This window comes from Paeniglutamicibacter sp. MACA_103 (assembly GCF_045798555.1).
Taxonomy (GTDB): domain Bacteria; phylum Actinomycetota; class Actinomycetes; order Actinomycetales; family Micrococcaceae; genus Paeniglutamicibacter.
This window is the reverse complement of record NZ_JBIXLN010000003.1, coordinates 113073-168673: the sequence shown is the minus strand read 5'-3', so window position 1 is coordinate 168673 and position 55601 is coordinate 113073. Positions and strand designations below refer to the sequence as shown.

General features: G+C 66.7%; 52 protein-coding genes, 1 pseudogene and 1 riboswitch (1 of these 54 only partly in view). Of the genes and pseudogenes, 14 read left to right on the top strand and 39 right to left on the bottom strand.

What is annotated here, in order from left to right; all coding sequences use genetic code 11:
• Positions 1-405: 405 nt before the first annotated feature.
• A riboswitch (cyclic di-AMP (ydaO/yuaA leader) is annotated at positions 406-580 on the top strand.
• Both ACIPVK_RS02660 and ACIPVK_RS02655 read left to right on the top strand, forming a co-directional pair.
• Positions 569-1573, top strand: a complete 1005-nt coding sequence (locus tag ACIPVK_RS02660; protein WP_407610439.1) for a M23 family metallopeptidase — start codon at positions 569-571, stop codon at positions 1571-1573. (Overlaps the previous riboswitch by 12 nt.)
• A 283-nt stretch (positions 1574-1856) precedes the next feature.
• The gene (locus ACIPVK_RS02655; protein ID WP_407610438.1) at positions 1857-2615 is read left to right on the top strand and encodes a type II CAAX prenyl endopeptidase Rce1 family protein; all 759 of its coding nucleotides are present in this window, start codon (positions 1857-1859) and stop codon (positions 2613-2615) included.
• A gap of 433 nt (positions 2616-3048) precedes the next feature.
• Here ACIPVK_RS02655 and ACIPVK_RS02650 read toward each other — a convergent pair.
• The 8 genes and pseudogenes from ACIPVK_RS02650 to ACIPVK_RS02615 form a co-directional block, all read right to left on the bottom strand.
• Positions 3049-3269 (bottom strand): annotated as a pseudogene (locus ACIPVK_RS02650) (IS3 family transposase); the annotation flags it as partial.
• A gap of 24 nt (positions 3270-3293) precedes the next feature.
• A complete protein-coding gene (locus ACIPVK_RS02645) occupies positions 3294-4184 on the bottom strand; it encodes a carbohydrate ABC transporter permease (protein ID WP_407610437.1) in 891 nt (296 codons plus the stop codon).
• A gap of 9 nt (positions 4185-4193) precedes the next feature.
• Positions 4194-5153, bottom strand: a complete 960-nt coding sequence (locus tag ACIPVK_RS02640; protein WP_407610436.1) for a carbohydrate ABC transporter permease — start codon at positions 5151-5153, stop codon at positions 4194-4196.
• Entirely contained in the window at positions 5153-6049 is an 897-nt protein-coding gene (locus tag ACIPVK_RS02635) for a phosphodiesterase (RefSeq protein WP_407610435.1), read from the bottom strand. The genes ACIPVK_RS02640 and ACIPVK_RS02635 overlap by 1 nt, the downstream gene beginning before the upstream one ends.
• A complete protein-coding gene (locus ACIPVK_RS02630; protein WP_407610434.1) occupies positions 6046-6813 on the bottom strand; it encodes a tyrosine-protein phosphatase in 768 nt (255 codons plus the stop codon). The genes ACIPVK_RS02635 and ACIPVK_RS02630 overlap by 4 nt, the downstream gene beginning before the upstream one ends.
• A gap of 8 nt (positions 6814-6821) precedes the next feature.
• A complete protein-coding gene (locus ACIPVK_RS02625) occupies positions 6822-8177 on the bottom strand; it encodes an extracellular solute-binding protein (protein ID WP_407610433.1) in 1356 nt (451 codons plus the stop codon).
• 49 nt (positions 8178-8226) lie between these two features.
• A complete protein-coding gene (locus ACIPVK_RS02620) occupies positions 8227-9351 on the bottom strand; it encodes an ABC transporter ATP-binding protein (RefSeq protein WP_407610432.1) in 1125 nt (374 codons plus the stop codon).
• A gap of 78 nt (positions 9352-9429) precedes the next feature.
• Positions 9430-10290, bottom strand: a complete 861-nt coding sequence (locus ACIPVK_RS02615) for a MurR/RpiR family transcriptional regulator (protein ID WP_407610431.1) — start codon at positions 10288-10290, stop codon at positions 9430-9432.
• A gap of 332 nt (positions 10291-10622) precedes the next feature.
• On the opposite strand from ACIPVK_RS02615, the gene ACIPVK_RS02610 reads away from it, so the two are divergent.
• The gene (locus ACIPVK_RS02610) at positions 10623-10895 is read left to right on the top strand and encodes a hypothetical protein (RefSeq protein ID WP_407610430.1); all 273 of its coding nucleotides are present in this window, start codon (positions 10623-10625) and stop codon (positions 10893-10895) included.
• 219 nt (positions 10896-11114) lie between these two features.
• On the opposite strand, the gene purH is transcribed toward ACIPVK_RS02610, so the two are convergent.
• Both purH and ACIPVK_RS02600 read right to left on the bottom strand, forming a co-directional pair.
• Positions 11115-12782, bottom strand: coding sequence for a bifunctional phosphoribosylaminoimidazolecarboxamide formyltransferase/IMP cyclohydrolase (gene purH / locus ACIPVK_RS02605; RefSeq protein WP_407610429.1), 1668 nt, complete (start codon positions 12780-12782; stop codon positions 11115-11117).
• 87 nt (positions 12783-12869) lie between these two features.
• Positions 12870-13397, bottom strand: a complete 528-nt coding sequence (locus ACIPVK_RS02600; RefSeq protein WP_407610428.1) for a hypothetical protein — start codon at positions 13395-13397, stop codon at positions 12870-12872.
• A 246-nt stretch (positions 13398-13643) separates the two neighbouring features.
• On the opposite strand from ACIPVK_RS02600, the gene ACIPVK_RS02595 reads away from it, so the two are divergent.
• Both ACIPVK_RS02595 and ACIPVK_RS02590 read left to right on the top strand, forming a co-directional pair.
• Positions 13644-14147, top strand: a complete 504-nt coding sequence (locus tag ACIPVK_RS02595; protein WP_407610427.1) for a sigma-70 family RNA polymerase sigma factor — start codon at positions 13644-13646, stop codon at positions 14145-14147.
• A complete protein-coding gene (locus ACIPVK_RS02590) occupies positions 14144-14812 on the top strand; it encodes a zf-HC2 domain-containing protein (protein WP_407610426.1) in 669 nt (222 codons plus the stop codon). Before ACIPVK_RS02595 ends, ACIPVK_RS02590 begins: the two co-directional genes overlap by 4 nt.
• Here the strand turns inward: ACIPVK_RS02590 and ACIPVK_RS02585 are convergent.
• Positions 14809-15576, bottom strand: a complete 768-nt coding sequence (locus ACIPVK_RS02585; protein ID WP_407610425.1) for a DUF4303 domain-containing protein — start codon at positions 15574-15576, stop codon at positions 14809-14811. The two genes, ACIPVK_RS02590 and ACIPVK_RS02585, sit on opposite strands and share 4 nt — an antisense overlap.
• Before the next feature lie 263 nt (positions 15577-15839).
• Between ACIPVK_RS02585 and ACIPVK_RS02580 the strand changes: the two genes are divergently transcribed.
• Positions 15840-17189 carry an MFS transporter gene (locus tag ACIPVK_RS02580; RefSeq protein WP_407610424.1) on the top strand — a complete coding sequence of 450 codons (1350 nt, stop codon included), beginning with the start codon at positions 15840-15842 and terminating at the stop codon, positions 17187-17189.
• Between the two features lie 33 nt (positions 17190-17222).
• Here ACIPVK_RS02580 and ACIPVK_RS02575 read toward each other — a convergent pair whose 3' ends face one another.
• Positions 17223-18140, bottom strand: a complete 918-nt coding sequence (locus tag ACIPVK_RS02575; protein WP_407610423.1) for an N-acetylglucosamine kinase — start codon at positions 18138-18140, stop codon at positions 17223-17225.
• A gap of 389 nt (positions 18141-18529) precedes the next feature.
• Between ACIPVK_RS02575 and ACIPVK_RS02570 the strand changes: the two genes are divergently transcribed.
• Positions 18530-21562 (top strand): alpha-mannosidase, encoded by a 3033-nt coding sequence (locus ACIPVK_RS02570; protein WP_407610422.1) that lies wholly within the window; start codon positions 18530-18532, stop codon positions 21560-21562.
• A 183-nt stretch (positions 21563-21745) separates the two neighbouring features.
• Here ACIPVK_RS02570 and ACIPVK_RS02565 read toward each other — a convergent pair whose 3' ends face one another.
• Positions 21746-23206 (bottom strand): FAD-dependent monooxygenase, encoded by a 1461-nt coding sequence (locus tag ACIPVK_RS02565; protein ID WP_407610421.1) that lies wholly within the window; start codon positions 23204-23206, stop codon positions 21746-21748.
• 14 nt (positions 23207-23220) lie between these two features.
• Between ACIPVK_RS02565 and ACIPVK_RS02560 the strand changes: the two genes are divergently transcribed.
• Complete coding sequence (locus tag ACIPVK_RS02560) at positions 23221-23961, top strand: putative immunity protein (RefSeq protein WP_407610420.1); 741 nt, start codon at positions 23221-23223, stop codon at positions 23959-23961.
• Between the two features lie 45 nt (positions 23962-24006).
• Here the strand turns inward: ACIPVK_RS02560 and purN are convergent, their stop codons facing one another.
• The 12 genes from purN to ACIPVK_RS02500 all read right to left on the bottom strand — a co-directional run bounded on the left by purN (position 24007) and on the right by ACIPVK_RS02500 (position 37246).
• Positions 24007-24573 (bottom strand): phosphoribosylglycinamide formyltransferase, encoded by a 567-nt coding sequence (gene purN, locus ACIPVK_RS02555; protein ID WP_407610419.1) that lies wholly within the window; start codon positions 24571-24573, stop codon positions 24007-24009.
• A gap of 10 nt (positions 24574-24583) precedes the next feature.
• Complete coding sequence (locus ACIPVK_RS02550; protein ID WP_407610418.1) at positions 24584-26329, bottom strand: dipeptide ABC transporter ATP-binding protein; 1746 nt, start codon at positions 26327-26329, stop codon at positions 24584-24586.
• Entirely contained in the window at positions 26326-27204 is an 879-nt protein-coding gene (locus ACIPVK_RS02545) for an ABC transporter permease (protein WP_407610417.1), read from the bottom strand. The genes ACIPVK_RS02550 and ACIPVK_RS02545 overlap by 4 nt, the downstream gene beginning before the upstream one ends.
• Complete coding sequence (locus ACIPVK_RS02540) at positions 27201-28151, bottom strand: ABC transporter permease (RefSeq protein ID WP_407610416.1); 951 nt, start codon at positions 28149-28151, stop codon at positions 27201-27203. The genes ACIPVK_RS02545 and ACIPVK_RS02540 overlap by 4 nt, the downstream gene beginning before the upstream one ends.
• 18 nt (positions 28152-28169) lie before the next feature.
• Positions 28170-29693: an ABC transporter substrate-binding protein gene (locus ACIPVK_RS02535; RefSeq protein ID WP_407610415.1), complete on the bottom strand. Its 1524-nt coding sequence runs from the start codon at positions 29691-29693 to the stop codon at positions 28170-28172.
• 321 nt (positions 29694-30014) lie between these two features.
• On the bottom strand, positions 30015-30806 hold the full coding sequence (locus tag ACIPVK_RS02530) for an ABC transporter ATP-binding protein (RefSeq protein ID WP_407610414.1): 792 nt from the start codon (positions 30804-30806) through the stop codon (positions 30015-30017).
• 28 nt (positions 30807-30834) lie between these two features.
• Positions 30835-31959, bottom strand: a complete 1125-nt coding sequence (locus ACIPVK_RS02525) for a FecCD family ABC transporter permease (protein WP_407610413.1) — start codon at positions 31957-31959, stop codon at positions 30835-30837.
• A complete protein-coding gene (locus tag ACIPVK_RS02520; protein ID WP_407610412.1) occupies positions 31956-33191 on the bottom strand; it encodes an MFS transporter in 1236 nt (411 codons plus the stop codon). Before ACIPVK_RS02520 ends, ACIPVK_RS02525 begins: the two co-directional genes overlap by 4 nt.
• Positions 33188-34483, bottom strand: coding sequence for an opine metallophore biosynthesis dehydrogenase (locus ACIPVK_RS02515; RefSeq protein WP_407610411.1), 1296 nt, complete (start codon positions 34481-34483; stop codon positions 33188-33190). Before ACIPVK_RS02515 ends, ACIPVK_RS02520 begins: the two co-directional genes overlap by 4 nt.
• A 3-nt stretch (positions 34484-34486) precedes the next feature.
• Positions 34487-35332 carry a class I SAM-dependent methyltransferase gene (locus ACIPVK_RS02510; RefSeq protein WP_407610410.1) on the bottom strand — a complete coding sequence of 282 codons (846 nt, stop codon included), beginning with the start codon at positions 35330-35332 and terminating at the stop codon, positions 34487-34489.
• Positions 35325-36248 (bottom strand): hypothetical protein, encoded by a 924-nt coding sequence (locus ACIPVK_RS02505; protein ID WP_407610409.1) that lies wholly within the window; start codon positions 36246-36248, stop codon positions 35325-35327. The genes ACIPVK_RS02510 and ACIPVK_RS02505 overlap by 8 nt, the downstream gene beginning before the upstream one ends.
• Entirely contained in the window at positions 36245-37246 is a 1002-nt protein-coding gene (locus ACIPVK_RS02500) for an ABC transporter substrate-binding protein (protein ID WP_407610408.1), read from the bottom strand. Before ACIPVK_RS02500 ends, ACIPVK_RS02505 begins: the two co-directional genes overlap by 4 nt.
• Before the next feature lie 295 nt (positions 37247-37541).
• On the opposite strand from ACIPVK_RS02500, the gene ACIPVK_RS02495 reads away from it, so the two are divergent.
• Together ACIPVK_RS02495 and ACIPVK_RS02490 are read left to right on the top strand one after the other, a co-directional pair.
• Positions 37542-37934 carry a hypothetical protein gene (locus ACIPVK_RS02495; protein ID WP_407610407.1) on the top strand — a complete coding sequence of 131 codons (393 nt, stop codon included), beginning with the start codon at positions 37542-37544 and terminating at the stop codon, positions 37932-37934.
• A 12-nt stretch (positions 37935-37946) separates the two neighbouring features.
• Positions 37947-38486: a DinB family protein gene (locus tag ACIPVK_RS02490; RefSeq protein ID WP_407610406.1), complete on the top strand. Its 540-nt coding sequence runs from the start codon at positions 37947-37949 to the stop codon at positions 38484-38486.
• Here ACIPVK_RS02490 and ACIPVK_RS02485 read toward each other — a convergent pair.
• From ACIPVK_RS02485 to ACIPVK_RS02460, 6 genes are all read right to left on the bottom strand, one after another.
• Positions 38483-39811 (bottom strand): DUF6350 family protein, encoded by a 1329-nt coding sequence (locus tag ACIPVK_RS02485; RefSeq protein ID WP_407610405.1) that lies wholly within the window; start codon positions 39809-39811, stop codon positions 38483-38485. The genes ACIPVK_RS02490 and ACIPVK_RS02485 overlap by 4 nt on opposite strands.
• Before the next feature lie 62 nt (positions 39812-39873).
• The gene (locus ACIPVK_RS02480) at positions 39874-40620 is read right to left on the bottom strand and encodes a TSUP family transporter (protein ID WP_407610404.1); all 747 of its coding nucleotides are present in this window, start codon (positions 40618-40620) and stop codon (positions 39874-39876) included.
• A gap of 222 nt (positions 40621-40842) precedes the next feature.
• On the bottom strand, positions 40843-41658 hold the full coding sequence (locus ACIPVK_RS02475; RefSeq protein ID WP_407610403.1) for an aldolase/citrate lyase family protein: 816 nt from the start codon (positions 41656-41658) through the stop codon (positions 40843-40845).
• Positions 41643-42428: a 2-oxo-hept-4-ene-1,7-dioate hydratase gene (gene hpaH / locus ACIPVK_RS02470; RefSeq protein WP_407610402.1), complete on the bottom strand. Its 786-nt coding sequence runs from the start codon at positions 42426-42428 to the stop codon at positions 41643-41645. The genes ACIPVK_RS02475 and hpaH overlap by 16 nt, the downstream gene beginning before the upstream one ends.
• 170 nt (positions 42429-42598) lie before the next feature.
• Positions 42599-43414, bottom strand: coding sequence for a copper homeostasis protein CutC (locus tag ACIPVK_RS02465; RefSeq protein WP_407610401.1), 816 nt, complete (start codon positions 43412-43414; stop codon positions 42599-42601).
• Between the two features lie 132 nt (positions 43415-43546).
• Positions 43547-44038: a DUF6328 family protein gene (locus ACIPVK_RS02460; RefSeq protein WP_407610400.1), complete on the bottom strand. Its 492-nt coding sequence runs from the start codon at positions 44036-44038 to the stop codon at positions 43547-43549.
• A gap of 177 nt (positions 44039-44215) precedes the next feature.
• Between ACIPVK_RS02460 and ACIPVK_RS02455 the strand changes: the two genes are divergently transcribed.
• Positions 44216-45421 (top strand): MalY/PatB family protein, encoded by a 1206-nt coding sequence (locus tag ACIPVK_RS02455; RefSeq protein ID WP_407610399.1) that lies wholly within the window; start codon positions 44216-44218, stop codon positions 45419-45421.
• Between the two features lie 16 nt (positions 45422-45437).
• Here ACIPVK_RS02455 and ACIPVK_RS02450 read toward each other — a convergent pair whose 3' ends face one another.
• The 8 genes from ACIPVK_RS02450 to ACIPVK_RS02415 form a co-directional block, all read right to left on the bottom strand.
• Entirely contained in the window at positions 45438-46118 is a 681-nt protein-coding gene (locus ACIPVK_RS02450; protein WP_407610398.1) for a CE1759 family FMN reductase, read from the bottom strand.
• A 368-nt stretch (positions 46119-46486) separates the two neighbouring features.
• Complete coding sequence (locus tag ACIPVK_RS02445) at positions 46487-47152, bottom strand: Pr6Pr family membrane protein (protein ID WP_407610397.1); 666 nt, start codon at positions 47150-47152, stop codon at positions 46487-46489.
• A 179-nt stretch (positions 47153-47331) separates the two neighbouring features.
• Positions 47332-47619: a hypothetical protein gene (locus ACIPVK_RS02440; RefSeq protein ID WP_407610396.1), complete on the bottom strand. Its 288-nt coding sequence runs from the start codon at positions 47617-47619 to the stop codon at positions 47332-47334.
• Positions 47620-47781: 162 nt separating this feature from the next.
• Positions 47782-47946: a hypothetical protein gene (locus ACIPVK_RS02435; RefSeq protein WP_407610395.1), complete on the bottom strand. Its 165-nt coding sequence runs from the start codon at positions 47944-47946 to the stop codon at positions 47782-47784.
• A 607-nt stretch (positions 47947-48553) separates the two neighbouring features.
• Positions 48554-50113, bottom strand: a complete 1560-nt coding sequence (locus ACIPVK_RS02430) for a molybdopterin-dependent oxidoreductase (RefSeq protein ID WP_407610394.1) — start codon at positions 50111-50113, stop codon at positions 48554-48556.
• A gap of 124 nt (positions 50114-50237) precedes the next feature.
• Entirely contained in the window at positions 50238-51074 is an 837-nt protein-coding gene (locus tag ACIPVK_RS02425) for an anti-sigma factor domain-containing protein (RefSeq protein WP_407610393.1), read from the bottom strand.
• Entirely contained in the window at positions 51074-51655 is a 582-nt protein-coding gene (gene sigK / locus ACIPVK_RS02420; protein ID WP_407610392.1) for an ECF RNA polymerase sigma factor SigK, read from the bottom strand. Before sigK ends, ACIPVK_RS02425 begins: the two co-directional genes overlap by 1 nt.
• Before the next feature lie 194 nt (positions 51656-51849).
• Positions 51850-52545 carry a fasciclin domain-containing protein gene (locus ACIPVK_RS02415; RefSeq protein WP_407610391.1) on the bottom strand — a complete coding sequence of 232 codons (696 nt, stop codon included), beginning with the start codon at positions 52543-52545 and terminating at the stop codon, positions 51850-51852.
• 577 nt (positions 52546-53122) lie between these two features.
• Between ACIPVK_RS02415 and ACIPVK_RS02410 the strand changes: the two genes are divergently transcribed.
• The 3 genes in view from ACIPVK_RS02410 to ACIPVK_RS02400 are tightly spaced (at most 8 nt apart) and all read left to right on the top strand, a layout consistent with a single transcriptional unit that may run on beyond the window.
• Positions 53123-54262: a type III polyketide synthase gene (locus ACIPVK_RS02410; protein WP_407610390.1), complete on the top strand. Its 1140-nt coding sequence runs from the start codon at positions 53123-53125 to the stop codon at positions 54260-54262.
• Positions 54263-54270: 8 nt separating this feature from the next.
• Positions 54271-54981, top strand: a complete 711-nt coding sequence (locus ACIPVK_RS02405) for a methyltransferase domain-containing protein (RefSeq protein ID WP_407610389.1) — start codon at positions 54271-54273, stop codon at positions 54979-54981.
• Positions 54978-55601, top strand: the 5' portion of a protein-coding gene (locus ACIPVK_RS02400) for an FAD-dependent oxidoreductase (protein ID WP_407610388.1). 522 nt of this gene lie beyond the right edge of the window; only the first 624 of its 1146 coding nucleotides appear in the window; it begins with the start codon at positions 54978-54980; its stop codon lies off the right edge, out of view. The genes ACIPVK_RS02405 and ACIPVK_RS02400 overlap by 4 nt, the downstream gene beginning before the upstream one ends.

The following is a 55601-nucleotide window of genomic DNA, read 5'->3' as shown; positions in this document are numbered from 1 at the left end:
TGATTTAGTGGGTCGTGGTGGGCGGTTCGGCCCGTCGACCAACCTGAACGGGAGCATCAGCCCCGCCGCAGACCCCGGGCCGACCGTATTCTTGGTCACGTTCAAGATGCAGTCCCTGGGCGCTCATCAGCCCAAAATCAACCAAGTGGAACCCAAGCTATTGGCGCAGGCCAACGAGTGCGGCATCCGCCCGGGGGCCTAGTCACCCTGAAAAGAGGCCACTCTAAGTCATTCTGCTGGCGCAGGGATCGAAGGCGCGCCGGAGATTCCGACCGACTTCGGCGCCCATGTGTTCGTCCGCCGCATGGATTGATAACGGAATTGTAACTTTTATATATACCCTCGTAGGGTTTTAGGTCAGGTTGCTATTAGGCAACCCAGCCCCGATCCGGTTCGCACAACCCTACCGGCGGATCGCGGAGTCAGAATTTTCGGTAGGGGCGGAGGACCCATTCAACCGATCCTGGTCTTGGACCACGGATCTTGGGGTGAAGCCGAGTCCGTCCAGGCGCGCTCGGCCGAGTTGATCTCATGACTCGAATCCGACAGCTAACTTCGCAGGCGATACATGAGAGGTAAACATTTGACCCAGCAGCACAATTCCGGCCGCCGCCGCGCGCTCGGCCCCGTTGACGCTTCGCCTGCCAACGGTTCACTAGAGCAGATCGTGGACACCGCACTGAGCGGCGAAGTCACTTCCCGACGACCCGGCCGACGCGCCCTGAGCGCGGTCCCGGATTCAGCCGAGACCACTGATACCCAGCAGTATGTTGGCCACCGCTTTGTGGCGGGCCTGCGCTACGGAGCGTCCCCGGACCCGGCATCCATGGCGATGCCTGCCGAAGCCGACGACCCGGACAACTCCCTGAAGGTCGCGACCCGGCCCCGGCGCCCTCGACTTGGGTTGGTGCACAAGCTCGCCGCAGTCGCCGCCGTATCGGGCCTGGCATTCGTCGCCGCCCCCGCGCAGGAAGCCGAGGAAGTTGCCCCGGAACCCCAGCGCGTCGCACAGACCGCCGTCGCGGATGTCAAGGCCCCGGCCAACGACAAGCTCACGGTCGATCGCGCCTCGGTGACCAGCAAGTACGTCAAGAAAGCCAAGCCGGCACCAGTTGTCACCGTTGCCGCCGGAAAGGTCGCCAAGGAAACCAAGCCGGCGCCCGCCATCAGCGCTGACGAAGGAAAAGTCACCAGGCTCTCCCAGCCGGTGGACAGCATCCGCCTGACCTCCCGCTTCGGTTTCCGCAAGAACCCGACGGGCCCCGGCTATATGAACCACAACGGCCTGGATTACGCCGTGCCCATGGGCACCCCGATCAAGGCTGCCGCAGGCGGCACCGTCGTCCAGGCCGAATGGGCCGGCCATTCCGGCTTCCGCGTGGAGATCGACCACGGCAACGGCCTGCACACCAGCTACAACCACAACTCGGCCCTCAAGGTATCCGTGGGTCAAAAAGTCGCGCGCGGCGAAGTCGTCTCGCTTGCGGGCAGCACGGGCAATTCGACCGGTCCCCACCTGCACCTCGAAGTCATCGTCAACGGCGAATGGGTAAACCCCGAGGGCTGGCTGTAACAACAAAGCCACGCCGATCGGTGGCGGACTCCATCATGTTTAAAGAAGGCGTCCTACACCGCTGAAACGATCCGGATCGCCACGGCAATGGCCAGACGAACGCCGACGGATCGCGAGCTTCCCACACCATCGAACGACGTGATTCGCGTTTCCTAGTGCGGCATTGCGCGCCATGCCGGCGTGAACGCTTTTGCGCTGCGGGCGGTGCTGGCATGCTGGTGGTGTGAGACCGATCCTGGCTGATCCGCCCCGTACCGCCCTTAGTTGGAAACTACTGCCGGCAGTGCTGCTTTCGACGTCCGGAGTGCTGCTCTTCGGGGTGGGCAATGACCCGGTGGGCTACGGCCTGCTCGGCCTGAGCCTGCTCACGGCGGCAATCCTCGACCGCGGGCTCGCGCGCCACCTTGCGCTTATCGCAGCCGGACTGGTGATCATCAGCTTGGTTCCGCTCAACGCCGATTTGAGCATCCAGCACATGATCCTGATGGGTGGTGCGCTTGCGTTGGCCGTGCTGGTGCCGTGGCTGGTCTCGCGGTTTGTCTACCGCGAGGAGATCATCAAGTTTCCGGTGAACACCGGCCGCAAGTGGCCGCTGGCCGCCAAGCTGTACCTGATCGGTGTGTTGGCGCTGGGCTACCTCATTTTGCCGGCGTACCTGATCGGCACGGGGGTCTACCAAAACTGGCCGGACGCCTCCGAACCCGCCATCTTCTGGAGGCTCTTCCTGGGAGTGAATGCCGTGGGCATCTGGGACGAGCTGTTCTTTACCTGCACCACCTTCACGTTGCTGCGGCGGCACTTTCCGGACTGGCTCGCCAACATCCTGCAGGCGGTGATCTTCTCGTCTTTCCTGTGGGAGATCGGCTACCAGGCCTGGGGCCCGCTTTTGACGTTCCCCTTCGCGCTGCTGCAGGGTTACACCTTCAAGCTGACGAAGTCCTTGACCTACGTCGTCTCGGTGCACCTGCTCTTCGACTTCGTCTTGTTCCTCGTACTGGTGCACGCGCACAACCACGACTGGCTGCCGATATTCCTGTACTGAACTCCCACCCCCTGAGCCCGCGGGCCAACGAATGACCGGATGGCGTTCCACTGACGCACCCGCAATCGCAGCGCAGCCGACCATGGACGGCCAATGCAGTCACCTCAGAGGAAACTGCGTAAATCGCAACGGCAAATTGTCTGTTGTACTCGGCGGGAAATGTCCCATCGCAGGAGCGGCACCATCAGGGAAGCGAGGAGGAGAGCCGGCCACGAGCACGCACAGGAAGAACAAGATGATGAGGGTCAGGCCGGCCATGGAGACCAGGACCTCGTCGATCTTAATGTAGGTCAGCGAGACGCCCGCCTCCAGGGCCGGGACCAGCACAGCGTTGATGAGTTCGCCCCAATCGGTGGCGGACTCCTCGAGGTCCTTCGGTAGCCAGCCGGTCAGCTTGGAACCACCTTCAGCGCCGCAGCGCCTTCAATGTTTCCGCGTAGGCGTCGATGAATTCATTCTTCGCCACTACCGTGGATCTCTTGCGAAGTATCCGGTTGCTTTCAGGAACGCGGGCTCTGCTTTGAGTTCCTGGTTCTCACGCTCAAGCTCCTAGATGCGGGCACGTTCGCAGAGGATCAGCTACGGCTCTGTCTCGGCTCCACCCTGGGCTTCCTTGTACTTCTTCAGCCACATGCGCAGCGTCTCGAGTGCAACGTGCGTGAGTGGTCTCCTCTGGTTTTACTTGAGCCCGGATCGTACGAAGCCGGCTACGATTTGGCGCTGCAGGAAGACGTAAAGCAGGAATATGGGCAGGCAGGCGAGGCCGCTGGCGGCCATGATCGCACCCCAGTTGCTGCCTTCGGCACCCATGAAGGAGCGGATGCCGACCTGTACCACGCTGGTTTCCTGCTGCATGACCAGCAGGGGCCAGGTGTACTCGTTCCATGCGGAGATCATGAGGATTACGGTGAGTGAGGCCAGTGCGGGCACAAGATTTGGCACGATGACTAGCCAAAGGGTAGCCCAGGTGCCGCGCCCGTCCATGGCACTGGCGTCGATGAGTTCACGCGGGATGGCCCGCATGTGCTGCTGCAGCATGAGCACGGCGAAGGCCGAGCAAAGGTTGGGCACCACGATGCCGGCAACAGTGTTAAGTAGCCCGAGCTGCGATACGAGCACATAGTTGGGGATCATTGTCACTTGGAACGGTACAAGCCAAGACGCGACGAAAAGCAGGTAAATCACTTTGCGGCCCGCGAAGTCGAAGACTGCGAAACCATAGGAGGCGAGGATGGCGACGAGCAATTGCGCGAGGCTCATGCTGATCGCCATCACGGCGGTGTTGCCGAGCATCTGAAGCATCGGTATCGCGTCGAAGACGTAGGCGAAGTTCTCGAATGAGAATGACGGCGTAGTCAGCCGACCGCCAGCCATTGCTTCGGGTGCGGCGAATGCCGTGATCACCAGCCACAGCAGCGGCACTACGGCGAGCAGGGCAAGCACGATCATGATGGTGTGTGCGGGTCCCTGACGCAAGAGCCAGGTTCCGGTTCTGCGAATCAGCGGTTCCACGGGAGCGAGCACAATGGGTGCGCTCGGCTGCAGGGGTTGTACAAGGGAGAAGGCCATGAGCGGTTCCTAGTCGTCGTAGAAGCTAAGCCGCTCGCTGAGTTCTACGAAGAACCAGGCGATGAGGCTGAAGGAGATGAAGAAGAGCACGCCTGCGGCGGAGGAGATGCCTGCGTCGAAGTTCTGGAAGCCGAAGACGTAAAGCAGGTGGTAGACGTTGGTTGAGCTGGAGCCCGGTCCGCCTTGGGTGAGCAGGTCGATGAGGGGGAAGGACCATTGCGCGACGAGCAGCACCGCCATGAGTCCGAGAAAAGCCAGGGTCGGGGAGAGCAGCGGCAGCACGATGGTCCACGTGATCCGCCGTTCACTGGCTCCGTCGATGGATGCCGCCTCGGAGTAGAGCGGGTCGATGCCCGTATAGCCGGCACTGACCATGAGTACCCCAAAGCCGATCATCTGCCAGCCCAGAATCACCACGATCGCCCAGAGCGACGTGTTCGGGTCACGGAAGACGTTGCCGAGCTCGATGCCCGCGGCAGCGGCCCATTGCGTAATGAGTCCGGTCTGTTCGGCGAAGAGCCAGCGCCAGAGCGCGCCGGTCGCGACGGGAGTCATGAGGTAGGGCAGGAAGATGAGCGCCTGGTACGCATTTGAGGCGCGGCGGCTCAGGCGGCGCACGACGAGCACCGCGGCGGTGGGCAGCAGAACGAGGAAAGCGATCCCGGCGAGAACGTACAGTCCTGTGTTCGCCACCGCTGTACGCATCTCGGGCAGGTTGATGACGTCGGTGTAGTTACCCAGTCCGACGTAAGTCGACGGGGACGTGGGCAACATATTCCAGTCGAAGAACGAGAGATTCACGGTCTGGATGAGTGGAGCATAAATCCACACCCCGACGAGCACCACAGCGGGCAGCACGTAGAGGTATGGCACTAGGTGTTTGATGTTGCGCAGCCCGCGAGGGTTGCGGGCCTTCGCTGGTGTGGTGTCGGCTTCGCGGAGACCTTCAAGAGGTAGTGGACTGAACATCAGCTCTCCAGAAGCCCGGTTGCGACGAAGGACTTCCCCGCGCTGGCCTGGTCCATCCATTCTTGCGCTTGTGCGGGTGAGATCTCGTAGACGGTCGGGCCGTCGGCGAGTGTCAACTGCGAGTGCACAATACGGTCGGGATAGACATGGACGAGGTTTGCGCTTTGCGCCGCATCCCTTGCCCGCGACTGACCCAATGGCAGCGCCAGGTCCTGCGTGTAGCAGGTGGCCGCCGCGACGGAAACCGGGATGCCTGCGAAGGTTGAATGTGTCGAGTAGTGGAAGTGCCCGGCAATGATGCCGCGCACGTCCGTGCCCTGCACGACCTCCTGAAAAGGCGCCGTGTCCCTGAGCTCGACGAGTTGCAGTAGCGGCAGGATGGTTGGAATGGGCGGGTGGTGCAATGCAATGAGAGTGCCATGCTCGGCCGGGGTCGCGAGTTGCTCGCTCAACCAGTCCAGTTGCGCCGGGGCGAGCTCACCGTGGTGGTGGCCGGGCACAGTTGAGTCGAGCGCAATGATGCGTAAGCCGTTTACATCATGCACGCGGTCGATCGGGTCGGTGCCCGCCTCCTCGCGCAGCAGCTCGGTACGGAACGCAGCGCGGTCGTCGTGGTTGCCCATCACCCAGAGCACGGGGCATCCGAGTTCCGCGGCGAAGGGCTCGACGAGTTCGCGCAGGCGCACGTAGGCATCCTCGGCGCCGGCATCGGCCAGGTCACCGGTGAGCACAATGGCGTCCAGCTGGGTGCCGGCAGCACGGAGGCGGTCCAGCAGCGCGGCAAGGTTCGCGTCCGAATCGACGGCACCGTAGAGCGGCCGTCGTTCGTTGACCAGGTGAGTGTCGCTGAGGTGCAGGATCGTGTGGCTCGGGTCGGGGTACTGACCGATGTTCATGAGGTTCCCTTTGAGGTGGCGGCGGTAGTGGTCACGAGGCGGGCTCGAAGCGCATTGAGATCGTCATCGTCGAAGCCGTGGCTGAGCAGGTAGCCGGCTGCTCCTCCGTGCTCGAGGTCGAGCCGGTCCAAGAGAGCCTCAAGGATCGGTGCGGGGCTGCCATTGACGATTTCGACTACGTTGCTGGGCAAGGAGGCGGCGTCGATGAGGAGCGAATCCAAGATTATTTTGGTCCAGGCTCCGCTGAGATTGGCGTGGGTGGCCGCATAGTCGCGGACGACCTCGGCGCGCGGTGTCCCGACGGCCAGGAGCGCGAGAGCGACAACGATGCCTGTGCGGTCTTTGCCTGCGGTGCAGTGGACGAGCACCGCTCCTTGATCGTGGCCGGCAATGGTGCGCAGTGCGGTGATGATCATCGGACCGCACCGGTCGATGAAGCTCGCGTAAAGGTCCCCGAGTGTCCGCTCGGTTGTCAGTGCTGCGGTCGGGTTGAGCAGCTCGACCGGGATGCCGGTGCGCCGGATGCCGGGAAACTCGTAGCTAGCCGACTCGACTTCTTCAATGGAGCGGAGGTCGATGATGAGATCGATACCGAGCGCGCCGAGCGCTGCTGCGCCTGCTGCGTCGAGCCGTGCCGGGGAGTCGGACCGGTACAGCCGACCGGGTGCAATGATGCCGCCGGCGGCTTTCCAGTTGCCGGTGCTTCGCAGGTTGTAAAGCCCCGGAACGGGGGCACCCTGTGTGCCCTCGTTCCGATCAAGCATGGTTGAGCTCACTGTTTGACCAGCTTCTGGGCACGTGCTTCGGCGTCGGCCATGGTCGTCGTCGGGTCGGCGCCCTGGTATGCGACCTGCTCGACGGCGTCCATCATGATGGTTGCTATCTGCGCGTAGTTCTTGCCCGGGTAGGCTACCCACGGTTCGATGGCCTCAAGCTGTTCGAGGTTCGGGGTGAGCAGGTCGGCCTGCTTGGTTGCCCATCCTGCGAGGGGACCGCCCTCCTCGGTCATGGTGGTGCGCAGCGGCAGGTAGCCGATCTGCGGAGAAATGACTTCGTATGCGGCGGGGCTCGTCATGAACTTCGTGAACTCCCACGCGGCCGCCTGCTTGGCGGGGTCCTGGGTGAAGACTGAGAGCATGGATCCGGAAGAGGTCGGCACCACAGGCTGGCCCTTGATGCCGGGCATCGGGGCTGCGGCGAGTTTCCAGCCGCCGGCAGCGGCGCCCTTCTGGAAAGCTGCCTGCATCGAAGCGGAGTTGATGTGCATCTGCGTGGTGCCGGCGGCGAAGGCTTCGTACTGGTCGTTGAAGTCTCCGTTCTGCAGGACGCCGGCCTCGTGCAGCTCTTGCATGGCGGCGAGAGGCTCGGTAGCGCGGGGCTCACCGGCCGTGATCGCCGATCCGTCCTCGCTCAGCACGCGGCCACCAGCTGAGCGCACCATTGACTGGTAGCACCACTCGCCGATTGCGTCGAGGCACGAATTGCCGAAGGACGGCGCACCGGTCTTTTCTGAGACCTTGGAGGCGATGTCAGCCACGGATTCCCAGGTCGAGAAGTCGGGCTTGGTGATGCCGGCGTCGGCGAGTGCCGTGGCGTTGTAGAAGAAGATGGGCGTCGAGAGCACGTAGGGGATGCCATAGGTGTTCCCGTCGACGACACCAAAGTTCCGTACGTTTTCGTGCATGGGGTACTTACCGGCGAAGTGCTCGTCGACCGAGTCCTGCCCGTAGAGTGTGTTCAGGGGCTGTGCCTGGAGGTCACTGACCGCGTAGCTGAGCGTATCGAAAGTCATTTGCACTACGTCCGGCGGGTTGCCGGCGACGACCTGCCGTTGCACGCTCGCTGAAGTACCTCCTGCGGCTGTCGAATCACCGTTCGCCTGGGTGATGACGTCCACGTTGGGGTACTTGGCCTCGAACTGCTCGACGAGCGAGAGGATCGGGCCTTCCCAGGTGGCGGATGCGAGGTTATAGCTTTCGAAGACGATCTCCACCTTTTGGTTGGGATCAAAAGCGGGCGCGGGTGATGTGGAACCGGCGGTAGTGGCAGTTGGTGCGCAGCCGGTCAGGGCAAGGGCCGCGGCAACGGCGAAGCCAAGGTAGCCAAAGAGGCTGGGGCGTGTGGGCATGGTGTTTCGCTTTCGCAATAGGTAAGAAATGGGTGATGCTGCAAAGAGGTCAGGCAGTTACGAGGGCATGATCTGTCGTGACAAGCTCAGAGTCGCTCTGCCACTCAAGGCGGCGGCCGCTGTCCCGATCGAAGAGATGTACATGCTCGATCGCGGCCCCGGCGCGGAGCGTTTGGCCTTCCACGATTGCGGCGTCGGCAGCGGTGCGGAGCACGACGCTTCGGCGCTCTGCACCGAAGGTGCAGAACAGGAGGTTTTCGTGACCAAGGTGCTCGACGGTCTCGACCAGTAGATCCAGTTGCACCGGACCCCCGCCGTCGATCAACAAATGCTCGGGGCGAAGCCCGAGAACGGCATCGATAGGCGGTGTTGTGCCGGCCCATAGATCCGCGGCTATGCCGTCGCCGGTAGCACGAACAATGCCGCGTTCGGAGGTGAGGCTGGCGTTGATGAGGTTCATGGGAGGACTGCCAAGGAAACCTGCGACGAAGACCGAGGCGGGCTTGGCATAGACATCGAGCGGCGTGCCAACCTGTTCAAGCCGGCCACCGTTCAGCACGGCAATCTTCGTGGCCATGGTCATCGCTTCAACCTGGTCATGGGTGACATAGATGAACGTGGCACCCAGCCGGCGGTGGAGGTCAACGAGCTCGTGACGGGTCGCGGTGCGCAGCTTGGCGTCCAGGTTGGAGAGCGGCTCGTCCATGAGGAAGGCCTTGGGCTCGCGGACCAGGGCGCGGCCCACTGCTACGCGCTGGCGCTGTCCGCCGCTGAGCTGCTTGGGCTTGCGATCGAGTAGATGGCCGATATCGAGCTGTTCGGCAACTCGTGCTACTCGCTCGCGAATCGCACTCTTAGCCATTCGCCGGGCGCGCAACGGGAAAGCGAGGTTGCTGGCGACGCTGAGGTGCGGATAGAGCGCGTAGCTCTGAAAGACCATGGCGAGGTCACGGTTCCGCGCGTGCTGCTGTGAAACGTCCAGGCCGTCAACGAGGAACCGCCCCTCGGTGGTGGGCAGCAAACCGGCCAGCATCCGCAGCAGGGTTGATTTACCGCATCCGCTGGGCCCCAGCAGCACCAGGAAGTCGCCGTCGTCGACGGTCAGGCTGACGTCGTTGACGGCGACCGTCGTTCCAAAGCGGCGGCTGACCCGCTCGATAGTGATGCTGCCCATCCGGACTCCTTATAGTCATACGCCGCTGGAAGTGCGGTGTAATTCCATTACAGAGGATGGGTTGAAACGGTAAAAGTATTACAGGTTAACGGAGGGTGAATGATTTTCGGGATCGCCCGGGCGGCGATTGCCTGTCACCGCCTTGATAATGTCTTCGAAAACTGTCGCGGTCTTATCGCTAGGACCGCGAGCCTCTTCCACTGCTGCGACGAGCGCATTGAGCAGGAAGGTCTGAAGGATGTTGCTCGTCAGTATGGAATCTGGCCACGGTCGGCCGGAGGCCCCAATGATGAGTTTTTCATCGGCCATCCCGGCAAGCGCTGATCGAGGGAAGCTTGAGAAGGCAACAACGCTGGCGCCAACAGCACGTGCAGCCTCGACCGCCGAGAGGGTGGACGAATTTTCGCCGGAGTCACTAATTGCCAGCACGACGTCACCGGGTGCCAACAGTCGACATGCGAGTAGCTGCAACGTGGGCTCCTGCGCCGCTTCTACGGCAATGCCGACGCTCATAAATCGCAGGGCAATCGCGGAGACTGCTGCTGCTGATCCTCCGGCGCCAACGAGCAGGATTCGTCGCGCGTTGGCGACCAGTACCACGGCCCGGGCGAAAGCTTCCAGATCAACCGTCGCCGGCGCAGCATCCAGTTCCCGAGACGCCTCGGCGAACAAACGATACAGAGCGTGCTCGTGAAGGTCACTGCCGCGGGCTACTTGTGCTGCGGCGCCCTCATCACGCACGAGCAAGGTGCGTAAATGTGGGTAACCGTCGAATCCCATCGACTGACAGGCACGCGTTACGGTTGCCGCAGAGGTCCCAACCTGCGCACCAATTTCAGCGGCACCTAGCCGACTGGCAATCGATGGATCGTGAATAATCGCCTCCGCCACCTTGCGTTCCCCAGGACCGAGGTCCTTAATCGCGGCGCGTATCAGCATGATGGTTGACCCAACCTCAGGATTTAGCATTACTCCATCATAAGCATGACTCGTAACCGCATCACCGATAGCGACAAATCCTGCAATGACGTTACACCGGCTGGTCGTTACGACACCGTCACGAACTCGCGGCTCTTAGGGTGTGGCCTTCACCGTTATCCGGCGCCGACTTGCCCACCTCTATCTGGCCACGCCACGCACGCCCACGGAGTTCCCACAGCAGCGACGATTCGGGTGCGGTGTCGGCAAAGTCAGTTCCCCCCGCTAGGCCGATCAGCATAGAAGTCCCGCAACTTTCCCCAAGCGACCTCGGCGAGATATCGACAACTTTCATGGGAATCCCGGTCAATGCCGAGGGCTCGATCCCGAGCCCGGGATGGAGCGGTTCGTATGCTTACAACTTCAGCCGGGCCGCTGGCATCCTCGCCGCGGGACGCTTCACCCGCGCCAAGATGGTGACCCTTCGCACCAAACTCATCCTAGTCCAGGCACGAATTGCTTCCAGCGCCAGGACGATCAAAATACATCTTCCTGAGAACTGGCCCTCGGCCCAGACCTGGACGCAGCTCTTCACCAACATCCAGGCACCTCCGCAAATGGCCTGATTCACCCGTCCACCCAGCCGCCGCGACGCAACCAGGACCCCCCATGGAATATCACCGGCAGCAAGGTCGACTTCCCCGCGCCCCAAAACGAAACCGCCCCCGAATCCGGGAATCAGTCCTGGACCCGAAAGCGGATCGGCGGATCAAAGTTAAAGCAGAAGGCTGCCGTCGGCGTTTCCCGCAAAGGGGGAACGCCGACGGCAGCCGGATCACTTGTTCTTAGTGGAAGAAGTGACGTGCACCGGTGAAGTACATGGTGATGCCGGCGGCGTTGGCCGCGGCAACGACCTCTTCATCGCGCACCGAACCGCCGGGCTGCACCACGGCGCGCACACCGGCGTCCAGCAGGATCTGCAGGCCGTCGGCGAACGGGAAGAACGCATCCGAGGCGGCAACTGCGCCACGGGCGCGTTCGGCGGATACGCCTTCGGCGCCGGAGGCCCCTCCGGCAGCGTCAACGGTGGACTCGACGGTGACACCCAGGGTGTTGGCGCGCTCGACCGCAAGCTTGCAGGAATCCACGCGGTTGACCTGGCCCATGCCGATGCCCACGGCCGCGCCGTTGTTGGCCAGCAGGATGGCGTTGGACTTCGCGGCACGCACGGCGGTCCAGGCGAAGGCCAGGTCCGACAGGGTTGCCTCGTCTGCTGCCTCGCCGGCTGCGAGGGTCCAGTTCGCCGGGTTGTCGCCATCGGCGTCGACCTTGTCGGAAACCTGGACGAGCACGCCGCCGGAGACCTGGCGGAGCTCGGTCGGGTAGCGGCCGTAGCCCTCGGGCAGGGCCAGCAGGCGGATGTTCTTCTTCTTGGAAAGGATCTCCACGGCCTCCGGCTCGAAGGCCGGGGCGATGACGACCTCGGTGAAGATGTCCTTGACGGTGTTGGCCATGCCGGCGGTCACGGGGCGGTTCGCGGCGATGACGCCGCCAAAGGCGGAGAGCGGATCGGTGGCGTGCGCCTTGGCGTGGGCGTCGGCGATCGGGTCCGCGGCATCCGCGGAGGCCACGGCGACGCCGCACGGGTTGGCGTGCTTGATCACGGCGACGGCCGGGGCGTCGAAGTCGAAGGCTGCGCGCAGCGCTGCATCGGCGTCGACGTAGTTGTTGTAGCTCATGGCCTTGCCGTGCAGCTGGTCGGCCTGGGCGATGCCGGCCGGGGCCGCCTTGTCCACGTAGAGGGCCGCCTGCTGGTGCGGGTTTTCGCCGTAGCGCAGGACCTCGGAGCGTTCCAGGGCCAGGCCCGAGTACGCGGGCCAGTCGATGACTCCGTCGCCGTCCTCGTCCAGGAACTGTGCGGCGGTCCAGGAGGCGACGGCGGTGTCGTAGGCCGCGGTGTGCGCGAAGGCCTTGGCGGCCAGGCGCTGGCGGGACTTGAGGTCGAAGCCGCCGGAGGCTGCCGCGGCGATGACGTCGCCGTAGGAGGCAGGGTCCACGACGATGGACACGGCGGCGTGGTTCTTGGCCGCGGAGCGCACCATGGCCGGTCCGCCGATGTCGATCTGTTCCACGACGTCGTCCATCGCGGCGCCGGAGCGCACGGTGTCGACGAACGGGTAGAGGTTCACCACGACGAGGTCGAAGGCCTCGATCTGCATGTCCTCGAGGGTCTTCATGTGGGCCGGGACGCGGCGGTCGGCCAGGATGCCGCCGTGCACGCGCGGGTGCAGGGTCTTGACACGGCCGTCAAGCATCTCCGGGGAACCGGTGACTTCCTCGACCTCGGTGACCGGGATCCCGGCGGCGGCAATGCGCTTCGCGGTGGAGCCGGTGGAGACCAGTGCGACTCCGGCCGCGTGCAGGCCAGCCGCCAGCTCCTCCAGTCCGCTCTTGTCGTAGACGGAAATCAAGGCCCGGCGAAGCGGGACGCGATCAAGGACAATCTGGCTCACAAAAGTCTCCCAGGGTGCGGAATTGAGGGGGTGCAGCACCCATCTTATCCCGCACCCCGGTGGGCGGCTTCCTGCGCGGCTACGGTGTTACTTGATCATCTCGCCCGCCGGCGAGACGACGTACCAGACGTCGTTGACACCCTGGCCGTTGACGTCGCCGGGCTTGGTGTCCTTGGCGAAGTAGTACAGCGGCATGCCGTTGAGCGTCAGCTGCTTGGCCCCGTCGGGGCTGTCGATGGTGCCGACCTCGCCGGTGACGCCCTCCAGCACGGGGGTGTCGCCGCTGGCCACGGCGATCGGCCAGGCGGCCAGGCATTCGCCGGTGCACGCGCTGGTGGTGGTGCCCTTGGTGTCCTTGGTGAAGTAGTAGAGGGTCATGCCCTTCCCGTCCACCACGACGGTGCCCAGGCTGGTCTCTGCCGTCTTCAGGTCCGCGGCCGCCATTGCGGTGTCCGTGGGTGATGGGGCCGCATAGCCGCCCCCGGTGTCCGCGGAGGTGGTGGCGGCGGGGCTTTGCCCCGGGGTGGTGGTGTCCCCGCAACCCGAGAGCAGCAGGGCCGCGCCGAGGAGCACTGCCGCGGTGGAGGCGAACTTCGTGTGGATCTTCCGGTTCATGATGCAATTCCTAACACTTGGGGGCCTGACTTGGGCCCCTCTTGCCGGTGGGGCCAGGGATCCCCCGGGGGCAGGTTCCGGTGCACCCGAGGCATCTCTCACCGGCTAAGACGCATGAAAACGTGTCACGGTTCACGCTGTTGCCGACTTTTCTGCGCATACTGGGTACGTGGTTGAACCGTTTGCAGTTCCAATGCGTCTTAGTGGGGTGAACCCATGTTTCCGAAGCGACCCAATGGAGCCCATGTGCCGCTAGATGCGCAAGTGGTGTCGGACATCTACCGCGACCACGGAGAAGCCCTGAGACGTTTTGTGCTGCGCGTGGCCACCGACCGCGACGAGGCGGACGACGTGGTGCAGGAAACCGTGCTCAAGGTCTGGAAGGCCGCGCCGGAGTTGACCGGATCGCTGCGCAGCTACCTGTTTGCCACGGCCCGCAACGTGATCATCGACCGGCACCGCCGGGCCGCCGCCCGGATATCCGCCTCGACGCTCGGCGAGCAGGACCCCGAGGCCGCCGGGGCGTTCGCGGGCATGGAAGCGGTCCTGGACAAGATCCTCATGGAAGAGGCCATGATGCGCTTGACCATTGAACATCGGCAGGTGGTCCTCCATCTGCATTATCTTGGATCCACGGTGGCCCAAACGGCCTCGAGCCTGGGGATTCCCCAGGGCACGGTGAAATCACGGGCGTACTATGCGCTGAGGGCCCTGCGCGGGATCCTGGCGGAAATGGGGGTCGAGCAGTGAACGAGCACATGGACCTGGGGGCCTACCTGCTGGGCGGGCTCGCCCCCGACGAAACACGCAGCTTCGAGGAGCATCTGGCCTCGTGTGAACGGTGCCGCGAGGAGCTTGCGTCGTTTGCGCCGGTGACGACACGGCTTGGCGCGTTGGACGCACAGGCGGCCCGGGCGATGCTGTCCGCGGAAACCGCCGCGCCGGCCACGGACCCCGGGGTCGAGCTGCTGGAGAGGATGCGGGCCAGGCGCCGCACCCGGCGCGCCTGGCTGGGAACCGCGGCGGTGGCGGCCGTCGCCGCGTCCGTTGCCGGCGGCGTGTTCCTGGCACCCGTGTTGCGCCCCGCCCCGGCGCCCGATGCCAGCTACGAGGTCATATCGGCCGCGGGTCCGCGCGTGGACTTGGGCATGAACGCCAAGGCCTGGGGCACCGAGCTGCAGTTCAGCGGAACTGGATTGCCCACCAACGGGACTCTCTCGCTGTGGGTCATCGACAGTTCCGGCCAGGTCGACCGGGCCGGCTCCTGGAGCGCCACAAAAACGGGCACGGCCCGCCTGAGCGGTGCCGTGCCCACCGAGCTGGGACGCATCACGGCCGTCCAGCTGCGAGATGTGGATTCGCGGGTCCTCGCCGAGCTCAATCTCCCGGAGGGTCCCGCGAACCTGCCCGGCTAGTGGGCGAGCTCCGGGAAGTGCTTGGCCAGCTGGGCCTCGGTCAGGCACCGGCGCAGGAGTGCATCGCCGTGCTCCTCGTCGGAAAGGAAGACCACCACATCCGCGTTTCGGCCCGTGGCCAAGGCCGTGCGCAGTGATTCGGTGATGCGGATGAGCATCTCGTAGTACAGGCGATTCGTCTTTTCCCACCCGTGGTCCCTGGCAACGTTGCTCAGCGCCTGGCTCCACAGTGCGGTGGCCGATTCATCGAAAAGCTCGATGGGGCTCCACTGCCAATCCGCGGGATTCCACTTGGACGAGTAGTAGCCCTGTTCGGCATCCGAGGTCAGTGCATCGAATTCCTTGAGCACCGCGTCGATGTCTTCGCCGTCGTCGTCCTCGTCCGTGGCGACGTCATCGTCATCGTCCTCGTCATCGTCGTCATCGTCGGAGTCATCGGTGCGGTCGTTGTCGTGGAGATGGACGTCCCGGTCGGAGCCGTCGTCGTCGGCGTCGGGACGTTCCTCGAAGTCTTCCTCTTCGTCTTCGTCGTCGAAGTCCTCTTCAAGCGCTTCGTCTTCGTCGTCGCCGAAGGCACGAGTCAGGGCTTCTTCGGAGTTCAACGCCAACACGGGCAAATCGATATGGTCGGTTTCGTCCGCGGTCACCCCGTCCAGGGCAATCGCATAGAAAACTTCGTCCGGGTGACGGTGAATTATTTCTTCCGCCTGGCGAAGAGCCGACACCCGTATCGCCTCTTCGAGAGCGGTCCAATCTACTCCCATATCCAGAGCCTACCCCGGGTTGCCCCGCACCGGAACAGCCCCGGCACATGGGGCTTAGCCGAATTCCTGGTACCCGGAAAGACGCCGATCCACGAAACGCAAAGCCACAAAAAGTCAAGGGCTATTCTGTGGTTTGCCGTTTCAGCGCGTAGCGTTGTCATTGCAACGGGAGGATGCTTTTTTCCGTTGTCTCACCAACTAGCTCGTTGCCGTGGCTGTACTCGTCCTGTGCCAGACCGCACCTGTCCAAAGGCCATTCCCCGATGAACAAATTCCTGAAACTGCCCACCGGCGAGTCGGTCGTCCAGAACCTGCCCTGGAAGTGGGGCGTGCAGGGGAAGATTTTCATCATTGGCGGGCTCGGGTTCATGTTCGATGCCTGGGACGTCACGCTCAACGGTGCCCTGATCCCCCTGGTCGCCGCCGAGTGGGGTCTTGACCGGACCACGGCGGCATTGCTGGGCACCGGAAACCTGGTGGGCATGGCGCTGGGCGCGTTCCTGTGGGGAACCATCGCCGACAAGATCGGACGCAAGAAGGCCTTTACCTGGACGCTGCTGATCTTCTCGATCTTCACCGTGGCGGGGGCCCTGGCCCCGAGCTTTGCGTGGTTCGTCGCCTTCCGCTTCATTGCCGGCGTGGGCCTGGGCGGGTGCATACCGGTGGACTATGCCCTGGTCGGCGAGTTCACCCCGTCCAAGCAGCGTGGCCGGGTGCTCACGGCCATGGACGGCTGGTGGCCGGTCGGCGCGGCCCTGTCCTTCTTCATTTCCGGTTGGGTGCAGGCGACCACCGGTAACTGGCGCCTCATCCTTGCCGTCATGGTGCTCCCGGCACTGCTGGTGTTCTGGGTGCGGCGCAGCGTTCCGGAGTCCCCGCTCTACCTGGTCCGCAAGGGCCAGCGCGAGGCCGCGGCGAAGGTCATTGACGACATGGTGGCCCGCACCGGTGCCACGGCGCAGCCCTACACGCTTCCGGAGCCGGAGGCCGCACCGCGGCTGTCACCTGGTTCCTGGCTCGAGCAGCTGGTGAAGATCTGGCGCTTCAGCCCCCGGATCACCTTGGTGTCGTGGTCGCTGTTCCTGACCATCCTGTTGGTCTACTACCTGGCGCTGACGTGGATGCCGTCCATCCTGGCGGATACCGGCATGGTGCAGTCCACGGCGTTCTTCATGACCTCGGTGATGGCGCTGATGGGCCTGATCGGCGTGGTCATAGCCGCCCTCCTGGTGGAACGGGTGGGCCGCAAGTGGCTGTTGGGCATCACCGGCCCCCTCTCGGCCATCATCCTGGTCATGGTCGCGGTGACGCTCAACGCACCCTCGCTGGCGCTTGTCTGGTTGCTGGTCTTCGGCGTCGTCGTGCAGATCGCCATCCCGGTGCTGTACGCCTACGTGTCCGAGCTCTATCCGACCGAGCTGCGCGGATCCGGCTTCGGCTGGGCATCCTCGTTCAGCCGCCTGGGCGCCGGGTTCGGCCCGCTGCTTTTCGCAGCGCTCTGGCCCGTGGTGGGCCTGGGGAACCTGTTCCTGGTGGCCGGGGCCATGGTCCTGGCCGCGGTCATCCTGATGGCGTTCCTCGCCCCCGAGACCAAGGGCCGCCTCCTGCAGTAGGCCCCGGATCCTTTCTGGGGGCTGTCACCGCACCTAGGGGGCATTGGCGGGCAACGGCGTGTGGTCGGAGATGAATCTTGTGCCTTCCACGGGGTCGACCTCCAGGAAGCGGATGTCCTTCAGGCCGGCGGCACCCAGGGCGGTGCGCAGCATTTCCTGGAAGACCGGCTGGTGTGTGCCCACGCCTCCCCCGACGATGACGGGCCCGTTGATTTCCAGCAGGGAGGAGAGGTCGCCGAGCATCCGGCACACGTGGTCCACTGCCTCGGCGACGATCTCGGCGCTCCCGGGGTCCCCCGCCGCCAGTGCCTCGAAGACCAGCGGGGACTGCTGCGCCCAGTACCGGCGGTCGGTGTCGCCGTGGAAAAGCGCAATCAATTCGTCGGGGGAACGCACGTCGTTGGCGGCGAGCACGCGCCGGCCCAGCTCGCCTGGCGCCTGTCCGCGGTTGAACTCCCGCAGCGTGTGGCGCACCGCCTCGCGCCCCATCCAGTATCCGCTGGCCTCGTCCCCCAGCAGGTAGCCCCATCCCCCGGCCCTGCCCTCCCGCCCCGCGGCGTTGACGCCCCATGCAGCGGAACCGGTGCCTAGGATGAGGGCCATGCCGGTGGACGCCTGGCCCGCGGCCAGGATCAGCCGGGTGTCGTGGACCACCAGGATCTCGGCCGCGGGGGCGTGGACCGCGATAAGGGAACACAGGGTCTCGGCATCTTCCTCGGTGTCGACCCCGCCGGCACCGGCAACAACCCGGTCGATGCGTCCGGGACCCAGGGCGGCGAACACCTCGGCGATGTTCCGCGCGGCGGTTTCGGCACTGACGTTCTGGACGTTGGCGCTGCCGCTCTTGGCCTCGGCGAGCACCTCGCCACCGCTGAAGCGCATGCCGTGGGTCTTGGTCCCGCCGATGTCCAGACCCACCAGGGCGAGCGGGGTCTGCCGGGGAGTGCTCATGATGTTCCTTCTCGCGCGTGATGCCAATGCATCGCCTGGGTGATGGTCTTGGCCCTTGGCCAGGGCCGCCTGGCGCCGCCGGGCCGGGAGGCAAAATCCCCCCAAGAGCTTATCGGCCCGGTAAGCGCCGTACGTCATGATTGCATCGTATCCGCCGGTGCTCTTCCTGGTCTCCGGCCACGGTGCATTGGGCCCGTCCAGGTGCCGGGAAACCGGCTCCCGGGCACCGCAGCTTTCAGTCGGCGAAACCCTCTCCGCGGGTGGGCATTGCCCGGGCCCGCCCGTCGGATACGCTGGCATGACAGGCCACCGACAACGAGATCCTTGCAGTCCACCTTTTTGCAGAGCAGGACCCCATCCACCGGGCCGCGGCCCGGGGAAAGGCATCCATGCACGACGACATTGCCCTGACCCTCGGACGTGTCACCCGTGTGCTCGAGGAACGCATCCGCCCGGCCATCCATTCCGTTTCCGTCCCGTTCACCGTTGACTGCCATGAGCTTCTTGGCGAGCCGATCGCACCGGCCCAGGCACTGGGCCTGGAATACACCGATTACAGGATCGGCACCGCCTGGGGCGCGGCCTGGGGAACCACCTGGTTCCGGCTGCGCGGAACCGTTCCCGCCGCATGGGCCGGCAAGCGCGTCGAGGCCCTGGTCGACCTGGGATTCGACACGAACCTGACGGGCTTCCAGTGCGAGGGGCTGGTCTACCGCGGCAACGGCACCACCGTGAAGGCGATCAATCCGCGCAACCAGTGGATCCCCGTCGCGGATCCAGCCGCGGGCGAAGAATCCGTCGAATACTTCATCGAGACCGCGGCCAACCCGGTGCTGCTGGGCCACCACCCGTTCCAGCCCACCGCCGAAGGCGACATCCGGACCGCGTCCCCCCGCAAGCTCTACTCCACCCGCCGCATGGACCTGGCGGTCTTCGAACCCGAGGTCCACGAGCTCTCCCTGGACCTGGAGGTCCTGCTCGAGCTTCAGGCCGAGCTGCCCGAGGGCCCGCGCCGGATGCGCATCCTGCAGGCCCTGGACAACGCGCTGGACGTGCTGGATTTGCAGCGCATCTCCGAAACCGCACCGGCCGCCCGCGCCGAACTGGCCGAGGTGCTGGCCAAGCGCGCCGGCGAGAGCGCGCACCGCATCTCTGCGGTGGGCCACTCCCACATCGACTCGGCCTGGCTGTGGCCGGTGCGCGAAACCATCCGCAAGGTCGCCCGCACCGCCTCCTCCATGGTGGAAATGCTCGGTTACGACAAGGAATTCCTCTACGGCATGTCCAGCGCCCAGCAATATGCCTGGATCAAGGAGCACCGCCCCGAGGTCTACGACCGGGTCAAGGATGCCGTGGCTTCCGGCCGCTTCCTGCCGCTGGGCGGCATGTGGGTCGAATCCGACACCGTGATGCCCTCGGGTGAGTCCCTCGTCCGCCAGTTCCACTACGGCCAGCAGTTCTTCCGCGAGGAATTCGGCGTGACCTGCGCCGGCGTGTGGCTGCCGGACTCCTTCGGCTACTCCCCCGCGCTGCCGCAGCTGATGAAACGTGCCGGGTTCACGTGGTTCTTCACCCAGAAGATCTCCTGGAACCAGCAGAACACGTTTCCGCACCATACCTTCGATTGGGAGGGCATCGACGGCTCGCGGGTGTTCACCCACTTCCCGTCCATGGACACCTACAACTCGCAGCTCTCGGGCTCGGAGGTGGCCCGTGCATCCCGCCAGTTCCGCGAGTCCCGCCACGCCACCGGGTCCATCGCGCCGGTGGGCTGGGGGGACGGAGGCGGCGGAACCACCCGCGAGATGACCGGCAAGGCGCGCCGCCTGGCCGACCTCGAGGGCAGCGCCACGGTCAAGTGGGAGCACCCGGACGAGTTCTTCAAGCGCGCCAAGGCCGAACTGGAGAACCCGCCGGTCTGGGTGGGCGAGCTTTACCTGGAGCTGCACCGCGCCACGCTGACCTCCCAGCACCGGACCAAGCAGGGCAACCGCCGCACCGAGCACCTGTTGGTGGAGGCCGAACTCTGGTGCGCAACCGCTGCCGCCTACTCCGGGTTCGAGTACCCCCACGACGAGATCGACGAGCTCTGGAAGACGGTGCTGCTTCACCAGTTCCACGACATCCTGCCGGGAACCTCCATTGCCTGGGTCCACCGCGAGGTCGTCGCCGAATACGCCCGCGTGGCACAGGCCGCCGAGGCGATCATCGCCGCGGCGCAGGCGGCCCTGGTGGGCCGGGGCGAGAGGCCGATCGCACTGAACGCCGCCCCGTTCACCCGCTCGGGCGTGCGCACCGGAGCCGGCACGGCGGTGGCCGAACTGGCCCCCGTCACCGAGACCGTGACCGCCACCGAGACTGCGGCGGGCTTCGTGCTTTCCAACGCACTGGTCACCGTCGCGATATCCCGCGACGGCCTGGTCACCTCCGCGATCGAGAACGCCACCGGCCGCGAGACCATCGCCGCCGGCAAGGAGGCGAACCTGCTGCAGCTGCACCAGGACTTCCCGAACAAGTGGGATGCCTGGGACGTGGACAAGTTCTACCGCAACCAGGTCACCGATCTGCGCGAGCTGGATTCGATCAGCCTGTCCACGGATGCCGACGGCACCGCGCGCGTGGTCGTTGAACGCAGCTTCTCCGCTTCGACCGTGCGCCAGGAGTTGACCCTGGCACCGGGCTCGCGGGTCTTGCAGATCGAGCAGAGCACCGACTGGCACGAGACAGAGAAGTTCCTCAAGGTCGCCTTCCCTCTCGACATCCGCGCCGAGCACACCGTCGCGGAAACCCAGTTCGGTTACCAAAAGCGCGTCACCCACGTGAACACCAGCTGGGAGGCCGCGAAGTTCGAGACCTCGATGCACCGCTTCGTGCTGGCCGAGGAACCCGGCTTCGGGGCCGCGCTGATCAACGATTCCATTTATGGTTTCGATGTCACCCGCGATTCCACCGAGGCCGGCGTAATGACCAACGTGCGCCTGTCGTTGCTGCGCGCCCCGCGTTTCCCGGATCCGGAAACGGACCAGGGCATCCAGGGCCACCGCTACGGCCTGGTCATCGGCGCGGACATCGCCTCCGCCACCGAGGCCGGCGCCCTGCTGAACAGCCCCGAGCGCACCCTCGCCGGTGCCCATGGATTCGATCCGCTGGTCACCGTCGAGGGCACGGGCATCGTGCTCTCCAGCGTCAAGCTGGCCGGCGACCGCTCCGGCGACTTGGTCGTGCGCGTCTACGAGTCCCTGGGACGCCGGGTTGCCGGCACCGTGAACGTGCACCGTCCGGTGGAGCGGGCCTCCGCGATCACCCTGCTGGAGGATCCGATCGAGGGTCCCGGTGGCACCGTCGAGCATAGTGGCGGTTCAGTGGCCATTGCGTTGACGGCCTTCGAGGTGCGCACCCTGCGCTTCACGTTCAAGGATTGACTGCCAGGAAGCATCCACGGGCACGTCCGTGAGGCTGCGAATGTCAGGCGCTTGGATTCCAGGCGGTTTTCTGGCCGTTGCTTTCGAACGTTCATCAGCCGCTTCGCCTGCCAACGCGCGTTGATGAGCTGTAGTCATGAACTTTCGGGGAGAACACTCGATCATTGCCAGGAACGATAGCCGTCAGGCCGGCGTCCCCGGTCCGAACCAGCGCGTGAGCGCGACTGCAAGCCCCTCGTCGGAGCCTTCACCCACCCAGGCGACATACCCATCCGGGCGGACCAGGACCGCGGCCGGGGCTGCCACCTCGCCCAGCAGTGGAAGCCGCCAGGTGCCGGTGAACCGGGCCTCGACACGGTGAACCCTATCTTTCCAAGGCGCGATCTCCAGGGGTCCGGGCTCCGCCAGGCTGAGCAGCACCGGCTTGGCTGCATGGAGCAGCTCGAAGAACCGTGTGGGACCGTTGGCCGTGTCAAGGTCAAGATCCGGCATGCGTCGCCCGAGCAGCGGGTGTCCCTCCCCGAGGTCGTAGGCGATGTCCAGGCCGTGGATCAGCGCGGCCAGGTGCCGGCGCGGTTGGTCCATGTGCATCAGCTCGCTGACGGTGTCGGCGAGCGCTGCGGTGCGTGCGTCAATGCGCTGCAGGGCCGTTTGCGCCATCGAGTGCTTGAGCGCGCGGAGCCCCACGGGATGCCGCTCCGCGTGGTAGGTGTCCAGCAGGGAATCCGGGGAGCTGCCCTGGAGGACCTGCGCGAGCTTCCAGCCGAGATTGACCGCGTCCTGCAGACCCAGGCCGATGCCCTGGCCACCGGCGGGATAGTGCACGTGCGCGGCGTCCCCGACGAGCAGCACCCGTCCCTTGCGGTAGGTGGCTGCCTGGCGGGTGGCGTCGGTGAACCTGGAGATCGAGGTTGGGCTGTGCACACCGAAGTCCGATCCGTATGCCGCGGTCAGGGCATCGCTCAGGTCGCCCAATTCGGGGTCGTTGCGTGAACCGAGCTGCCGCTCCGTGGTGATGACGCGATAGGTGCGCCCGTCCTCGAGCAGGCTGAAGCCATGGACTCCGGCCTCATCCAGAAGCGTGCCGGCGGGCGGTTCCCGGGATACTTCCACTTCGGCGATCAGGTTGCTGCGGGTCGCCTCCCAGCCGGGGAAGTCGATGCCGGCCGCCTTGCGGACCAGGCTGCGTCCGCCGTCGGCACCCACCAGATACTCCGTCCGGAACTTGCCGCCCCCGGCGGTCTTGACGGTCACCCCGGTTTCGTCCAGGTCGAATCCGATGGCCTCCCGCCCGTGGTGCACTGGCACGCCGAGCTGGTTGATCCAGTCCTCGAGGATTGGTTGCATGTGGCTCTGCCACAGGCCCAGCCCATAAGGGTGCCGCGTGGGAAAGTCGCTGATGTCCAGAAGCGTGCTGCCGAACCGGGCGGTCTGCGCCGTCTTTCCCGCCGCCAGGAACAGGTCGGCGATCCCGCGCTGGTCCAGGATCTCGATGGTGCGGCAGTGGAAGCCGCCGGCCCGGGATTCGGCCAGCTCCCCCGTCGGGCGACGTTCCAGGATCTCCACATTCACGCCGGCCAACGCCAATTCCCCGGCCAGCATCATTCCGGCCGGTCCGCTGCCGACGATCACCACGTCCGCCATGTCAATCCCTCCTGGTGGTGCCCCGCCAGGAGGCACTCTCGAGCAGTGTATGGCACGCCGCGGGGCTTGCGGCAAGCCCCCTGGAAGGCGATATCCTGAATACGGCAGGCACCGCCACCGGCAGCATCCTCAGCATCCTCAGCGTCTTCAACGTCTTCAACGTCTTCAACGTGGTCCACGCTGCCGCACCGGTCGTCCGCCGGACCCGTGTCCCGGAGTTCCGGGGAAGGTATGTTGGCAGCATGCCAATCCTTCCCAAGGAACGCGATCCCCGGTTGGTCACCATCCGGCGCGGGGGAACCCTGAGCGATGAACACCACCGGCTGCTCGCTGGCTGGGCCCTGGACTGCGCGGAGCACGTGCTGCCGCTCTTCGAGGACCGGCAACCGGAAGACGGCCGGCCCCGGCACGCCATCGAGGTCGGACGGGGCTGGATCCGCGGCGAGGTGCCGATGCGCGAGGCGCACCACGAGGCATTCATCGCAAATGCCGCGGCACGCGGGATGCCCGAACCGGCGAAGTTTGCCGCGCTTGCGGCCGGCCAGGCCGTTGCCGTGGCCCACGTCGCCGCACATGACCTGGGCGCGGCCGCCTACGCCATCAGGGCAGCCGGAGCCGGAGCCGTGGATGCCGCTGCGGCCCGGGCCGCGGAACGGGAATGGCAGCGCGCACTCTTGCCCGCCGCCGTCCGTGACTTGGTGCTGGAGGACCAGCAGCGCCGGAGCGCCATATGCTGGAACGTCTTCGACGAATGATCCGTTGCCCGCCGAACGGGCCGTCGGGAGTGGGGCCGGAGTGGCTTACTTCGCGGCCAAATCGGCCAGCGTGGCGATGAGCAGGCGTCGCTCGATGACCTTGATGCGCTCGTGCAGCGAGTCCTCGGTGTCGTCGTCCTCGATCACCACGGCCTCCTGGCGCAGGATCGGGCCGGTGTCGACGCCCGCGTCGGCGATGTGCACGGTGCAGCCGGTGACCTTGACCCCGTAGGCCAGCGCATCGCGGACCCCGTGGGCGCCCGGGAAGGAGGGCAGCAGGGCCGGGTGGGTGTTGATGTAGGTGCCGTCGAAGGCCTGGATGAATTCCTCGCCGACGATGCGCATGAAGCCCGAGGAAACCACGTAGTCGGGATCGTAGGACAGGCACTTTTCGGTCAGCGCGTGGTTCCAGTCCGCGCGCTCGGCGAAGTCCTTGAAGTTCACCACGAAGGTCTCGATGCCGGCGGCGGCGGAGCGTTCCACCCCGAAGGTGCCGTGCTTGTCGGCGCCCACGGCGGCGATTTCCACGTTTTCCAGGGACCCGTCGGCGACGGCGTCGATGACGGACTGGAGGTTGGACCCGGTGCCGGAGACAAGAACTACGATGCGCATGGGTTCAAGTTTAGTGGGGCGTTGCCAGTTCCTCGGACAACTCCAGCGAGCTGGCGATGAGCTGCGCCGTGTAGGGATGGGCGGGGTTGTTGTAGATCTGCTCGGTGTCACCGGATTCGACGATGCGCCCGTCCTTCATCACGATCACCCGCTCGCAGAGGTGGCGCACCACCGAAAGGTCGTGGGAGACCAGCAGCAGCGTCAGCGCGTACTCGTCGACCAAATCCGCGATCAGGTTCAGCACCTGCGCACGCACCGAGACGTCCAGGGCCGAGACCGGCTCGTCGGCCACCAGGATCCGCGGGCGGTTCACCAGCGCGCGGGCAATGGAGATGCGCTGGCGCTGGCCGCCGGAGAACTGGTGCGGGTAGCGCTGGGCGGATTCCGCTTCGAGGCCCACGAGCCCGAGCATCCGGTGCACCTCGGCGAGCCGCCCGCGCGCGTCTAGCTTCCGGCCGGGCACCAGCAGGGGTTCGGCGATGATGTCGGCAACCCGCATCCGTGGATCCAGGGAACCCAGCGGGTCCTGGAAGACGATCTGCAGTTCCTTGCGCAGCGGCGCCAGGTCCGCCTCGCGGGCCCCGGCGATCGGGGTGCCGGCGACGATTGCCTGGCCGGCGGTGGGTTGGTCCAGCCCGGCGAGGATGCGCAGCAGCGTGGACTTGCCCGAGCCGGACTCCCCCACGATGCCCACCCGGTCCCCGGGCGCCACGGTGAAGCTGACGTCGGCCAGGGCGTTGACCACCGGGCGCGGACCGAAGGCGGTGGTGCGGGCGCGGTGGTAGGTCCGGCCCAGGCCCGTGGCGGTGATCAAGGCCGGTTCCCCGGCACCGGCCGTGGCCCGCTGGGCCGGCGGCGCCGCGGGTTCCACCGTGCGCAGCGCCGGGGGCACGTAGCCCGCGGCGGTCTGAACGGTGAACAGGCGCCCGCGCTCGTCGGTGGCCGAGAGGTCGCTGGCGGCCAGCAGGGCCCGGGTGTAGGGGTGTTCGGGGGCGGAGAAGATCTGCTCGATGTCCCCGGATTCGACCAGGCGGCCCTTGTTGAGCACCAGCACGCGGGTGCACATGTTGGCCACCACGGCCAGGTCGTGGGTGATGAACAGCAGCCCGGTGCCGCGCTTGCGCACCTGGGTGGAGATCAGCTCGAGCACCTGGGACTGCACCGTGACATCCAGGGCCGTGGTCGGCTCGTCGGCCAGCAGCAGCTGGGGGTCGTTGGCCAGCGCCATGGCGACCATGACGCGTTGGCGCTGCCCGCCCGAGAGCTGGTGCGGGTAGGCGCCGGCGGCCTGGGCCGGATCGGGGATCCTCACCGAGGCCAGCAGCTCCACGGCGCGCCGGCGGGCCGCGGCGCGGTTGGGCACGGTGCGGTGCTGGAGCATCACCTCGGCGACCTGCGCGCCGATCTTCATCAGCGGGTTCAGCGCCGACAGCGGCTCCTGGAAGACCATCGAGATCTCATCCCCGCGCACCGACTGCATCGACCTGTCGCCAGCGGTGAGCAGGTTGGGTGCGAAGCCGCGCAGCTGCGCGCTTCCGGAGACGGTGAGCTCCTCGGGCAGCAGGCCCAGCAGCGCGGTGGCGGTCAGCGACTTGCCGGAGCCGGACTCGCCGATCAGCCCGATGCGCTCGCCGGCGGCCATGGAGAAGGACAGCGCGGAGACCAGTTCCCGGTCCCCGGCGGACACCGACAGCTCGCTGACCTCCAGCAGGTTCCCGGTGCCCGCGTCCGTGCCCGTCCCGATTCGTTCCCTCATGCCTTGCCCCGTCCCAGCTTGGGATCCAGGGCGTCGCGCAGCCCGTCCCCGAGCAGGTTGAAGCCCATCACGGCCAGCGCGATCGCGGTCCCCGGCCACAGCGCCATGAGCGGGAAGGTGCCCCAGTATTGCTGGGACTCCTGCAGCATCCGCCCCCAGGAGGGCACCGGCGGGGGCGTGCCCAGGCCCAGGAAGGAGAGCGCGGCCTCCGCCAGCACCGCCAACGCGAAGGTCACCGAGCACTGGATCAGCAGCATCCCGGTGATGTTGGGCAGTACGTGGCGGGCGGCGATGCGCAGGGGGCGCTGCGCGGCGGCGCGGGCGGCCAGCACGTATTCGGCGTTCATCACCTGCAGGGTCCCGGCGCGGGCCACCCGGGCGAAGCCGGGCACCGAGGCAAGGCCGATAGCGGCCATCGCCGAAACGGTGGAGGCACCGTAGATCGCGGCGAACATGATGGCCAGCAACAGGGCCGGGAAGGCCAGCAGGATGTCGGAGGCGCGCATGGTCAGCTCCTCCACGGCCCCGCGCCGCATGCCGGCCCAGATGCCCAGCGGCGTGCCGATGAGCACCGCGATGCCCACCGAGACCACGCCGACCAGCAGCGTGATGCGCGCCCCCACAAGGATCCGGGAGAGCAGGTCGCGGCCCAGGTTGTCGGTGCCCATCCAGTGCTCCAGGCTCGGGCCCTGCAGCCGCACCGGCGGGTTGGCCTGCAACGGGTCGAAGGGCGTGAAGAACAGGGAGAGCAGTGCGGTGGCGGCAATCACCGCCACGATCGTGCCGCCCAGCAGCAGGGCGCCGCTGCGCCCGTTCTTCGGGTTTCCCGGCTTCACGGCTGCTGGTTTCACGGCTCCCGGCCTCGCGTTTCTCATCGGACGGCGGCGCGGATGCGCGGGTCAAGGACGGTGTAGAGCACGTCCACCAACAGGTTCACGATCAGCGTGATGGCCACCAGCACCATCACCACCGACTGGACCGTGAGCAGGTCGCGGTTGCCCACGGCGGAGAGCAGCATCGAGCCCAGGCCCGGGATCACGAAGACCCGCTCGATCACCACCGCGCCGATGATCAGCGCGGAGAACTGCACGCCGGTGACGGTCAGCACCGGGATCGCCGCGTTGCGCAGCCCGTGCCGGCCCAGCGCGCGCAGCGGGGACAGGCCCTTGGCGCGGGCGGTGCGCAGGTAGTCCTCGTGCATCACCTCGAGCACCGCGGAACGGATGTAGCGCACCAGGATCGCCGACTGCACCCCGGCCAGCGCCATGACCGGCAGCACCAGGCGGGAGAGGAACCCGGCGAAGTCCCTCCCCGGGGCCACCCACCCGTTGGCCGGCAGCCACCCCAGGCGCAGCGCAAAGAAGGACACCAGCACGATGCCCAGCAGGAAGCCGGGGACCGCGATGCCCAGCTGGCTGGCCGCAGAGATCAGCGCGCCGGAGGGCTTGTTGTGCCGCACCGCCGCGATGGTGCCGGCGGGGATCGCGATCGCCAGCGCGAGCGCCATGGCCGCAGTGACCAGGATCAGGGAGACCTGCACCTTGTCGGCCACCAGCGGGGAGATGTCGGCCCGGGTCACGTAGGAGACGCCGAAGTCACCGCGCCAGAGCCCGGAGAACCAGTCCCAGTACTGCACCGGAAGCGGCCTGTCGGTCCCGAATTGGCGGGCGAGGCCCGCGATGACCTCCGGGCTGGCGTTCTGGCCGGCTGCGATCACCGCCGGGTCCCCGGGCAGCACGCGCATCAGGGCGAAGACCAGGATCGTGGCCGCCAGCAGGGACAGCAGGAAGCGGGCCAGGTTCCCCGCGATGCGCACCAGCATCCGTGTACCGCCCCGGGCCTAGGACCAGGCGATGGTGGAGAGGTTCAGCGCCTCGGTGACCGAGTTGGCGCCCAGGCCTGTGATCCCCGCCTTGGCCACCGAGATGTTCGGGAAGATGAACAGCGTGTCCACCGGTGCGTCGTCCACGATGGTGCGCACCACGTTCTTCATGCCCGCCACGTAGTTCGCCTCGTCGGCGGCATCCGCGGCCGCGGCCTCGGCCTTGATCTTCGAGTTGTCATAGCCGATGTAGTAGTCGGGGTTGTTGAACATGGTCAGCACGTCGCGGGCCTCCACGGCCAGGACCACCGACATCTGGTAGTCGTGGCGGTTGAACACCTTGTCAAGCCAGACGGCGGGGAACTCGGCGGAGGCGATCTTCGCGTCGATCCCCACGTCGCGCAGCTGGGACTGGACGATCTCGGAGACCGCGGTGGCGTAGGGGCGGGTGGGCACCGTGAAGGTGACCTTCAGGTTTTCGGCACCGGCCTCCTTGAGCAGGGCGCGCGCCTTGGCCGGGTCGAAGGGGTAGGCCGCGTTGAGGTCCTCGTAGTACGGGTCGGTGGGCGGCACCGGGGCGCCGACCAGCGTGCCCAGCCCGTTCCAGGCGGTGTCGCGCACGGACTGGCGGTCGATGGCATGGAGCACCGCCCGGCGCACCCGCACGTCGTTGAAGGGCTTGGCCTTGTTGTTCATCGACAGGACGATCTCGCCGTTGGAGGTGCCCTCGATGACTTGGTAGTCCGGGTTCGATTCGAAGGAGGACAGCAGCTCGGGGGCCTGCATGTTGTAGATGACATCCACGTCGCCGGAAGACAGCGCGTTGGTGGTCGCGATCGCGTCGCCGAAGTAGCGCAGGGTCACGTTGGCGATGCCCGGCGCGGCTCCCCGGTAGTCGGGGCGGGCAACGAGGTTGATCGATTCCCCGCGGGCCCAGGACTCGAGCCGGTAGGGTCCGGTGCCCACCGGGGTGCTGGCCAGGTCGTCCACGCCGGAGGGGTCGAACATCGCACCGACCAGCGTGGTCATCGAATACAGCCACGCCTGCGAGGGGCGTTTGAGGTTCACCGTGACCGAGGTCGGGGAATTGACCACGACGTCCTCCACCACGTCCATCTTGGACTTCAGGCCGTTGAGCCAGGCGTCGGACTTGACCCGTTCGATGGAAAACTTCACGTCGGAGGCGTCGAAGGCGGCCCCGTTGGAGAACGTGGCGCCCTCGACGAGGGTGAAGGTGTAGGACTTGTTGTCGGCTCCGGTTTGCCAGCCGGTGGCCAGCAACGGGGTGATCGCCCCGGTCTGGTCCACGCCCACCAGCCCCTCGTACACGTTGGACATCATGGCCTGCGGGATCGCCGCCCCGGCGGTGGTGGTGAAGTCCAGGTTCACCGGTTCGCCGGTCAGCGCGACCACCAGACGCTGCGGATCCTGCGGACCGGTTCCGGCGCCGGCGTTGCAGGCCGACAGCAGCAGGGTCGCGCCGAGCACGGCCGCGAGCAGTGCGCCGGTTTTGCCGCGTCGGCTCTTGTGCGTTGCCTGCATCGTTGAATCAGTCCTTTGGTACGTGGGCGTCGGCGCCGCGGTGCCGTTAAAGCACCCTTGACAAACCATTATCGTAGTCAATGATCTTGACGCATAGTCACAACGCCCCATCTGCCATCGCAGATTCCGGCCCTTGGTATTGACGATTCGAGGTTTGTCATTTTCGACGCCGGCAGTGGCAACACCGGCAACAGCGGGTTCCGCCCTTGCAATACGTCCAACCGTGGGGGGTAGCGGGATCCGTATTCAGTTTTTTCGCGGGCCGACTCGCATGACACCCAACCCGGAGGATTCATGAGGGCCGGCGCATTGCCCGGCCGGTTAACCGGCGGTGCTCAACTGCGCCATGGCCGGCTCATCCGCCATGCTGAAGACCAGCTGCAGGGTCCCGCGCACGGAAACCGGCTCGACGTTTATCCCGTACACCCGCAGCAGCATCGCCGGGGTGAGCACCTCCTCCGGCGTTCCGCTCGCAACCGCACGGCCGTCCTGAAGCATGACCAGCTTCGTGCAGTAGCGCGCGGCCAGGTTCAAGTCGTGCAGCACGACCACGGTGGTGACCCCCAGCTGCCCGACCATGCGCAGGAGTTCGTGCTGGTAGCGGATGTCCAGGTGGTTGGTCGGTTCGTCCAGCAGCAGGTGGTCCGCCTGCTGGGCCAGCGTGCGGGCCACCAGCACGCGCTGTTTCTCCCCTCCGGAGAGCGTGGAGTAGCGGCGGTCGGCCAGGTCCCGGGCCCCGACCCGGCTCAGCGCGGCGGCCACCGCCTGGTGGTCCTCGCGGGTGAAGGCCGCCAGCGCCTTGCGGTGCGGGGCGCGGCCGAGCAGCACCATGTCCGCGACGGTCACCGGAAGGTCGGTGGGCGTTTCCTGGGCGACGACGGCCACCCGCCGGGCCAGCTCGGTGCCGCGCAGCGCAGTGATGGGCTGCTCGTCGAGGGTGACCAGTCCGGCCCGCGGGCGCAGGGCCGCGTACAGGGTGCGCAGGAAGGTGGACTTGCCGCTGCCGTTCGGGCCGATCAGCCCGACGACCTCCCCGGCGCCGGCGTGCAGCCCGACGGATTTCACTACCAGCTTCCCGCCATAGCCGACGGAAACATCGGTGGCTGTGATCATGCTTTGGGCCCCCTTGGGCGGTTGGTTGTCATTGGGTCGGGTTCAGCTTGCGCACCAGCACGAAAAGCAGCGGCGCGCCGAGGAGGGCGGTGACGATGCCCAGCGGCAGCTCCTGCGGGGCCAGCGCCGTCCGGGCCAGGACGTCGGCCCAGACCAGGAAGATCGCGCCGAGCAGCGCCGCCACCGGCAGCAGCTTGCGGTGCGTGGAGCCCACGCACAGCCGCGCGATATGCGGGATGATCAGCCCGACGAATCCGATGCCGCCGGAAGCCGCGACCAGCGCGCCCACGCACAGCGCGGTCACCACCATCACCGCCGCGCGCAGCTTCGCCGGGGAGATCCCCAGCGTCTGGGCCGTGGAATCGCCGATGGCCAGCGCGTCCAACGGCCGGGACCAGAGCAGCAGCAGCGCGGTGGTGTCGAGCACCACCATCCAGGTGACCAGCGCGGACTGGCCGGTGGCCTGGGTCAGCGAACCGAGCGTCCAAAAGAGCACCGAGCGGCCCGCGTTCGGGTCATCCGAGGCGAAGATCAGCAGCGAGGTGAGCGCGTGCAGCACGTAGCCCACGGACACCCCGGCCAGCACCAGCCGGGTGGAGGTCATCTGGGAGCCGACCCGGGCGAGCAGGAAGACCGCGATCCCGGCGGCCAGCGCCCCCGCGAAGGCGCTGCCGGCCAGCGAGGCCGAGCCGATGCCGGCCGAAGCCCCGAAGAGGATCGAGGCCGCCGAAAGGGTCGAGGCCCCGGAGGTCACGCCCAGCAGGTAGGGTTCGGCCAGGATGTTGCGGGTCAAGGCCTGCAGGGCCACCCCGGCCAGCGCCAGCCCGGCGCCGACGGCGGCGCCCAGCAGCACCCGGGGCACCCGCAGCAGCAGCACGATGGATTCCTCGGAGTCGGTCCAGGTGCCCATCAGCTGGCCGCCGGACAGGTGCTGGCGCAGGATCTGGAGCACGGTGCCCGCTTCGATGGCCACCGGTCCGAGGCCCACAGCCACCGGCAGGGTGATCAGCAGCGCTGCCAGCAGGCCGGCGATCCACAGGGCGGTGTGCCGGGTGCGCTGATCGTGCTCCAGGTCGTCTCCGGTGAAGACCAGCGGCGCCTCCGGTGGTGCGCTGCGCGGTTCGCGGAGCGCGGGGTCCAGTTGGGTCATCATGGCCTCTTCATCGATGGGACGTCGGTTGCGGTGCGCAGGGTGAGCGCGGAGACCAGGGCAAGCAGGGTGAATCCGCCGAGCACCGCGGCCGCGGCCAGGTAGCCGGCCGTGCCCAGCGCCGCCCCGGCGGCGGCCGCGCCGAGGAACAATCCCAGGGACATGCCGGCGGCGTTCAGGCTCAGCGCGGTCCCGCGCACCTGCCCGCAACGGCGCACCAGCAGGGTCATCACCGCGGCGGAAACCACCGCGTGGCTGGCCGAGAGCACCGCGGTGCCCAGCATCGCCAGCGGCAGCACCGGGGAAAGGTACACCCCGAGTAGGGCCAGCAGGCCGGTGCCCAGGGCGATGGCCATCACGGCCCGGGTGCGCCCCTCGGAGTCCTCGGCGTTCAGCATCCGCCCGGCGAGCAGGTGCCCGAGGAAGAAGGATCCGCCGCTCAGGGACCAGACGAAGGCGAACCAGCCGGTGGAGAGCTGGAACTTCTCCGCATACAGCGGGGCCAGGAAGGCCAGGTGCCCCATCAGCGCGCCGGCCCGCCCGAAGGAGACCAGCAGCAGGGCGCGTGCCCCGGGGATGGCCGCCAGCGTGCGGAATGCGGCCAGGTAGCCAAGTCGCGGTGCCGGTTCTCCCGCGGCGGGGTTTGCGCGGCCGTAGCGCACCAAGGCCGGAGCCAGCGCGAGGGAGAGAACGGCGATCGCGATGAGATTGCCCCGCCAGCCCCACCACAGTGCCGGCAGGAGCAACAGCGGCGCGCCCACGGTGGAGGCCAGGGTCTGGGCGGTCATCACCAGGGTCGCGGCCCGGCCCGCCGCGGGAGTGGTCCCGAAGCGGTCCGCCGCCGCGGTGGACAGCGCCGGGTAGAGCAGCGCGTTGGCCACGCCGGTGGCCAGGCAGAAGGCAGCCAGCGCGGCCAGCCCGGAGAAGGTGCCGAGCACGGCGGCGACCGCCATCAGCGCCAGTGAAGCCGCGGCCACCCGTCCCGGGGCGATGCGGCCGATCAGCGGGGCCAGCGCGACGCCGGTGAGCACCGCGCCGACGCCGGCCAGCCCGCGCAGGGAGCCGACCTCTGCATAGCCGGCCCCGGCCCAGTCGGCGATCGGCACCAGGAAGGTGGAGAGCACGGTGAAGGGCAGCAGGCCCACGGCCGAGGCCAGCAGGGCCGGCCAAACCTCGACGATGATCCGCCGTTCGCTGGGCAGCTTTTCGGTGGTTTCCAGTTCGGTCTCGCTCATGCCGCACTCCCGATCCCGGCGCAGATCATGCCAAGGTCCTCGCCGAAGTCCTGCACGGCGAAGGCAGCGGAGCGCGGCTGGCCGCCAAGTCCCTGCGCCGCCTGCTCAAGCGCGCCCTCGTAGGCGGCCAGCAGGCGGTCGATCATCGGGCAGGGAACCGCCAGGTGCCGGGCGACACCCTGGATGATCTTGGTGCGGTAGTAGTCTTCCTTCGGCATCCGCGGCACGTCCCAGTGGCCCGAGTCGTTGCGGAAGATCGGCCGGATGGGAATGGCCGAGAAGTCGAAGTAGCGCCCGTGGGCGTCGGGTTCGGAGAAGGGGTCCACGAGCAGCGAGGCGTAGCGCACGTAGACGAGGTATTCCTGGTGGATGGCCGGCAGCTGCTCGAACGCGGCCACGTCGGCCGGGTCGATGCTCTGCGGGTGCACCGGGTAGCCGTCCTGGAGCATGAAGGAGAGCAGGTTGACTCCCCTCCCGCCCAGCGCGGCGACGATGGCCGAAAGTTCCCGCCACTGCTCGACCATGGCGTGGATCATCGACGGGGTGACAGGTCCCTCGGGGTAGAGCTTGTAGACGTACTGCGTCGGCTGCGCCGCGGCGAAGACGGCGCGCAGCGTGACCTCGTTCATGAACAGCGCCGGATGCACGTACAGGGAGATGTTCCGCGCCTCGGCCTCCGCCGGCAGGCCGAGGACCGCCAGGTCGGTGCCCGCCGCTTCGTGCACCGTGCGCAACCGCCGCACCGCGGGTGAATCGCCGCGGCTGGATCCGGCGTAGATGCGGGCCTTGGCCCCGGCTGTCAGCACCGAGGCGCCCGGGACGCCCTGAGCCCAGCGGGTGTCGCCCAGGTAGCTGGAGAAGCTGATGACCTCCGGATCCGCGCCCTGCGCCCTGGCGTACTCGCGCACCAGGGACCCGGAGCCCAGGGTGGGCGAGAGCAGCACGATGCGCTCGAATCCGGCCAGCACGCCAGGTGCCAGCTGGCGCAGCACCGGGAGGTAGGCGTCCGCGGTGACCGTGAGCACCAGGGTGTCCCAGGTCCCGGCCACGGACCCGTATCCGCGGAACCGCCGCTCGATCCGGCACTCCCCCGCCAGCGCGGCGTGGGCGGGGTTCTGCACCTCGGCCCGGACGGTGCCCCCGTTGGCCCCAAGCGCGTCGAAGAACGCCGCCGAACGCTCGGACTCGCGGCCCGCGATGCCCAGTGCCCCGGGCAGCCGCCCGAGCAGCACGGCGCTTTGCACCGCAACCGGGCCGGTCCCGGCGATGAGGATGTTTCCCAATTCGTCCATCTGCTAAACGTCTTTTCTGCTAGAGCGCTGCTTCACGTACAGCGCGATATCGAATACCTGGTCCGGCTGGCGGATGGTGTCGGCCAGTCGCCAGAGCGCGGGGTCGACCTCCTGCATCGGGTAGTTGAACAGCGATTTCAGCCCGTCCCCGAAGCGCATGGCCACCACGACGTCCTCGCGGGTCAGGCCGTGCATCTGGTGCAAGAGCGCGTATTTCACGGGCACCGTGGAGCTGATCACGATGTGGGTGGCCTCGGAGATGAAGTCCAGCTCGTGGATCGCGCGTCCCTCCAGCGCGATGTCCAGGCCCTCGCCCAGCAGGGCCACGACCCGGCGCCCGAGCGCAATGGACTCGGCGTCGATGTCGATCCCGAGCGCGGACGCGCCGGTGAGCGATGCGACGTTCAGCAGCGTCATCGGGAAGGACCCGGAGCCGACGAGCAGCAGCTTCGAATCCTTGGTCGGTGCCACGGCCCCGAATTCCTCGGCGATGCAGGATTCGATGTTGGCGAAGTAGCCTTCCGCTCCCGCTTGCCCCTCCAGCAGCCGCAGCGCGCGGTACTTCTCGATGACCGCCACGCAGCGCGCCGACTGCGTGCGCAGCTTCTCCACCAGTTCGGCGGTTCCGGGGTGCGCGGCGAACTGCGCAAAGGGGGCCTCGTTGCCCGGGTCGGTGACGAAGCGCGAGTAGTCGGCCAGCAGCTCTTCGAGCTCGCCGGCGTGCCTGGTCGAGCCGTCGTACCCGTTGGCGGCCGAGGTGAAGCGGCGCAGGTACCCACGCAGCGTGCCCGGCAGGCCCGGCGCGGGGGCGCCAAGCGCCGGAGAAGTGTCAATTGCCGATTCAGCCATGGATAAATGCCGTCCCTTCGGCCACGATGGCCACCTGCCCTGCGACCCGCAGCCCGGTCACTTTTCCGCAGCCGTAGTCGGCTTGAACGTGCATGGTGCCGCCGGGTTGCCGCACGGCGGCGGACACCGGTGCCTGGGCCCTCGCGGCCAGGTAGGCACCCAGCGAGGCGGTTCCCGAGCCGCAGCTTCCCTCCCACACCAGGCTGCCCAGTGCCGGGACGTTGACCAGCGGGGCCAGCTCGCCGCGCACCGGGTCATAAAGCATCACCCCGACCACGGATACGCCTTCGCTGTTCCCCAGCTGCGTGGCCGCCTGCTCGGCGCGCTCGCGCAGCACCGCATCGTGCCCGGAGCACTCGATGACCAGGTGCACCGCATCCGCGTACCGCACCATGGCGGCACCTGCGGTGGCACCCTGAAACGGGTACGGATCGATCCGGATCGGCAGCGGGCTGGCCAGCTGGCAGCGGTAGCCCGGGTCCTGGCGTTCGACGCGGCAGTCCAGCAGGTCCGCGGCCCCCGAAACCTCAAGGCGGAGCTCGACCGGGCCGTGAAGGCCCTGCGTCGCGGCGTGGAGCGCGGCCAGCGCCATGGTGGCGTTGGCGCAGAACTCGTCCCCCGCCATGTGCAGGCGCACCTGCGCCTCGGGCGATTGAGCCGGCAGGATGAACCCGACCTGCTCGGCGTGCACATGCTCGGCGCGCAGCAGCGTCTCGGCGATGGCGCGGTACTGCCGCACCGGGTGCCTGCTGGTGACCAGCAGGGTGGTGTTGCAGGTCGGGCTCAGCTTCACGAAGTCGACTTCGGTGGTGCCCCGGGACATGGCGTGGCGCGGCCTGCCCGGTGCCGGCAGCGCGTGTGCGCGCCGGCGGTCGGCAGTGTGCGCAGGCCGGCGCAGCTGTGCCGGCCTGCTCATGGCGTGGCCAGACGTTCGGCGAGCAGTTCTACGCCGTCAACGGCCAGCGGGCCGGGCGAGGAATAGTAGTAGTTCAGCGGCACCACGGCCGCGTCGTCGTCGACAGCCTCAAGTCCATCGAGCTCGGGCCTCTCGCGAAGCACTTTGAGCACGTCCTGGTCGGTTTCCATCGCCGAGGATCCGGTGGGCAGGTACATCGCGAAGACCTTGTCGGCCGCGCTGGCGACGAGTTCCTCCGTGGAGGGTTCGAAGTAGCGCTTGGGCACATCGCTGAACACGTTCTCCAGGCCCAGCAGCGACATCTGCTCCGAGACCAGCGACTCATGCCCGTAGGAGCCCAAGGTGCCGGCGGTCGGGACATACAGGGAGAGCGCGCGTTGGTCCGCCCCCTCGTCGATGCGCTCCGCAGCCGCCGCGACGCGGTCGCGCATGTCCTGCACGGCTCCGGCTGCCACCTGCTGGGTCCCGAACAGACGGCCGTAGGACTCGACGTCCCGGTAGATCTGGTCGAACCCGCTCAAGCCGCCGGTGGAGCGTCCTTCGAAACCGGCGCAGTAACCGCTCACCGTCAACATCTGCACCCCGGCCTGGTTGAGGCGTTCGGCGAGGGAATCGAGGTCAACCCCCGCCGCGATGTCGGTGCCGATGACAACATCGGCTCCCGAACCGAGGATCATCTCGTAGGAGACGTCGTGCGAGTCTTCGGTAATCCGTTCGGCCCCCTCGACCACGGCCTTCGTCGCTTCGTCGAAGGGCACTTCCAGGCTGCCCGCGTAGTGCGTCAGCTTGTCGCCCGCTCCGGCGGCCACCAGCAATGCCGGTGCCTCCGAACCGACCGCGAGCACGCTGCGCGGCGGAGCGTCGAACACGACCTCCCGGCCGCAGCTGTCCAGGGTGACCGGACCTGCCGTCGCGTCATTCGGGGCGCTGTTGACGGAGGCGGCAGGGGCACCGCACGCAGTCGCGACGGCCAATATGGCGGCGGGCATGACAGCCATCCAGGGATTGATTCTTCTCATAGGTCGTACTCCATTTTCGGTGGCCAAGGCTGCGACATCGAGTCGCCGAGGGCACCTTTGGCCAGCACCTCGTAAACACTAATGAGAATCATTATCAGATGTCAAAATGGCGACGGCCCCCGAGCGCTGCCCGTGGCATGTCCCGGGCCCGGGCAGGCAAACCCACGGCCCCACACGCAAGGCAACGCCGGGCATCGAGACCATGGGTGCCGGGACCGGATTGACAGCCATGGCAGCGGCTCAACTAAACGGCATTGGCGCTAGTGTGGGTGGCATGGCCAGCAACACCCGCCCGGAGGCGCCGGACGCCGCTCGCCCGCTGCTGCACTGGGTGGGTGCCACCGTCGTCGCCATGGCCTGCACGCTGACGGGCTGGTACCTGCCGTTGCCCTTCAGGCTTGCCGGGCTGCCCTTCGCCGTGGCCGGATTCGTCCTGGGCCTGCTGACTTCCCTGAAGGCGTTCGGCAACCCCGCGGCCGGCGTGTTGAAGTTGGCGGCGCCCGTGGCGACGGCGGCCTGCGGGCTCGTTGCCCTGCTGCTGGCCGGGCAGCTGGTGTTCCTCGGGCCCGCGCTGCAATACCAGCAGTGCCTCGAGGACGCGCTGACCCTGCGCTCCGAGGCGGCCTGCACCCAGGATTTCACGGACCGGTTGAACCCCGGAGAATAAGAGGATGTTCCCATGATTGAGCAGCCAACCCCCGACACCAAGGACTGGACGATCGTGCTCCGGGAGGTCTGCGGCGAATGCGGGATCGATGTGCGGGCGCTGAGCCCCGGGCAGGTTGCGGTGCTGCTGCGCGAATCCGTCCCGCTCTTCACCCGGGCACTGGCGGCGCCGGATGCCCTGGTGCGCAAGGACCCCAAGGTGTGGAGCGCCCACGAGTATTGTGCGCACGTGGGCGAAATGCTCCAGGTGATGAACGGGCGGCTGGCCCTGATGCTGGAGGTGGACGCCCCGACGTTCCCGGACTGGGACCAGGACGAGGCGGCGGTGCGCGGTGACTACGCCCAGGTCCCCGCGGCCGAGGTGGCCCGGAGGCTGGATGAGTCAGCGTCCCTGTTCGCCGCAGCGCTGGAGTCGCTGGGCGATGAGCAGATGCCGCGGATGGGGACCCGGTCCAACGGTGCGCTGTTCACCACCGCCACGCTGGCCCAGTACGCCTGGCACGACGCGGCGCACCACCTGCACCACGACATGGGCGTGGCCAAGCCGCTCTAGCCGTCGAGCACCGGGTCGTGCTCGAGCAGCGGGGAGACCAAATACCCGACGGCGGTGCCCAGGGCCACCTGCGCCGCAAGCAACAGGGCCGTCAACAGGATGTCGGGACCCACCTCGGTGAACCGGCCGATGCCCAGCGACCCGCCGGCCAGCCAGGAGCCGACCAGGGACAGGGCGCCGGCGAAGGTGCCGACGAACACGCCCAGGGCGACGGTGGAAAGCCCCAGCGACAGCCAGCGGGTGCGGATGCGCAGGGACACCCAGTCGTCCAGGTGGTTCTCCCCCACCCGCAGGAAGTACCAGCCGGCCATGAACCCGGCAAACACCGGCAGCAACATGAACGCCCAGGCGTAGTCGAGGTCGCCGGAGGGCAGGGCGGCGAGCACCGGAACCGCCGGCAGCGGGCCCACGGTGGTTTCCAGGGTGGACAGCGTGCTGCCCACCCCCAGGGTGATGCCGCCGCCGGTGATCCACGCCAGGGTCCACAGGGCCAGGTTGGGCATGATCCCCAGCTGGCCCAGGGTCAGCACGGCCGAGCCGATGGGCCCGGGGCGCAGCTGCTGGTACACGTTGGAGACATCGACCCAGTGCACCGCCAGGTTGACGGCCAGCAGCGCCGAGGCCAGCGCGAAGGCGAGCAGGTAGGCCAGCGTGCCGCCGCAGAGCACCGCCCAGAGGTAGGACCCGGCCCAGCGCGAGTGCTGGGAGGTCTTGGAGATCCAGGCCGCGGCGTCGAAGCCGATCAGCCGCACCCAGGACCCGGCCTCGCGGCGGGCCCCGATGATCACGCCCGCCCCGGCGGGGATGAGCGGGATGAAGGTGGCCGCCAGCAGCGAGACGCTGGCCTCTTCGTTGTTCACCAGGAACCCGGTGAACAGCCCGCAGAGCAGGTAGACGCCCAGGGCGCCGAGGATGCCCTGCCACAATGAATCGGTGTAGGAGGCGCGGGCAATGCGCCTGCCGGCGCGCCAGCAGAGGAAGAACGGGATCAGGGTCAGCCCCAGCGGGATGAAGTCCAGCACCCCGGTGCCCTGCGTGGGGTCTGCCCCGGTGCCCACCTGCAGCAGGTGCAGCGGGACCGCGTGGATCAGCAGCCAGATCTGCCCGCCCATCTGCAGCACCGACTCGATGCCACGGTCCGCGAAGCCGCCGCTGAACCACACCGCGAACCAGGGGATGACCACCAGGAAGGCCGAGAACAGGGCTGCCTGCATGAACTCGAAGGCTCCCTGCAGGAATAGCGGCATGGGCCAGCCGGTGCTCAACCGCTGGCGCGCCGCGTTCAATGCCGCCGCGGCAGGCGGCTGCTTTTTCTTCTCACTCATTGCTTCCAATCGTGCCACCGATGTGTCCCCGAGCCGCTGATTGACGCGTTTGGCCCCCGGGCCTACAGGGCGCGCAGCCCGCTGACCAAGGCCGTGATGGCCCCGAAGAAGGCGAAGCACAACACGAAGAACCGCGCATGCCGGTCGGAAACCACGCGTTGGACCTGCTCGCCGATGAGCACGCCGGCCCAAATGAACACGGCGACCCCGATCCACGCCCACGCCGGCAGCGGCGGCAGGGCCTCGGGGGTGGTGATGAACTTCATGACGACGGTGACCATCCCGGTCACCACGAAGAAGGGCTGCAGGGTGGCGGCGAAGGGGCGCTGGGGCCAGCGGGCCAGCACCGCGTAGGCGCTCACCGCCGGTCCGCCGACGCCTGCCAGCGAGTTGGTGAGCCCGGAGAGGAACCCGGCGCCGCCCTTGGGGACCTGGCCGGAGACCGTGACGTTGGCGCGCACGAGGATCAGCGAAAGCAACAGTGCCGCGAGCACCGTGGCGCCGACGACGATCGACAGCGGGGCCTGCGGCAGGCCACCGGCCATGAGGGCGCCGGCCACGGAACCGAAGACGCTGAAGGAGCACAGCCAGCGGAACATCGACCAGTCGATGTCCTTCCACACCCGCGGCATGATGAGCGCCGAGGAAAGCACGCCGCAGATGTTCACCAGGAACACCCCCTGGTGTGCGCCCAGGGCAATGACCAGGAACGGGGAGACGAGCATCGCGAACCCGAGTCCCGCCACGCGCTGCGCGATGGCACCGACGACGACCATGCCAAGCACGAGCAAAATAAGGGAAAGGTCCATTCAAGCGAGCCTATCGGCTTTGGCCGTGGCCGGGCGACCGCTCCCCCTTCTTGTTGACCTCGGGTGATGGTTCTTCGGATCTGAAATGTTGATCCGCCGCATTTGGCTCTGCGGGAGGTTCGCGGGCATCCCCCGCGCGGACAAACAACAAGCGGCCCTGCAAGAGGAATGAATCTCCCGCAGAACCGCATGCCAGGTGCTCCGGGCCGCGGCCCGGTTCTGTCAGTAGCTGGCCGGCGTCCCGGCCTGGATTCCGGCGCTGGGCCGGAATTTTGCCGCCAGCGCCTCGGTGCCGCGGGCCAGCAGCGCCACGTCGGCGCCGACGCCCACGTAGTGGGCCCCGAGCTCGATGTAGCGCTTGGCGGTACCTTCGGCGAAGGCGTTGACTCCGACGTACTTGCCGGCCGCAAGACCCACGGCAATGGCCGTCTCCACGGCGGCGACGACGTCCGGGTGGTCCTGCTGCCCGATCACGCCCATCGAGGCGGCCAGGTCGGAGGGGCCAATGAAGATGCCGTCCACGCCCTCGGTCGCCACGATCGCCTCGACGTTGGCAACCGCCTCCGCGGATTCGATCTGCACCATCAGCGTCAGGGTATCCCCCGCACGGGTGAGGTAGTCCGGGACGCGGTTCCAGCGGGCCGAACGGGCCAACGCCGAACCGACGCCGCGCACGCCCTTCGGCGGGTAGTGGCAGGCGGCCACTGCGGCGCGCGCCTCGGCCGCGTTGTTGACCATGGGGATGATCAGCGACTGCACGCCAAGGTCAAGGTACTGCTTGATGACCACGGTGTCGTTGACCGGCGGGCGGACCACCGGGATGACCGGGTAGCCGCGCACCGACTGCAGCTGGCCCAGGATCGATTCAAGCCCGTTGGGCGAGTGCTCGGCGTCGATGAAGATCCAGTCGAAGCCGGCACCGGCGCAGATCTCGGCGACCAGCGGGGAACCCGAGCACACCCAGATCCCCGAGAGCGCGTGGTCCGCGTGGTGCAGTGCATCCTTGAAGGACGGGTCCGGTTCTATGAGAAATGGCATGTCACGGTCCCCATTCGTCCGTAGTCGGCAAAGACCGTGTCTCCCTTGTCCACCCACATGGGGCGGGTGAAGGAGCCGGCCAGGATGATTTCCCCGGCGTTGAGCTTGTCGCCGTGGGCGGCGATCTTGTTCGCCAGCCAGTAGACGCCGGCGGCCGGGTGGTTCAGCACGCCGGCGGCGACGCCGGTTTCCTCGACGACCTGGTTCTTGAACAGGATGCCGGAGACCCAGCGCAGGTCGATGTCCGAGGGCTTCATCGGGTTGCCGCCGATGACCATGGCTCCCATGGCCGCGTTGTCGGAGATGGTGTCGACGATGGTGCGGCCTTCCATCTCGATGCGCGAATCAAGGATCTCCAGGGCGGGGATGACGTATTCGGTGGCGTTCAGGACGTCGAAGATGTTGGCGTTGGGGCCCTCGACGTCCTTGTTGAGCTTGAAGGCAAGTTCCATTTCCACGCGCGGGTGGGTGTACTTGTCCCACTCGATGGTGCAGCCCGAATCGAGCACCATGTCATCGAAGATGATTCCGTAGTCCGGTTCGGTGATGCCGGTGGCCATCTGCATGGCGCGGGAGGTCAGGCCGATCTTGCGGCCGGCCAGGATGCGGCCGTTGTCCTCGGAGCGCCGGCGCCAGAGGTTCTGGACCTTGTAGGAGTCCTCAACCGTCATCTCGGGGAAGCGGGCGGTCAGGCGCTTGACCGGCACGCGGTCGTGGCCCGCCTGCACCAGCTCGTCGGCTATCTGGGTGATGGTCTCATCATTGAGCATGCTGGCCTGGGCCCCTTCTGAAGTTCTGGATGCACGTCCCGTGGGTCCCCCGGCCAAGACTGGCGGGCGCGGGGTCACACCCTGAACATGTTAGCCAATACGTCACCGGCGTCACATTCGGGCCGCTTTTGTGTCTGCGCCACGCGGCACCGCCCCAGGCTTCCGGACCGTTACCGGCATGCTGCCAGGGCCGCGGCAGCCGCGGAGACCAGCTCCGCGCTGGTCACGTCGAAGGCGGATTCCCCGCCACCGGGACCGGAGGCTCCCCCGGTCCTTTGGGTGCGCGCCGACAGGTGGATGCCGTCCAGGCCGGCCAGGGCCGGGATGTCCTCGATCCTCACGCCGCCGCCGGCCTGGACCTGCGGGTTTCCCGCGGCCTCGGTCCGCAACCGGTGCAGGACCTCCGCGCCGTCCCCCGAGGCGGCGGCGCCTCCCGAGGACAGGATGCGATGCACTCCCAGGACCCGCAATTGGGCGATGAGTTTCTGGATGGACATGCCCCTTTCCAGCAACACGTCCACGCAGCGGTGCACGGTGACCTCGAGGGCCGGGTTGACCGCGTGCGCCGCTGCCACCAGTGACGAGAGCACCGGGATGTCCAGGCCTCTGTCGTCCTCGGTCAGCGCGCCGATGACGATGCCGGCGACCCCGGCGCGCGCCGCATGGGCCGCGTCGGCCGCCATCAGGTCGACCTCTTCGGCGGTGTAGACGTAGCCGCCGCCGCGCGGGCGGATCAGCACGTGCACGCCGATGCCCACGGCCACCGCCTGCTCGATGGTGGCCAATGTGGGGGTTAGCCCGCCCATGGCCAGCGCGCTGCACAGCTCGATGCGGTCGGCACCGCTTTCCAGCGCGATCCTCGCCCCGGCGGCGTCCTGCACGGCGATTTCGAGCTTGGTCGTCGTGTTCCGTGGTGCCCGGGCCGAATCATCGGGGGTTCCGTCGGTTCGGGAAGGCACGTCGCGGGGACTCTCTTCGGTGCTCATGGGCGAGGCAGCTCAATTCTCTTGTCGGTGTTTTGGCCAAGCGGTCGGGCACCGTCGTGGATCGCCGGCCCGTCCATGACGCCGGCGGGGGCCCTGTCCGGGTCGTCCTTCCGGGGCATGTCCGCCACCACGCTACCCGGCCCCGTGGGTCGGCAGACCCGGGACCGAGGACTTCGGCTTGATGATCCGCGGCAGGACCACCAGCAGGAAGACCGCGGCCAGCATCACCAGCCCGCCGATGAGCGCGCCCAGTGCCCAGCCGTACAGGACCTGGACCACGAACCACACGCACCCGGCCACCAGCACGCCCACGCCGATGATCACCACCTTGGAAATGACGTGGCCCATGTGCACGGTGGTGATCTTGACGCGCTGGCCAAAGAAATGCCGGTGCACGGCAACGGGCGTCACAAGCAGGACGATCAGCAGCGCGGAAAACACCAGCAGCACCAGGTAGAAGGTCCTCTCCGCATGGCCCAGCGCAGTGAATCCGGCCTGGAAGGGCAGGACCACCAGGAAGGCGGCAAGGATCTGCGCACCGGTCTGCATGACCCGCAGCTCCTGCATGAGCTCGTTCCAGTTCCGGTCCAGCCGCTCCTCGACACTTTCATTGCGCCCGTCCATTGCGTTCCCTCCCGGCAACCGCCCATTGCCCGAGGCCCGGGGTGAACCCAAGGGAATCGGGTCGAATCCTTCATTGCTGCTGCTTCACTAGCCAACCTACCGAAGAACCTGCGCCTTGGGCAGAAGAAATGAAAAACGGCAGGGGCTTTCGTTCCCGAACGAGTCTAAGCTGGCTAAATGAGTGTCCACCCCTTCGACCTGCTGACCGTCGATCAACTGCGCCAGACCGGATCGCTGAAGTGGTCGGAATACCGGGGATCGCTGGGTGCGTGGGTGGCGGAGATGGATTTCGGGACGGCCCCGGGCGTTGTCGCGGCCGCCCAGGAAACCCTGGTCAACGGCCTGATCGGCTATGCGCCGACCCAATTGGTCCACGACATGCAGCAGGCCACCGCGGCTTGGCTGGACAACAGGTTCGAGTGGAAGATCGACCCCGACCAGGTGCGGCCCGTGGGCTCCGTGGCGGCGGCGCTCGACGCCGCCATCATGCATTTCTCCCCTGGCCGCCGTCGCGACGCTCCCCTGGTGCTGCTCACCCCCGCCTACATGCCCTTCATCTCCACGGCGGAACGTTTCGGGCGGGAATCCATCCAGGTTGCCATGGTCCGGTCGGAGGCCGGATGGGAGATCGACTGGAGCGCCCTGGGGCAGGCGTTGGCCGGGGGCGCGCTGCTGGTCCTGGTGAATCCGCACAACCCCATCGGCAAGGTCTATGCGCGCGAGGAGCTGCTGGCGATATCCGAGCTGGTCGAGGCCACCGGATCGAGGGTGTTCGCCGACGAGGTCCATTCCCCCCTGGTTTTCGACGGAGCCTCGCACATTCCCTATGCCACGGTTTCGCCGGCGGCAGCGGCACATTCCGTCACGGCGGTTGCCGCCACCAAGGCCTTCAACCTTCCGGGGCTCAAGTGCGCCCAGTTGGTCCTGACCAACGACGCGGACCGGACCCTGTGGGAGCGGGTGGGCGGGATCCCCGAGCACGCGGCGGCCAACGTGGGGCTGGCCGCGACCACCGCCGCCTACCGCACCGGCACGGGCTGGCTCGACGGGGTCATCGCCTACCTCGACGAATCGCGAACGATGCTCTCCGACATCATCAGGGAGCACCTGCCGCAGGTGCGCTACCGTCCCCCGCAGGGAACGTACCTCGCCTGGCTGGATGTCTCCCGGCTCGCCCTGGACCCGGGCCCCGCCCAGTTCTTCCTCAAGGAGGCCCAGGTCGCCTTGATCAACGGCAGCGCCTGCGGAAGCGGCGGCAAGGGATTCGTGCGGCTGAACTTTGCCACCCCGCATCCAGTCCTGGGCGGGATGATCCACCGCATGGGGGCCGCGGTCGACGGCTGCGACAACAAGGACGTCACCGACCCGGAGTTTGCCCTATAACCACCTGCGCCGGTGCCTAGCCCTGCTGGATGTTGGCCAGCAGCTGCTCGAACGGCAACGAGGTCATGTTGTCCCGCGGGTTCGCAGTTTCGCTCACGCGCGGGGCAATTGAACGGGTGTCGCCGAGGTCCTGGACCTGCGCGGCAGCCCCGTTGGGCCCGGCGATGGCCTGGGCCAGTTCGAGTCCGGCACGGCGCTCGCGCTCGGCCAGCGCCCCGTGGCCCTGGTCGGCTCCCCAGTCTTCGGGGGAGGCAAAGATGGAGGTGGGCATGATCCGTGCGCGCAGGTACGCGAAGATCGGACGCATCGCGTAGTCAACAACCAGGTTGTGCCGTGCGCTTCCGCCCGTGGCCGCCAGGATCATCGGCTTGTCATCGAGCGAGGTGGGGTCAAGGACATCGATGAAGGACTTGAAGAGCCCGGAGACCGACGCGGTGAAGACCGGCGAAACCGCGATCAGTCCGCCGGCGTTGCGAACCGCTTCGATCGCTTCGGCCAGGCGCGGCGGCGCGTAGCCGGTAAGCAGGTTGTTGGTGATGTCCGCAGCGTAGTCGCGCAGTTCCAGCACCGTCAGGTCGGCTTGGATGCCCATTGCAGCAAGTTCCCTGACCGCGGATTCGCCGAGCTGACGGCCCAGCAGGCCCGAGGTCGACGGCGTGCCCAGTCCTCCGGAGATGACGACGATGTTCTGGCTCATGGTGTGTTGCTCCCTCTCATGGAATACATGTGTTTGCATGTAAAACCACGGAGGTCCCGAATTCATTCCCGATCGGTCTCTTGTCTTTTTCGGGCGTCTTCATCGCCCGCCGCGGGCGGCATGCAAACGCCTCCAAGGCAACGGCCACGGATGGCCGCAACCATGGAATACGTGGCGGCCGCGCCGGCGCCCAAGGCGGCGACAGGTGCATCGGACCAAAGCGAACTCGCCATGGTGGCAAGGACCACGGCCACAACCACCCACATCACGCGATCGCGCATCCCACTCCCCCTCGCCAGCCGTCGCGACGCCCGCCGAAACCCCGGGGCGACACGACTCCAAGGCTATCGCGGGCCACGATGCCGGTATTACGAGGGGCGTCGCCGCACACGGCTGAGCCACAAGATCCCGGCGCCGACCACCCCGATGACCATGGCGATGAGCGCCACGTAGAAGCCGACGGAGAGATATCCGTTGGCACTGGTGTTCGGGTCCAGGAAGGGATAGGGATACCAGGGCTTGGTGGTACGCGGATCCAGCACCATGACACCGCGGGCCAGGGTGTAGCCGGCCCAGAGCACGGGAAAGGCCACGATCCCCCACAGCGCCTTGGCATGCAGCGGTCTGCGTCCCGGCGCGATAAGCCAGTCCAGCAACAGGATCGCGGGGGTGATGACATGAAGGATCTCATTTGACCAGGGAACGGTGGTTCCCTGGGGCAGTTCGATGCCACGCAAAAGCAGGTTGTAGACCACGCCGGTGGTGGCCATGTAAGTGGCGACCGTAGCCCGGATCATGCTCCACCCGCGGGGCTCGCTCCTCGACGACAAGGTAAAGATGCCCACAAACAAGACGATCGCGGCCAAGACATTGGATTCAATGGTGAAGAACGAGAAGAAATTCTGGATGACGAATTCCACTTCGCCCTGGCCCGAACCTTCGTTTTTGATGCTTCGTTGCAATTGGGCACCCACGGCCGCAGCGATGGCAATGCTTCCGCCAATACGCAACAGGTAGGCCAAGACGCGTCTCATATCAGGTGCAGGTCCCTTTCTTGGTACTTAGTCCACAGCCTAATCGGCTGCCGGCCTACACCATGGCCAAGACACTTTGGCGGATCCGCGAATATCGCCCGATCCGCCACGCACACGAAGGCCACCGTCTGCCTTGGGGGCGGCGAGACGATGGCCTCCGTGATTTCACCCGTGTTGTTTTACGCGGCCGGGTGCTTGTGTTCCGTGTCGCCCAAGCCGAACGCCTCGGGGCCGCGCACGATGCGGAATACCCCCAGGAGAGCGACCAGGACACCGATGATGAAACCAATCCATAGCGGGCTGATCACCGTTCCCAGCATGACGCCGCCGGTGACGATGAACACCAAGAAGAGCAGTGCGGTGAATCCGCCGCCGATCAACAGCCCGTTGGAGTGGTGAGTCCTTGGGACCCTCAGCCGTGCCTCGGGTTCCTCGCGTGGTGCTGGAATGTGTGCATCCTGTGTCATGACTATTCACATCCTTCCGATTGTGCTTGACCTGCAGTTTTTTCCGGGGCCATGTGGCCACGCGCAACGAGGTGGCTGCGTGGCCTGCCTCCGGGCCGGTGCCCTCGTCGATCGTGCTTGGCTGCGGTAGGCAGCGTTTCGGGGCCCGGCGAATCGCCGATCCTACCCGGCGTCGAAGCGGCCTTCTTCATCCGCATCGAGATGCCGGTGCGCATCGTTGCCTGAACCATCGGGCAGCTCGTCCGGGGTAGGTTTCCGTGGTTGTGTCTCCACGGGGTTGCCGGCCTCGGTATCGAGGCCTGGCTGGACTTTGGTGTCTTTGCTCATCACGCGCTCCTTAGTCGCCGAAGCAATGGCAATGATTTCAGGGTCGTGGTTCCGGGCCCTGCGGGTTGCCGGGGATCCCGTCCAATGAGGGGTGCGACGAAAAATAGCTTAGGCAGTCACTGCGCGCATGGAACGTCCATGCGGGACACGCCAATCGCTTGACTAGGGAAAGTCGACCGTCGGCACCGTGCTGTGTGCAATATCCATGTGCAGTCTCCGCATTCCCTTGGGCGGCCGTTTTCCGGTTTGCAGTCCTTCGGCCTACACCCGAGACTACGCCGAATTACCCCTTGTTTCTAGGGCGGCTAAGCTGCCGCGGCCCAGGTTCAGGCCGGAACGCAATCAGTGCGTGGTCATGACCGTGACCTCGCTGCGGGGCGACAAAGTGAAGGCCGCGGGCGATTCCAGGGAAACCTGAGAGATCAGCCTGTTCGAGGATTCATGCCTGCTGATGCCCCTCCAGGACCAGCTCGGTGACGACGCAAACGATCAGCGATGCGGCGGCCGGCCGATGGCCCTCTCCGCCATGAAAACCTGGCTGGAAACCGGCGAGCGCCTGCCTACTCCCGGCTCGCTCATGCGCACCTGGTCGGGCGGCCCCGAGCGCCTAGTCAACCGAGAACTGTACGCGCTGCCAGCCGCTTGCCCCGTCGGGTACAGGGTCGGCCTTGTCGCTGGTCTGCATCTCGCCTTGGCCGTCGAAGGCCCGGACACTGACGGTGTGGTTACCCGAGGGCCCGCCGTCCCATTCATAGCGCCACTGGCGCCAGGTGTCCACGGAGGCCTCGGCACCGAGTTCCGTGTCCTTCCAGTCGCCGTCGTCGATCTGCACCTGGACCTTGGAGATGCCGCGGGTCTGTGCCCAGGCGGTGCCGCCCATGACAACTTTGCCGGCTGGAACGCTGGCGAAGGAGCGCGGCACATCCACCCGCGAGGACAGCTTGATGGGCCCGTGATCGGACCAACCGCGTGTGGTCCAGTAGGCGACCTTGTCTTCGAAGCGGGTGACTTCCAGGTCAACGACCCACTTGGTCGCCGAGACGTATCCATAGAGGCCGGGAACCACCATGCGGACCGGGAAGCCGTGCTCGAGCGGCAACGGCTCGCCGTTCATCCCGATCGCCAGCAGTGCCATGCGGTCATCGGTGAGCACCTCAAGCGGGGTGGAGGCGCTGAAGCCGTCGATCGAGGTCGAAAGCACCATGTCCGCGCCGGCCTTGGGCATCGCGCGTTCCAGGAGCAGGCGCAGCGGATAGCCCAGCCACTTGGCGTTGCCCACCAGCTGGCCTCCGACCGGGTTCGAAACACAGGTCAGCGTCAGATAGCTTTCCACGAGGTCCTCCGCCAGCAGCTCGTCGAAGCCGATGGAGAATTCCCTTTCCACCATGCCGTGGACCCGCAACGACCATTCAGAAGGGTTGATGCGTGGCACCGAGAGCGCGGTATCGATCCGGTAGAAATCCTTGTTCGGCGTGATGAATCTCGGCATGCCCGACAGTTCGATTTGGGCGTCGGCCGGCGGAGCCTGCGCCAGGACCTTCGCAGGCGGCAATCCGAGAGCCGCACGGGCGGAATCGGCCACGTTCCTTGCGGTAGCCAGGGACTTGCCAACGCCCGTGGCCACGGCAGCACCAACCAGGGATAGGACGGAGCCCAACAGGAAGTTCCTGCGCGAGGACCCCTGGGCCGAAACCGCGTCCGCTTCGGTCGAGCGGCTCTTGGCCGCAAGTCTCGTAAGCCAGCGCAGGGTGGCCAGGCCGGCAACTGCGCCCACGATGATCGGTGTCAAGTCGACAAGTCCGGTGGCGGGCCGGGAAAGGACCGCCCCTCCGATCGCCACCGCGAGGACCACGATGCTCCCGGCGGCCAAGGCAAATCTTTCCCGGGCCAAGTTCCCCAGCAAGACCGCGGCGATGGCCACAATCACGCCGATGGAGATGAAGAGCGCCAGCTTGTCGTTGGTGCCGAAGGTGGCAATGGCGAAATCCTTGAGCCATGGCGGGGTCAGGTCGATGAACACCGATCCCATGGCCACCAGTGGCGCCGACGAGGTGGCGAAGAACGCCGACAACAATTGAGCCACGGAAAAGAGCACCGCAGCCGACGCGAACCCCGCGAGCCCGAAGGCCCCCAGGTCCCGCAGCCTCTTTGCTGGCAACTTGTTCATGAATCCACCCACCCGTACGTTGTGATGCTTCTTCCCCTGCTTTTGCGGGGAACAGCTAATCACTTCGTATTCGGAACGCTACCACCGGCGGATTGGAAGACCGGGGCCTTTTCCCCGAAGGATCTCAGAGCGCCTGGACCAGGATGGGTTCGGTGGTCGGTGCAGGCGAGCCCGAGGAAGGTTCGACGGTGATGCCGAAGTGGGTCACGCCCTCCATGGCCCCGGAAACCATCACCATTCCATCCGCATTGGCGCCATCGACAAGTCCCGCCGGCACCGCCCCCGTGCCGGAAATCAGCCAGAGCTCGTACGCCTTGTCGCTGGGCAAGGCAGGCAATCCCGCGGTGGTCACCGCCATCTTGCCCTCGGTGGCCGAGTAGGCCAGGGTGACCCTGGCCCCGTCTTCCATTTCCTGGGTCTTCGACCTGACATCTGCGGCGGTCAGGATGCGTGTCAGCTCGGATTGCTTGGTGCTCAGGGCAGCCAACTGTTCCTCGAGCTTCTGCTGCTGCGCGTTTTGGTTGACCACCACTCCGCCCAGTACGCCGCCGGCCACCAGCAGCACTCCGGCCGCCAGGGCAAACATCCGCTGGTTCGTCTTGGCCGCGGCGGCCGCTGGAGCCTGCGCGGCGGCTTCGGACGACTGCTCCGAGGAACGGTCATCTCCCTTGACCGGATACGAAGGTTCGCGGACGTTGTCCGCCGGGACGTCCCCTTCCGTTTCAAGGGGCGGCAGCTGCGGGGTGGTACGGATGGAGGCCATGATGTTGGCCTTGAGCCTGGCCGGAGGAGCGACAGGTTCGGCGGAAAGGCCAAGAAGCGCCGCGGTTTCCTGCAATGCGTCCAGTTCAACCCGGACCTCGTCCGAGGATTCGGCATGGCGTAGCAGTTCGTCGCGCTCTTCGTCCCCCACTGCGTTCAGGGCGAAGCTGCCGGTCAGCTCGTTCTCGTGCTTTTCCATTACGCCACTCCCATCAGGTCTCGAAGTTTGTTCATTCCGTCGCGTATTCGCGTTTTTGCGGTCCCCACGGGGATCTTGAGTAACTCGGCCACCTCAAGGTGGGTGTAGCCGCCAAAGTAGGCCAGTTGGATGGCGTCGCGCTGCGACTCGCTGAGCTGCTCCAGGGCCTGGTTCACGCGGCGGCTTTCCTCGTGCAAGATGACCGTTTCCTCCACGTCGTCGTAGCTCGCCTGGAATTCCTTGATTCCTTCGCGCAGGTCGCGGTCCTTGCTGGCCTGGCTGGCCCGAACCCGGTCCACCGCCCGCCGGTGCGCCAAAGTCAGCAACCAGGTGATTGCCTTGCCTCGGGCCGCGTCGTATCGTGCGGCCTGCTGCCAGGCTTCGACGAATACCTCCTGCGCCACTTCCTCGCTTTGCGCCTGGTCCTTCAGGATGCGTCGGACCAGGCCGAAGACCTGCGGCGAGAGGCGGTCGTAGAGTTCCTCAAAGGCGTTCTCGTTGCCTGTCGCAATCCGGAGCATCAGTTCTTCGGTGGTGGGCGCGGAGGTTTGGTCCGTTCCACCGGATAGATGTGAGCTCATGCGATAAAGCGTCTCATGCATTCCAAACGCCGTCCTTCATCCTTTCTGGTGCGTCGGGAAGGAAAACAAGTTTTCCGCCCCTCTGCGGCAACCTGTCTACCCCAATCGACGACAGGGGGCCGGTGTTTGATGGAGGGGACCATCAGACACCAACCCCCTGGTGGGTTGCCCTGCCGTTGCGTCGGGCGCAGCGGCTACTTCTTTGCCGACGGCATCAGCACGGAGTCAACCAGGTAGACGGTGGCGTTGGCGGTCTGCACGCCACCGCAGATCACCGAGGCGCCGTTGACCATGAGCTTGTCGCCGCTGCCGGTGACCTTCACTTCCTGGCCTTCGACGGTCTTGTGGGACCCTGCGATATCACTGGGGGCGATCTGGCCGGGGATCACGTGGTAGGTCAGGACGCTGCTAAGCATGTCGGCGTCGGCGACGACCGCGTTGAGGTCCTTTTCCGGAATCGCGGCGAAGGCCTCGTCAACCGGGGCGAAGACCGTGAACTCGCCACCGTTGAGGGTGTCAACGAGGTCGACCTTCGGGTTGAGCTTGCCCGACACCGCGGCGGTGAGGGTCTTCAGCAGCGGGTTGTTGGAAGCAGCCACTGCGACGGGGTCCTTGGCCATGCCGGCAACCGATCCTTCGCCGCTGGGAACTGCCTTGGCGTAGGCCGCGCAACCGGAACCCACGAGGTTGGCTGCCGGGTCCATGGCCGATTCGCTTGCCATTGCCGAGCTGCTCGGTGCGGCGGACGAGCTCGAGGGTGCAGCAGCCGAGGACGGTGCCATCGATTCGCTGCCGGAGCCCCCGGTGCCCGCCGAGCAAGCGGTCAGGCCCACGCTGGCAACTGCAATCAGTCCGAGTGCTGCGGCAAACTTGCTGTTCATGCGCTTCATGTCATGCTCCTTGCTTGGCGTCGACCCCTTGGTCTCCGCGCCTTCCCGACCACTGTTGGTGCGGGCTGTCATGGAGCATTCGGCGCCGTGCGGAAAACGGATTGGAAACATGCCAAGAATCTTTTTAGCCACATTTTCCCGGGCACTATCCGGTATCCCCATTACCGGCGGACATGGAAGAAGCGGAGAAGATGTCTGTTCTTCTCCGCTTCCCTGAAGATATCTCCAATCATCAAGTTGCTCAGTGTTTCTTGATGTGGGTTACCTGCTCGGTCTCTGTCTCAGGTGCGTTCTTCGAGCGCTTCTCCGCGCGTCGCGCCTTGATCGATTTGCCGGCAGGCTTCTTGTGTTCGTGTCTATGTGGTGATTTGTCTGGCATCAATTACCTCTCACCCTGGGGCGGGGATCGCTTACGACCGCGGTTGGTCTCCCCAAAAATCACGATACTCCTGAGCCTGTGCGGAATCCAGCACTTTTTGGAATCCGTCCTTCCCCACCCTTAGCCCCGGCTGCTCTCGGCGCTTAGCGTGCCCGCACGCCCTTTACCCCGTCGGCGTCGGGCCATAGGCTCGGCACTATGCCGGTGATGATGAGAACCATCCAAACAGCAGTTCCGCCCACCATCCTGTACCAGGACAAGGCCAGGGACGTCTTTGGCGCCCAACCCGGCCTGACGCGGTTGGGCCAGCGCCTGATCAACACGTCATTTGATTCGGCCCAGATTTCGACCCGGCACACCGCGGTCACCGAGTTCACCACCGAGACCGTGGCCGAGAACCCGCTCTTCTTTGACGCCGACTCGGGGCTGGTGCTGCGGCCCAGCACCAAGGAACGCAACGAGGTCTTTGCGGCCACGGCCCCCGGGCTCTACATCGACTCGGCGCAAAAGGCCCTGGACGCCTGCCCCGACCTTGGACCGGACGACGTCACCCACGTCATCACGGTGTCCTGCACCGGCTTCTACAACCCCGGACCCGACTACCAATTGGTCAGGGCGCTGGGCCTGAGTCCGGCAACCCAGCGCTACCACCTGGGGTTCATGGGATGCTACGCCGCGTTCCCGGCCCTGCGCGCCGCCAGGAGCTTCTGCGAGGCCGACCCGCACTCCGTTGTGCTGGTGGTCTGCGCCGAGCTGTGTTCAATCCACGTACGCAGCTCGAACGACCCCGACACCATCATGGGCTCCGCGCTCTTTGGCGACGGGGCCGCCGCCGCCATCGTCACCGCCCGCCCTTACCCCGGGCCCGGCCTTCAGCTTGACCACTTCGAAACCGTGCTCACCCCGGTGGGCGAGGAGTCCATGGCCTGGAACATCGGCGACGAGGGCTTCGAAATGGTCCTGGGCACCTACGTCCCGCACATCATCGACGACCACATCGTCGGCGCCCTTCAGCCGCTGCTGGCCCGCGATGAAACCCTCGGCGCGCAGTATGCCGACATCCCGCACTGGGGAATCCACCCCGGGGGCCGGGCCATCCTCGACCGCGTGCAGAAGCGCCTCGCGCTGGGCGACGAGCAATTGATGCCGGCACGCCGGATCCTCAACGACTACGGCAACATGTCCAGCGCCACGGTGATGTTCGTGCTCAAGGACATCATGGACGAGAACCTCGGACGTGTTTCGGCCACGGGCGAGCGCGTGTGTTCCATGGCCTTCGGGCCCGGCCTGACCGTCGAGACGTCCCTGATGACCTTGGTTTCCGGACCGCAGGGCTAAGCGAGAAGATGCAACGGGACATTGCCGCACGCGAGGAAATGGACAGCCCCGACGCCGATCCGCTCCTGCTGGAGCGGACCTACGCGCAGTTCCCCTTGGTGAACCGCTGCGTTTCGGGGTGGCGGGGCATGTACCTGCGGCTGGTCCGCCCGGCGCTGCCCCGCCACCGCACGGCCACTATCCTCGACATCGGGTGCGGCGGCGGGGACATCGCCCTGGCCCTGCTGCGCTGGGCGCAGGCCGACGGCTACGGCGTCAGGGTGACCGGCATCGACCCGGATGCGCGCGCCCACGGCTTTGCCTCCCGGGCGGGCGCGGCAGCCGGGTTCGGGCCCGCGGAGCTGGAATTCCGGCGGGCCGTGAGCTCGGACCTGGTGGCCGAGGGAAGGCTGTACGACGTGGTCGTCTCCAACCACGTCCTGCACCACCTGGACCCGCCGGCGCTTGCGGGCATTTTCGCCGACAGCCGGCTGCTGGCCCGGTCGCTGGCGATCCACAGCGACATCCGGCGCCGGCGCAGCGCACTGCTGCTCTTCGGGACGGCCACCCTGCCGCTGGCCGGCAGCTCCTACATCAGGCGCGACGGGCTCACCTCCATCAGGCGCAGTTTCACCCGCGAGGAGCTCGCCCGGGTGCTGCCGCCGGGCTGGCACGCGCACGCCGCGGGGCTGTACCGGAACCTGGCCATCTGGCACGGGGAAAATCCGGCGGGCCGATGATCGACGTCCTCATCGTCGGGGCTGGCCCCAGCGGGATGGCGCTGGCGATCCTGCTGCGCCAGGCCGGGCGCAGCGTGCGCGTCCTCGAATCCCGCACCTCCATCGGCCAGCACTCGCGGGCCATCGGGATCCACCCGCCCGGACTAGCCGTCCTGGACCGCCTCGGGGTCGGGCCGGCGGCGCTGGCGGCCGGGGTGCGGATCGACCGCGGGGTCGGCATTTCCCGCGGCCGGGTCGTGGCGGAACTGGGGTTCGGCTCCATCCCGGCCGGGCACCGCTTCGTCCTGTCGCTGCCGCAAAACCACACCGTCGCCCTGCTGCGCGAACGGCTGCACGCCCTGGATCCCGCGGCGCTGCTCCCCGGCCACGGGTTCACCGCGTTCACTGCCCACCCGGGGTTCCACACCGTCGAGGCCACCTCCGGGGGCAAAACTGAGCGACTTCGGTGCCGCTTCCTCATCGGGGCCGACGGCACGCGCTCGGCGGTGCGCACCGCCGCCCTCATCGAGTTCCGCGGCCGGGAACTGCCCGATCGCTACCTCATGGGCGACTACCCGGAGAGCACCGGATTCGGGCCGGTCGCGGCATTGTTTCTGCACGAGGACGGGATCACCGAGTCG

Bases quoted from the DNA above. Each gene is read 5' to 3' on its own strand.
- ACIPVK_RS02580 (WP_407610424.1), top strand. From the start codon at position 15,840: ATGAACAAATTCCTGAAACTGCCCACCGGCGAGTCGGTCGTCCAGAAC.
- ACIPVK_RS02545 (WP_407610417.1), bottom strand. From the start codon at position 27,204: ATGAGAAACGCGAGGCCGGGAGCCGTGAAACCAGCAGCCGTGAAGCCG.
- ACIPVK_RS02575 (WP_407610423.1), bottom strand. From the start codon at position 18,140: ATGAGCACTCCCCGGCAGACCCCGCTCGCCCTGGTGGGTCTGGACATC.
- ACIPVK_RS02500 (WP_407610408.1), bottom strand. From the start codon at position 37,246: ATGGCTGTCATGCCCGCCGCCATATTGGCCGTCGCGACTGCGTGCGGT.
- ACIPVK_RS02505 (WP_407610409.1), bottom strand. From the start codon at position 36,248: ATGAGCAGGCCGGCACAGCTGCGCCGGCCTGCGCACACTGCCGACCGC.
- ACIPVK_RS02430 (WP_407610394.1), bottom strand. From the start codon at position 50,113: ATGAACAAGTTGCCAGCAAAGAGGCTGCGGGACCTGGGGGCCTTCGGG.
- ACIPVK_RS02485 (WP_407610405.1), bottom strand. From the start codon at position 39,811: ATGAGTGAGAAGAAAAAGCAGCCGCCTGCCGCGGCGGCATTGAACGCG.
- ACIPVK_RS02525 (WP_407610413.1), bottom strand. From the start codon at position 31,959: ATGATGACCCAACTGGACCCCGCGCTCCGCGAACCGCGCAGCGCACCA.
- ACIPVK_RS02425 (WP_407610393.1), bottom strand. From the start codon at position 51,074: ATGGAAAAGCACGAGAACGAGCTGACCGGCAGCTTCGCCCTGAACGCA.
- ACIPVK_RS02455 (WP_407610399.1), top strand. From the start codon at position 44,216: ATGAGTGTCCACCCCTTCGACCTGCTGACCGTCGATCAACTGCGCCAG.
- ACIPVK_RS02510 (WP_407610410.1), bottom strand. From the start codon at position 35,332: ATGGCTGAATCGGCAATTGACACTTCTCCGGCGCTTGGCGCCCCCGCG.
- ACIPVK_RS02600 (WP_407610428.1), bottom strand. From the start codon at position 13,397: ATGAACCGGAAGATCCACACGAAGTTCGCCTCCACCGCGGCAGTGCTC.
- sigK (WP_407610392.1), bottom strand. From the start codon at position 51,655: ATGAGCTCACATCTATCCGGTGGAACGGACCAAACCTCCGCGCCCACC.
- ACIPVK_RS02440 (WP_407610396.1), bottom strand. From the start codon at position 47,619: ATGACACAGGATGCACACATTCCAGCACCACGCGAGGAACCCGAGGCA.
- ACIPVK_RS02515 (WP_407610411.1), bottom strand. From the start codon at position 34,483: ATGGACGAATTGGGAAACATCCTCATCGCCGGGACCGGCCCGGTTGCG.
- ACIPVK_RS02640 (WP_407610436.1), bottom strand. From the start codon at position 5,153: ATGTTCAGTCCACTACCTCTTGAAGGTCTCCGCGAAGCCGACACCACA.
- ACIPVK_RS02495 (WP_407610407.1), top strand. From the start codon at position 37,542: ATGGCCAGCAACACCCGCCCGGAGGCGCCGGACGCCGCTCGCCCGCTG.
- ACIPVK_RS02620 (WP_407610432.1), bottom strand. From the start codon at position 9,351: ATGGGCAGCATCACTATCGAGCGGGTCAGCCGCCGCTTTGGAACGACG.
- ACIPVK_RS02565 (WP_407610421.1), bottom strand. From the start codon at position 23,206: ATGGCGGACGTGGTGATCGTCGGCAGCGGACCGGCCGGAATGATGCTG.
- ACIPVK_RS02625 (WP_407610433.1), bottom strand. From the start codon at position 8,177: ATGCCCACACGCCCCAGCCTCTTTGGCTACCTTGGCTTCGCCGTTGCC.
- ACIPVK_RS02445 (WP_407610397.1), bottom strand. From the start codon at position 47,152: ATGAGACGCGTCTTGGCCTACCTGTTGCGTATTGGCGGAAGCATTGCC.
- ACIPVK_RS02570 (WP_407610422.1), top strand. From the start codon at position 18,530: ATGCACGACGACATTGCCCTGACCCTCGGACGTGTCACCCGTGTGCTC.
- ACIPVK_RS02660 (WP_407610439.1), top strand. From the start codon at position 569: ATGAGAGGTAAACATTTGACCCAGCAGCACAATTCCGGCCGCCGCCGC.
- ACIPVK_RS02450 (WP_407610398.1), bottom strand. From the start codon at position 46,118: ATGAGCCAGAACATCGTCGTCATCTCCGGAGGACTGGGCACGCCGTCG.
- ACIPVK_RS02480 (WP_407610404.1), bottom strand. From the start codon at position 40,620: ATGGACCTTTCCCTTATTTTGCTCGTGCTTGGCATGGTCGTCGTCGGT.
- ACIPVK_RS02435 (WP_407610395.1), bottom strand. From the start codon at position 47,946: ATGAGCAAAGACACCAAAGTCCAGCCAGGCCTCGATACCGAGGCCGGC.
- ACIPVK_RS02475 (WP_407610403.1), bottom strand. From the start codon at position 41,658: ATGCCATTTCTCATAGAACCGGACCCGTCCTTCAAGGATGCACTGCAC.
- ACIPVK_RS02535 (WP_407610415.1), bottom strand. From the start codon at position 29,693: ATGCAGGCAACGCACAAGAGCCGACGCGGCAAAACCGGCGCACTGCTC.
- ACIPVK_RS02410 (WP_407610390.1), top strand. From the start codon at position 53,123: ATGCCGGTGATGATGAGAACCATCCAAACAGCAGTTCCGCCCACCATC.
- ACIPVK_RS02550 (WP_407610418.1), bottom strand. From the start codon at position 26,329: ATGAGGGAACGAATCGGGACGGGCACGGACGCGGGCACCGGGAACCTG.
- ACIPVK_RS02405 (WP_407610389.1), top strand. From the start codon at position 54,271: ATGCAACGGGACATTGCCGCACGCGAGGAAATGGACAGCCCCGACGCC.
- ACIPVK_RS02465 (WP_407610401.1), bottom strand. From the start codon at position 43,414: ATGAGCACCGAAGAGAGTCCCCGCGACGTGCCTTCCCGAACCGACGGA.
- ACIPVK_RS02585 (WP_407610425.1), bottom strand. From the start codon at position 15,576: ATGGGAGTAGATTGGACCGCTCTCGAAGAGGCGATACGGGTGTCGGCT.
- ACIPVK_RS02635 (WP_407610435.1), bottom strand. From the start codon at position 6,049: ATGAACATCGGTCAGTACCCCGACCCGAGCCACACGATCCTGCACCTC.
- ACIPVK_RS02615 (WP_407610431.1), bottom strand. From the start codon at position 10,290: ATGCTGATACGCGCCGCGATTAAGGACCTCGGTCCTGGGGAACGCAAG.
- ACIPVK_RS02415 (WP_407610391.1), bottom strand. From the start codon at position 52,545: ATGAAGCGCATGAACAGCAAGTTTGCCGCAGCACTCGGACTGATTGCA.
- ACIPVK_RS02645 (WP_407610437.1), bottom strand. From the start codon at position 4,184: ATGGCCTTCTCCCTTGTACAACCCCTGCAGCCGAGCGCACCCATTGTG.
- ACIPVK_RS02610 (WP_407610430.1), top strand. From the start codon at position 10,623: ATGGGAATCCCGGTCAATGCCGAGGGCTCGATCCCGAGCCCGGGATGG.
- ACIPVK_RS02540 (WP_407610416.1), bottom strand. From the start codon at position 28,151: ATGCTGGTGCGCATCGCGGGGAACCTGGCCCGCTTCCTGCTGTCCCTG.
- ACIPVK_RS02460 (WP_407610400.1), bottom strand. From the start codon at position 44,038: ATGGACGGGCGCAATGAAAGTGTCGAGGAGCGGCTGGACCGGAACTGG.
- ACIPVK_RS02490 (WP_407610406.1), top strand. From the start codon at position 37,947: ATGATTGAGCAGCCAACCCCCGACACCAAGGACTGGACGATCGTGCTC.
- hpaH (WP_407610402.1), bottom strand. From the start codon at position 42,428: ATGCTCAATGATGAGACCATCACCCAGATAGCCGACGAGCTGGTGCAG.
- ACIPVK_RS02530 (WP_407610414.1), bottom strand. From the start codon at position 30,806: ATGATCACAGCCACCGATGTTTCCGTCGGCTATGGCGGGAAGCTGGTA.
- purN (WP_407610419.1), bottom strand. From the start codon at position 24,573: ATGCGCATCGTAGTTCTTGTCTCCGGCACCGGGTCCAACCTCCAGTCC.
- ACIPVK_RS02520 (WP_407610412.1), bottom strand. From the start codon at position 33,191: ATGAGCGAGACCGAACTGGAAACCACCGAAAAGCTGCCCAGCGAACGG.
- ACIPVK_RS02630 (WP_407610434.1), bottom strand. From the start codon at position 6,813: ATGCTTGATCGGAACGAGGGCACACAGGGTGCCCCCGTTCCGGGGCTT.